General features: G+C 63.4%; 47 protein-coding genes, 1 tRNA gene and 2 pseudogenes (1 of these 50 running past the window's edge). 18 read left to right on the forward strand and 32 right to left on the reverse strand.

All coding sequences use genetic code 11. The features are described 5' to 3' along the window. Positions 1 to 777: metallophosphoesterase (locus U4Y90_RS31450; RefSeq protein WP_321800575.1), on the reverse strand; the 777-nt coding region annotated here is incomplete at its 3' end. 108 nt (positions 778 to 885) lie between these two features. Next, a complete protein-coding gene (locus tag U4Y90_RS31455) occupies positions 886 to 1,173 on the reverse strand; it encodes an MbcA/ParS/Xre antitoxin family protein (RefSeq protein ID WP_321800576.1) in 288 nt (95 codons plus the stop codon). Between the two features lie 355 nt (positions 1,174 to 1,528). On the opposite strand from U4Y90_RS31455, the gene U4Y90_RS31460 reads away from it, so the two are divergent. Further along, complete coding sequence (locus tag U4Y90_RS31460; RefSeq protein WP_321800652.1) at positions 1,529 to 1,918, forward strand: hypothetical protein; 390 nt, start codon at positions 1,529 to 1,531, stop codon at positions 1,916 to 1,918. A 26-nt stretch (positions 1,919 to 1,944) separates the two neighbouring features. On the opposite strand, the pseudogene U4Y90_RS31465 reads toward U4Y90_RS31460, so the two are convergent. Further along, positions 1,945 to 2,046, reverse strand: a pseudogene (locus U4Y90_RS31465) (hypothetical protein); the annotation flags it as partial. Between the two features lie 259 nt (positions 2,047 to 2,305). Beyond that, a complete protein-coding gene (locus tag U4Y90_RS31470) occupies positions 2,306 to 2,833 on the reverse strand; it encodes a DUF6471 domain-containing protein (protein ID WP_321800577.1) in 528 nt (175 codons plus the stop codon). Positions 2,834 to 3,604: 771 nt separating this feature from the next. Here U4Y90_RS31470 and U4Y90_RS31475 point away from each other — a divergent pair. The 6 genes and pseudogenes from U4Y90_RS31475 (at position 3,605) to U4Y90_RS31495 (ending at position 12,179) form a co-directional block, all read left to right on the forward strand. Beyond that, positions 3,605 to 4,111, forward strand: a complete 507-nt coding sequence (locus U4Y90_RS31475; protein WP_321800579.1) for an HAD domain-containing protein — start codon at positions 3,605 to 3,607, stop codon at positions 4,109 to 4,111. Between the two features lie 64 nt (positions 4,112 to 4,175). Continuing rightward, positions 4,176 to 5,525, forward strand: coding sequence for a TniQ family protein (locus U4Y90_RS31480; RefSeq protein ID WP_321800581.1), 1,350 nt, complete (start codon positions 4,176 to 4,178; stop codon positions 5,523 to 5,525). A 1,628-nt stretch (positions 5,526 to 7,153) separates the two neighbouring features. After that, positions 7,154 to 9,727: a DDE-type integrase/transposase/recombinase gene (locus U4Y90_RS31485; RefSeq protein WP_321800583.1), complete on the forward strand. Its 2,574-nt coding sequence runs from the start codon at positions 7,154 to 7,156 to the stop codon at positions 9,725 to 9,727. An 18-nt stretch (positions 9,728 to 9,745) separates the two neighbouring features. Next, on the forward strand, positions 9,746 to 10,792 hold the full coding sequence (locus U4Y90_RS31490) for an ATP-binding protein (protein WP_321800584.1): 1,047 nt from the start codon (positions 9,746 to 9,748) through the stop codon (positions 10,790 to 10,792). A gap of 4 nt (positions 10,793 to 10,796) precedes the next feature. After that, a pseudogene (locus U4Y90_RS36210) lies at positions 10,797 to 11,270 on the forward strand (TniQ family protein); the annotation flags it as partial. 465 nt (positions 11,271 to 11,735) lie between these two features. Then, positions 11,736 to 12,179: a hypothetical protein gene (locus tag U4Y90_RS31495; protein ID WP_321800586.1), complete on the forward strand. Its 444-nt coding sequence runs from the start codon at positions 11,736 to 11,738 to the stop codon at positions 12,177 to 12,179. A gap of 191 nt (positions 12,180 to 12,370) precedes the next feature. On the opposite strand, the gene U4Y90_RS31500 is transcribed toward U4Y90_RS31495, so the two are convergent. The 9 genes from U4Y90_RS31500 to fdnG form a co-directional block, all read right to left on the reverse strand. After that, positions 12,371 to 12,466: transfer RNA gene (locus U4Y90_RS31500), tRNA-Sec, on the reverse strand. Between the two features lie 67 nt (positions 12,467 to 12,533). Beyond that, positions 12,534 to 13,151, reverse strand: a complete 618-nt coding sequence (locus tag U4Y90_RS31505) for a DedA family protein (RefSeq protein WP_321800588.1) — start codon at positions 13,149 to 13,151, stop codon at positions 12,534 to 12,536. 43 nt (positions 13,152 to 13,194) lie between these two features. After that, positions 13,195 to 15,198: a VTT domain-containing protein gene (locus tag U4Y90_RS31510; RefSeq protein WP_415749435.1), complete on the reverse strand. Its 2,004-nt coding sequence runs from the start codon at positions 15,196 to 15,198 to the stop codon at positions 13,195 to 13,197. Positions 15,199 to 15,234: 36 nt separating this feature from the next. Then, entirely contained in the window at positions 15,235 to 17,154 is a 1,920-nt protein-coding gene (selB, locus tag U4Y90_RS31515; RefSeq protein ID WP_321800591.1) for a selenocysteine-specific translation elongation factor, read from the reverse strand. Further along, positions 17,151 to 18,587 carry an L-seryl-tRNA(Sec) selenium transferase gene (selA, locus tag U4Y90_RS31520; protein ID WP_321800593.1) on the reverse strand — a complete coding sequence of 479 codons (1,437 nt, stop codon included), beginning with the start codon at positions 18,585 to 18,587 and terminating at the stop codon, positions 17,151 to 17,153. Before selA ends, selB begins: the two co-directional genes overlap by 4 nt. Further along, the gene (gene fdhE / locus U4Y90_RS31525) at positions 18,584 to 19,558 is read right to left on the reverse strand and encodes a formate dehydrogenase accessory protein FdhE (protein ID WP_321800594.1); all 975 of its coding nucleotides are present in this window, start codon (positions 19,556 to 19,558) and stop codon (positions 18,584 to 18,586) included. The genes selA and fdhE overlap by 4 nt, the downstream gene beginning before the upstream one ends. 105 nt (positions 19,559 to 19,663) lie before the next feature. Further along, entirely contained in the window at positions 19,664 to 20,314 is a 651-nt protein-coding gene (locus U4Y90_RS31530) for a formate dehydrogenase subunit gamma (RefSeq protein WP_321800596.1), read from the reverse strand. Next, a complete protein-coding gene (gene fdxH / locus U4Y90_RS31535; protein WP_321800597.1) occupies positions 20,301 to 21,245 on the reverse strand; it encodes a formate dehydrogenase subunit beta in 945 nt (314 codons plus the stop codon). The genes U4Y90_RS31530 and fdxH overlap by 14 nt, the downstream gene beginning before the upstream one ends. A gap of 9 nt (positions 21,246 to 21,254) precedes the next feature. Then, complete coding sequence (gene fdnG, locus U4Y90_RS31540; RefSeq protein ID WP_321800599.1) at positions 21,255 to 24,323, reverse strand: formate dehydrogenase-N subunit alpha; 3,069 nt, start codon at positions 24,321 to 24,323, stop codon at positions 21,255 to 21,257. Between the two features lie 269 nt (positions 24,324 to 24,592). Here fdnG and U4Y90_RS31545 point away from each other — a divergent pair, with 269 nt between their 5' ends. The 3 genes from U4Y90_RS31545 to U4Y90_RS31555 all read left to right on the forward strand — a co-directional run bounded on the left by U4Y90_RS31545 (position 24,593) and on the right by U4Y90_RS31555 (position 28,585). Next, positions 24,593 to 25,936, forward strand: coding sequence for a YihY/virulence factor BrkB family protein (locus U4Y90_RS31545; protein WP_321800600.1), 1,344 nt, complete (start codon positions 24,593 to 24,595; stop codon positions 25,934 to 25,936). 321 nt (positions 25,937 to 26,257) lie between these two features. Further along, positions 26,258 to 27,412 carry a porin gene (locus U4Y90_RS31550; RefSeq protein WP_321800602.1) on the forward strand — a complete coding sequence of 385 codons (1,155 nt, stop codon included), beginning with the start codon at positions 26,258 to 26,260 and terminating at the stop codon, positions 27,410 to 27,412. 204 nt (positions 27,413 to 27,616) lie between these two features. Further along, positions 27,617 to 28,585 carry a glycerophosphodiester phosphodiesterase family protein gene (locus U4Y90_RS31555; RefSeq protein ID WP_321800603.1) on the forward strand — a complete coding sequence of 323 codons (969 nt, stop codon included), beginning with the start codon at positions 27,617 to 27,619 and terminating at the stop codon, positions 28,583 to 28,585. 6 nt (positions 28,586 to 28,591) lie between these two features. Here U4Y90_RS31555 and U4Y90_RS31560 read toward each other — a convergent pair whose 3' ends face one another. The 4 genes from U4Y90_RS31560 to U4Y90_RS31575 form a co-directional block, all read right to left on the reverse strand. Continuing rightward, entirely contained in the window at positions 28,592 to 29,458 is an 867-nt protein-coding gene (locus U4Y90_RS31560; protein ID WP_321800604.1) for a proteasome-type protease, read from the reverse strand. A gap of 67 nt (positions 29,459 to 29,525) precedes the next feature. After that, complete coding sequence (locus tag U4Y90_RS31565) at positions 29,526 to 30,320, reverse strand: transglutaminase family protein (protein WP_321800605.1); 795 nt, start codon at positions 30,318 to 30,320, stop codon at positions 29,526 to 29,528. Positions 30,321 to 30,323: 3 nt separating this feature from the next. Next, positions 30,324 to 31,277: an alpha-E domain-containing protein gene (locus U4Y90_RS31570; RefSeq protein WP_321800606.1), complete on the reverse strand. Its 954-nt coding sequence runs from the start codon at positions 31,275 to 31,277 to the stop codon at positions 30,324 to 30,326. 22 nt (positions 31,278 to 31,299) lie between these two features. Further along, positions 31,300 to 32,706, reverse strand: a complete 1,407-nt coding sequence (locus U4Y90_RS31575; protein ID WP_321800647.1) for a circularly permuted type 2 ATP-grasp protein — start codon at positions 32,704 to 32,706, stop codon at positions 31,300 to 31,302. A gap of 136 nt (positions 32,707 to 32,842) precedes the next feature. Here U4Y90_RS31575 and U4Y90_RS31580 point away from each other — a divergent pair, with 136 nt between their 5' ends. After that, positions 32,843 to 34,426, forward strand: a complete 1,584-nt coding sequence (locus U4Y90_RS31580) for a 3'-5' exonuclease family protein (protein ID WP_321800608.1) — start codon at positions 32,843 to 32,845, stop codon at positions 34,424 to 34,426. Between the two features lie 7 nt (positions 34,427 to 34,433). Here U4Y90_RS31580 and U4Y90_RS31585 read toward each other — a convergent pair whose 3' ends face one another. After that, positions 34,434 to 35,177 (reverse strand): SDR family oxidoreductase, encoded by a 744-nt coding sequence (locus tag U4Y90_RS31585; protein WP_321800610.1) that lies wholly within the window; start codon positions 35,175 to 35,177, stop codon positions 34,434 to 34,436. A 123-nt stretch (positions 35,178 to 35,300) separates the two neighbouring features. Between U4Y90_RS31585 and U4Y90_RS31590 the strand changes: the two genes are divergently transcribed. Then, positions 35,301 to 36,200, forward strand: coding sequence for a LysR family transcriptional regulator (locus tag U4Y90_RS31590; protein WP_321800612.1), 900 nt, complete (start codon positions 35,301 to 35,303; stop codon positions 36,198 to 36,200). 113 nt (positions 36,201 to 36,313) lie between these two features. Here U4Y90_RS31590 and U4Y90_RS31595 read toward each other — a convergent pair whose 3' ends face one another. The 3 genes from U4Y90_RS31595 to U4Y90_RS31605 all read right to left on the reverse strand — a co-directional run bounded on the left by U4Y90_RS31595 (position 36,314) and on the right by U4Y90_RS31605 (position 40,044). Next, positions 36,314 to 36,772: an HU family DNA-binding protein gene (locus tag U4Y90_RS31595; protein ID WP_321800614.1), complete on the reverse strand. Its 459-nt coding sequence runs from the start codon at positions 36,770 to 36,772 to the stop codon at positions 36,314 to 36,316. Between the two features lie 222 nt (positions 36,773 to 36,994). Beyond that, a complete protein-coding gene (locus tag U4Y90_RS31600) occupies positions 36,995 to 37,759 on the reverse strand; it encodes an endonuclease/exonuclease/phosphatase family protein (protein ID WP_321800616.1) in 765 nt (254 codons plus the stop codon). Continuing rightward, positions 37,756 to 40,044, reverse strand: a complete 2,289-nt coding sequence (locus U4Y90_RS31605) for a VTT domain-containing protein (RefSeq protein WP_321800618.1) — start codon at positions 40,042 to 40,044, stop codon at positions 37,756 to 37,758. Before U4Y90_RS31605 ends, U4Y90_RS31600 begins: the two co-directional genes overlap by 4 nt. Before the next feature lie 115 nt (positions 40,045 to 40,159). Here U4Y90_RS31605 and clcA point away from each other — a divergent pair, with 115 nt between their 5' ends. From clcA to U4Y90_RS31630, 5 genes are all read left to right on the forward strand, one after another. Beyond that, entirely contained in the window at positions 40,160 to 41,485 is a 1,326-nt protein-coding gene (gene clcA, locus U4Y90_RS31610; protein WP_321800619.1) for a H(+)/Cl(-) exchange transporter ClcA, read from the forward strand. A gap of 114 nt (positions 41,486 to 41,599) precedes the next feature. Further along, the gene (locus U4Y90_RS31615; RefSeq protein ID WP_321800621.1) at positions 41,600 to 42,628 is read left to right on the forward strand and encodes an aldo/keto reductase; all 1,029 of its coding nucleotides are present in this window, start codon (positions 41,600 to 41,602) and stop codon (positions 42,626 to 42,628) included. A gap of 147 nt (positions 42,629 to 42,775) precedes the next feature. Then, positions 42,776 to 43,390, forward strand: a complete 615-nt coding sequence (locus tag U4Y90_RS31620; protein ID WP_321800623.1) for a LysE family translocator — start codon at positions 42,776 to 42,778, stop codon at positions 43,388 to 43,390. A 264-nt stretch (positions 43,391 to 43,654) separates the two neighbouring features. Continuing rightward, the gene (locus tag U4Y90_RS31625) at positions 43,655 to 43,822 is read left to right on the forward strand and encodes a hypothetical protein (protein WP_160172929.1); all 168 of its coding nucleotides are present in this window, start codon (positions 43,655 to 43,657) and stop codon (positions 43,820 to 43,822) included. A 202-nt stretch (positions 43,823 to 44,024) separates the two neighbouring features. Further along, positions 44,025 to 44,186, forward strand: coding sequence for a DUF1328 family protein (locus U4Y90_RS31630; protein ID WP_008352793.1), 162 nt, complete (start codon positions 44,025 to 44,027; stop codon positions 44,184 to 44,186). An 89-nt stretch (positions 44,187 to 44,275) separates the two neighbouring features. On the opposite strand, the gene U4Y90_RS31635 is transcribed toward U4Y90_RS31630, so the two are convergent. The 8 genes from U4Y90_RS31635 to U4Y90_RS31670 form a co-directional block, all read right to left on the reverse strand. Further along, the gene (locus tag U4Y90_RS31635; RefSeq protein WP_321800625.1) at positions 44,276 to 45,394 is read right to left on the reverse strand and encodes a diguanylate cyclase; all 1,119 of its coding nucleotides are present in this window, start codon (positions 45,392 to 45,394) and stop codon (positions 44,276 to 44,278) included. Between the two features lie 46 nt (positions 45,395 to 45,440). Continuing rightward, positions 45,441 to 46,439, reverse strand: a complete 999-nt coding sequence (locus U4Y90_RS31640) for a chemotaxis response regulator protein-glutamate methylesterase (RefSeq protein ID WP_321800627.1) — start codon at positions 46,437 to 46,439, stop codon at positions 45,441 to 45,443. Then, on the reverse strand, positions 46,436 to 48,694 hold the full coding sequence (locus U4Y90_RS31645) for a hybrid sensor histidine kinase/response regulator (RefSeq protein ID WP_321800629.1): 2,259 nt from the start codon (positions 48,692 to 48,694) through the stop codon (positions 46,436 to 46,438). Before U4Y90_RS31645 ends, U4Y90_RS31640 begins: the two co-directional genes overlap by 4 nt. Beyond that, the gene (locus U4Y90_RS31650) at positions 48,691 to 49,425 is read right to left on the reverse strand and encodes a chemotaxis protein CheW (protein WP_321800631.1); all 735 of its coding nucleotides are present in this window, start codon (positions 49,423 to 49,425) and stop codon (positions 48,691 to 48,693) included. Before U4Y90_RS31650 ends, U4Y90_RS31645 begins: the two co-directional genes overlap by 4 nt. Further along, positions 49,422 to 50,732, reverse strand: coding sequence for a CheR family methyltransferase (locus tag U4Y90_RS31655; RefSeq protein WP_321800633.1), 1,311 nt, complete (start codon positions 50,730 to 50,732; stop codon positions 49,422 to 49,424). Before U4Y90_RS31655 ends, U4Y90_RS31650 begins: the two co-directional genes overlap by 4 nt. Then, positions 50,729 to 51,199 carry a chemotaxis protein CheW gene (locus U4Y90_RS31660; RefSeq protein ID WP_321800635.1) on the reverse strand — a complete coding sequence of 157 codons (471 nt, stop codon included), beginning with the start codon at positions 51,197 to 51,199 and terminating at the stop codon, positions 50,729 to 50,731. Before U4Y90_RS31660 ends, U4Y90_RS31655 begins: the two co-directional genes overlap by 4 nt. A gap of 12 nt (positions 51,200 to 51,211) precedes the next feature. After that, a complete protein-coding gene (locus tag U4Y90_RS31665) occupies positions 51,212 to 52,837 on the reverse strand; it encodes a methyl-accepting chemotaxis protein (protein WP_321800637.1) in 1,626 nt (541 codons plus the stop codon). Between the two features lie 128 nt (positions 52,838 to 52,965). Beyond that, a complete protein-coding gene (locus tag U4Y90_RS31670; RefSeq protein WP_321800638.1) occupies positions 52,966 to 54,123 on the reverse strand; it encodes an MBL fold metallo-hydrolase in 1,158 nt (385 codons plus the stop codon). Positions 54,124 to 54,468: 345 nt separating this feature from the next. Between U4Y90_RS31670 and U4Y90_RS31675 the strand changes: the two genes are divergently transcribed. Continuing rightward, positions 54,469 to 54,744 (forward strand): hypothetical protein, encoded by a 276-nt coding sequence (locus U4Y90_RS31675; RefSeq protein WP_321800639.1) that lies wholly within the window; start codon positions 54,469 to 54,471, stop codon positions 54,742 to 54,744. A gap of 22 nt (positions 54,745 to 54,766) precedes the next feature. Here U4Y90_RS31675 and U4Y90_RS31680 read toward each other — a convergent pair whose 3' ends face one another. The 3 genes from U4Y90_RS31680 to U4Y90_RS31690 all read right to left on the reverse strand — a co-directional run. Then, complete coding sequence (locus U4Y90_RS31680; protein ID WP_321800640.1) at positions 54,767 to 55,534, reverse strand: SDR family oxidoreductase; 768 nt, start codon at positions 55,532 to 55,534, stop codon at positions 54,767 to 54,769. Positions 55,535 to 55,544: 10 nt separating this feature from the next. Then, a complete protein-coding gene (locus U4Y90_RS31685) occupies positions 55,545 to 57,329 on the reverse strand; it encodes an IlvD/Edd family dehydratase (RefSeq protein WP_321800642.1) in 1,785 nt (594 codons plus the stop codon). A gap of 115 nt (positions 57,330 to 57,444) precedes the next feature. Continuing rightward, positions 57,445 to 57,671, reverse strand: the 3' portion of a protein-coding gene (locus tag U4Y90_RS31690) for a LacI family DNA-binding transcriptional regulator (RefSeq protein ID WP_321800643.1). The gene runs 814 nt beyond the window's last position; the window shows 227 of its 1,041 coding nt (coding positions 815–1,041); its start codon lies off the right edge, out of view — the gene reads right to left on this strand; it ends in the stop codon at positions 57,445 to 57,447.

Here is a 57,671-nt window from a genome sequence, read left to right on the forward strand (position 1 = left end):
GATTACCAACGCCGAATCATATGCAGGGTTCTCCCATTGGAGGTCAGCCGGTGTCCGTGCGGCCAGCCGATTAAGCGCATAGCCGCGTGGATTTGCGATCACCCGCGCTTCACCGACCCGGTAGTCGAAAGAATCGTGCACGTGACCGTGGATCCACACATGGGCTGCTCTGAGCAACGGGCCTAGATCGCTCACGAACGCCGCGTTCGCCGGGTCGGCACCGTACCGCGGATGAACAGACGATGGCGACACGCCGTGATGCGTCACCACAACCGTTTTCCCCTCAAACGGTGTCGCGAGTTGCTCTCGCAGCCAACTCACGGCCTTCTCGTGCTCCTCGAGCGCGTGTTCCGGCTGAAACCTTTCTCCGTCGCGGTTCATGATGACACGGTGGTCATGTAATCGACGGCGGGCCACCCGCATACTCTGATCACGCGCGCCGTTGAGTGCGTAGTCCGTCCACAAGCAACAGCCCAGGAATCTCACGTTGCCCAGCATGAAAGCCGTTCGCTCAAGGTAGCGAACCGCGGTCCCCGTCGCGCGCGTTCGAATGCGGTCGGCCAACTCGTCGTATTTGTTCCTATAAGCTTCATGGTTGCCGTGCACATAGACGACCGGCGTCGGCCATTTCGCGAAGTATTCGACCGCGTCCGTGCCGTTCGCGATGTCGCCGGCGAGCACGAGCACATCGGCATCAGTCGGCGTGACCAACGTGACGGCGGGAAAGCGCTGATGAACCACTTCGAGATGCAGGTCTGAGGCGATCTGAATACGCACTGCACTCTTCCTTTGCCTTAAGCGTCATACTGGTCACCCTTCGACCTGACCGCGGCCGCACGTCTTCGACGCTGACGATGTGCTATACGTGCGCTCAATGCTCCGGGATCAGACACACACTCCGAAGAGCGCGCTCCACAGAATGCGTTCAACTCGTTTTGCGCCTGCCGCCGTCATTGCGGCCTCGAGTGGCGTGCTGCCGCTCAGAAGCGGGTGCGCTGATCTCAAGAATCGGTCGGCGATCGCCGGAGACTCGAAGACTTCGCCAGCGAGCGCCATGATGCGTTCAGGACCGGACAAGTCCTTCAGGGCGGCAATCAATGCCCGTTGTCGATCCACCAGCCGCGCTAGCCGTCTGCCGCTCGCAAAAAACTGCTCTTCAGAGAGTTCGGTCATATCAATGCTCGCTTTTCTCACAGGCGGGCGAGGCTCGCACCGTCGACGTAGGCATCACGCCGTCGGCATAAGCTGCCTTGGCCCACGTCCGGATCTATCCATTCACCGCTCCGATCACATGCGCTTAGCTTCTGTGACGACGGCCGAGCGGGTCGTCGCCCGCAAGCCACCGGGGCGCTTGCCCTTGACCATGCTGTTCGTGTACTCGAACCAGAAGGCGATCCAAACGAGATGCAGGCGCTGAAGATTTTCAAGGTCTCCGCGACCTCGGGGACCGGATTGCCTAGGTGCGCGTCCGACCGGCTCGCTCGATGGCAAAGACCCTGCTTTCCTTCCTCCTGCGGCCGGTTACCGCATGCCGGTTCTCTACGTCCCGATTGTGACGCTTACCGACCAACTCGTCGGTCAACCACTCTGTTCCGCTGAGCACCGCTGCTACTACCTTCGGTTCCATCTCGGCCCCAAACGCGTCAACTGCCTGGCCGGCAGCGCATTCTTCTGTTTTCCAAGGACACTATTTCAGGTGCTTCATCAGCGTTCAACCCTGCGCACAAATATCCCCAAGCTCGGACCGCCATTGTTCGACTTTTGCTCAGCTGAATATGGGGCTCGCGAAAAACGGTCGAGCGACGTTGGAGCAAGCTTCCGAGCTGATCCAGAAGCGGCTTCTTCGTTGGCGGACGGCATTGACCACACCGATGGCAGTGCAATCGCTGACTTCGTGATGTCGTCGTTTTGGGGATAGTGTCGAAGGAGCATCAACGCCAGCGTTCGCACGAGGTCCCACATCACGCCTTCGTCCATCGTAACCAGCGTTTCGAGGAAGTGCCGTGTGTCGACAACAGACTTTGTCCTGTCTTTGGGTTCGGTCATAGCTGAAACGCAGTTGAAGCGCAGAATCTGTCAACAACTAACGACGCGCACGACGCGGAATCCGTCAAGTCCGCCTATTGGGGGAATGTGACAGCAAACAGCGCACGACGGGGACTTTCAACTTCCAAGCCCGCCCTTGCTTCGCCTAGGCTCGATTCTGCCCCGACTACACTCTCTGCTCTTATTTGCGGCGTAGATCGCGTGTGTTTTCACACGTATATATTAGATAAGATGTGGGAAAGCGCAAGCTCTGCGTCGCCTACAGCGGGGCCTGCTCAGCCCCCAGGAGAGCCGCGTGCCGTAGCGACGATGGATCGACGAAACGGTAGACGCTCTCAAACCTGCACACCGTTGCGCATTGAAAGAACAACGACGCAGGGAAGCTTCCATTGCGGATCTGGGGTTCGAGCACGCCAGATCCCATGACGACACCGATCTCTTGCAGTCGAACTGACAGCCGACTCCAGGTAATCCACGGCTGCTGAGCCAACTCCGCCTCAAACACCGCTGCTGCCCGACCGTCCCAAGATTCAGAAATCTTCAGCGCATCCGACCAGCCGAGAGGAATATCGGTGTTCGCAGCGACTGCCGCCTGCAGAAAGAAACTGAAGCGAAACGTTCCTCGCTGAATCTTGCCCTCGATCGACCGCGCGGATTCGGCAATCCCCATCGTTTCGAGTGCCTGGGCAAGCTGCGCATAGCTGATGTCTTGGCGCATCAACGCGACCTTCGTCGCACGAGAGGCGAGTCCGGACCAAAGCGCATCGATGTTTTCGTTCGATTTCACAAATTAAGCTTGCAATCAAAGCTGCACGTGATATCATTCGCATGTGAAAACACACGCACACATTTCAGATAGAAAGGTTCCGGTAACGAAGAGGTCACTTAAATCAGCGACGTAGTTCCGCACACCACGGTGCCCCAAATTTTCGATCTCGAGCTCGAGGGCCGCTTTTTCTCTCAACAACCGAATGCCCTTACGTTTCCAGACTCGTACCGCGCGGTACACGTACCCGCTACGTCCCTTCACGGCGTAGCCCTTGACTCAAAGACGCACCAAGTGTTCTCCGTAGTCGCCAATCCGGACCTAGTCGCGGTCGGTTATCGACACGCCGTGAATTCTCTCTCCTGGCGTTTGCCTTCACCCGTCGGCGTACCTACTGGCAGCGCAACAGTTTACCGCGTCTGAGCGCCCTTCACGGAAATATGGGGCGGAGTCTTCGAGAAAAGCTGCTCGTCGTTCTACCCCTACGAACATCTTGGGACAGTCCATTCATTGACCATCAGTCCCACCAAACTCCGGCGACCTTACGGGAGATTTTAACCTTCTTTGACCCCGCTTCAGGCGACGACGCTCTGACGATTGTGAAACGAGCTTGTGTCGCAATAAACCTAGGCCCCCGCGTTCGAAGGCGCGCTTTATCCGACAGAGCTCCTACAAGCCCGGGTCGGAACACTTGCTGAACTGCAATGCAATCGGTGCCAATGCGAAGCTCGCGACTTAAAGATTCTCAACCCCTTTCAGATGTCAAGAGCGCTCTCGCCTCAGCGCAAGCGGATGTCGATGATGGTCCTTTTTCTCAATTTTGACGGCGTGCTACACCCCAACGCTGTGCGGTTCAAGGAAGGCGGCACGCCGGTCCTCAACGCACCGGGGCATCGTCTGTTTGAAAGCATCGCGGCACTCACAGAGATCGCCGCAGACTTCACCGACCTTTTCCTGATGCTTAATACATGGTGGACATATACGATCGGGCTCGATCGATGTCTTCGCCATTTGCCAGCTGTCCTTTCATCGCGCGTCGTTGGTTCAGTTCTGCCGCATGCCAGTTCTTGTCCGACACTGCCGCATCGCATTTTGCTAGCAATCGACGCCGCCGCGAACTCGGAAGTGCCAATTCTGATGCTCGACCACGCAGACGCCAGATATCCAGCGCATCTCCTCCACATCACGTTCCTACTCGACCCTCATGTCGGGTTAGCGGACCCGCAGGCTGTGCGCGCATTCCATCGTTTCATATCCCGCGCGGCAGAAAGGGCAGCCAGGAACACCGAGAGCCTGTGAGTGCAAGCCATGGAACGCCTAGCATCTCACGACTCAGACATTCCTCGGTGAAGAGAACTCAGCAGTGGGACAAGCTGCCCTCCCCCCAGTAAGGCCAGGAAGCTGGCCGACCGAACTTCCGCCGCGCTCGAACTTTTTTGGGATCACGCCATACGGCTTTGATGGAGCAACACGAGAAAGCATCGTAAGTTTCTTTAGACGAACATCGAATGCGCATGCTCTACTGCCACGCTCTCTCGCCTATCATAGGATCGTTCCATTAATGGGCACAGGCTCTCAGGTTTCGGCAGATTTCATGGCTGACGAATGCTATCGCCTTGAGTTGTGCGGACTGAGCGGAAAAGCCGCACGCTGGATTGATTTTTTGAACCAGCTTACCTCTCGGTCCGACCTCCAGCTGTTGACCTTACTACCCCTCAGGAACCTCGTTTCCTTGTACCGACTCGTCGAGTATGAGAACCGGTTTTGCCCGGCCTGCTACGCTGAGGACGAACGGGCCGGGCGAGAAAAGTATGACCGGCTCCTGTGGACAATTCGTTGCGTTACTGCATGTCCAAAACACGAATGCCGACTGATTTTCGAGCCCAAAGCAAAGGGCCACCGGCCCCTACCGTTCACGATTCCGGGCATTTCAAGAATTGACGGCAGCAGTCTGGCACGGTTCACCAGCACAAAAGCATCAAGCTATGAGGTAGCCGTCGCTGCGTTGGTGTCTGAATTAGTCGAGGAAATAACCCGAATGACCGCGCGGAAGAAGATATCGTTGATATCGGTCTTTTTGATGCACGCGACAGATTCCCTATTTAACGGGAATCGCGCGGCTCTTGCGCACCACCTCGGACTGTCCAAGTCTCAAGTGCACGGTTGGGTGCGCGACGGCATTGTACCTAGCCTCGCAGGATTGGCTCGCATTGCTTATGCATTTGAATGCACGATGACAGACGTCATCTTAGGGAGAAAAGTGAGTCTGACGCTACGTCGAGGCTACAATTCATCTCGAGGCTTGTTTGCCCTTGCCCGGATATCTGGGCATAAGACGCCTCGATGCGAACTGCTTGCCTCGCTCTTGACGTTCATGAAGCGGAATCCCGATGCGTGTGCTCAAGATGCAGCACGCCACCTGAAACTGGCGCCAAAATTCTTGCGAGAAAACTTCCCGGAGCAAAACAAAGCCCTAGTTATCGCTGGTCGACTGTACAGACAGCGGATAGCCCAGGAGAGGCGCGACGCGAAGGACGAGGCGTATGGAAAATCATATCGTGCTCTATCGGGCAGCGGCACGTATCCATCCAGGAGAAAGGTGGCGAAGAGACTCAAGTTACTGAAGGTTCCGCTAACCTTCGCGGATGAGAAGCGTGCCAAAAAGAAAGCGGACGCAGCTTATGGAATAGAGAAGCGTGTACGTGGGGTTTAGACTTTCGGCCGAGCCCGCTGCACCCGGTCGCACGTCTCACCGAACAAGTCTCTTATCAAACCTCCTGACGAGGAGTTGAAGTCACTTACGCGGTCGCAGCGGCCAGACCGTCAACCTGAAAAGCAGGCTCAACAAAATCCTCGCCGCCCACCGTGAAGCCGCATGCGTCACCGCAGCCTCGAGCGGCGTACCGCCGCCAAAATAGAGATGAAGTCGTTCGGGAACGAGTCGACGTTCGACATCAAAACCAAGGCATCGCGGGCAAGCGCTGTGCTGTGCTCAGATACTGACCGAGCCTTCCGGGACCCAAGCAATCCGGCCTGTTGGTCAGCCTGCAGACCATGTGTCTGCCATTCGCGAAAAGCTGGCCTCCGCACTATTAGTGTATGGTCCCACTCATTCTGTGCGAGCCGGACGCCTTTCAACATCGGTGGCTTTCGGGACTCACACGGTACGCGTGACCAGTTCGCGCTCCCTGCCCGAGCAGTTCGGCTGCGCTTTATCCGCCGAAACCAACCGCCCCCCGACGAGTCAGGTCGCCGTTCGTACTCCCGCTCCAACGCTCAACTCTCGTGCACCCGGACAGCGCCTGCGAGTTTTCCAGACGACAACTGCGGCGTGACCTAGACTGAAAGTGCGGTGCTACTTCCTTTCGGGCTTCGAATGATTGGCATGAGTGCGCCGGCGTCACTACCATTGAGCTCCCCCGTTCGACAGTCCTCGCACTCTCGCCACGAAAAGAAGGGAGCGCCGCCGCCGGCTCCCGTCACGTCTCTATTTGCGGCGCGAACTGCGCACCCCAAGGCCCTCCGGCATCCCGTCACTTGGGCGCGGCGGCTGAATGCTTTCGAGGCGTGCCTACCGCAGACTCGACTCGCGGGCTTCAGATGCCCGCTGCCTGACGCGAACAACGAACAGATGCGTGCGCTCGCGCTTGCGCCCATGGACGCGCAGTCTGATGACTGGAGACGGCTCAAACGGATGACACCCGGTAGTCGATAGTAACCGCCGAGACCACCGGCCATGACGAGGAGAGTTCCGGACGAACCTTTCGGCCCGCGAAGTGAGACCTCTCACCCGCTTCGGCGTGTTGCGTAGGCCCATAACCTTGTGTAGGTGCTGTTCGCGCCAGGCGCTTGAAAGGATTTCATTATCCGATGTTCTTTGGAAGATCCCCATGAAACTATGCAATTGCGTACTGCGAAAGCGGACACGTCCAAGCAATTGGATATCGATATCTACGCACGTACGTTTCAGCTAACGCTGAAGGGAGAATGTCAATGAGCGTTCAGTTACCCATCTCTCTGCACCCACTTTCCACGTGGCCGCACAATGAGATGCTCTGGTCCGAGGACGTTCCTCGTGGCCCCGGGAGACCGTACACCGACGAAGAATTCCTCGAGGAAATAGAAAAGTGGGGAACCCCCGAAAAGGGCCGAAAGTACATTATGCAGTCTCGACTGCGCGCCCCAACGCGCAAAGTTCAGGGTCGAGCACGTAACGTGGTAAGCCACTACACCTCCCATAAGATGGCCCGACGTGTCGCAACTGAAAGCAGGAGCGTCGAGTTTCCAGCAGTAATTCGATACGACCTCGATTGTGTCACTCGAGAGTTCTATTGTCAGCCAATGGACGTTGCCATTTCAACAACAATCAAGAGGAAGTCAAAGGAAGGGAAAGAGACGGAGTACACAACCGACGTACGGTACACCCCCGACATTCTGCGGTTGGAAGCCGCAGGCCCATCTGTTGAAGAATGGAAAAACGAAGAAAAGCTTTTAACGTTGGCAGCGAAATATCCGTCGAGATTTTATAAAAGCGAAAGTGATGGGAAGTGGCATTGTCCCGAACGTGAAAAGTTTTTTTCCGAAATGGGCATTACGTTTCGTCTCCGCTCAAGCGCAGAGCACAATCCAATCTTTACATCCAACCTTGATTTCCTAAGGGACTATTTCGTCGCCGGTTCGCCACTCACCGATGATGCGTGGAACGCTATCAAGAGAATAGTCGACAAGGTTGGAGCGATCAGTCTCGCCGCTCTTAACGAGAAGGCCTTCGACGACGAAACGCCGTGGAACGACGACCAGGTCATGCCAACGCCGAAAGGCAGATTTCTTGTCGATGATGTCTTGCAGGCGATCGTGGAGCGGCGTTTGTGGGTCGATCTTGATTACGAAGACTTATCCGACGCTCACGAAGTGATTGTCTGCGCAAGTCGTGAACAACTCGAGAGAGTTGTTTGGCTCCGCCCTCCACCTCATGCTGCGACCGAAGACTTCATATTCAATGTCGACGTCGGCAGCAAGTTTACGTTCCGCGGTCACCCGGAAGTCTACACCGTGGCGGCAATCCCGGCCGGGAAGGTTCTATTCCACGACGCCTCCTCCGTGGTTTTTGAAGATCTGTCGGAGAACCAGTTTGAAACCTTGTTACTTAACAACGACATCCAACTCCTTTCCACACCGAAAACTATTGATGAACTTTTGGCACAGTGTGAGTACGTCAGCGACAAGAGAATTCGAGATGCTCATAATAAATTTCGGTTACTGAAAGCACTGGCGAGTGGACAGAACGTGCCCCTGTCTTGCGACTTGCGGACCATACAGCGATGGAAACAAAAACTCCGCGAGGCTGGCGACTCCGAGCCCATGCAAGTCCACGCTCTGATCTCCAAGCGGCCCGGCGGCAGGGGGCAACAGATTGCCGACGAACTGCTCCAATTAATCAAAGAACAGGCAAAGCGCGACAACACTCCCCGAAACCCGCCGGGGAGCAGTTCATTTTCCTCATTCAAAAAGCTATGCCGTGAAAAGGGACTGAAACCTTGTTCAAGAAATACGTTCTACCGCCGCTTTGCCGAGTTTCATGACATCCTCGCACGTAAAGGTGCGCGCTGCGCAAATAACGCCGAGCCTCAAATCTGGTACCTGCATCGCGAAGACAAAATACACGGCGGGCGCCCGTTCCAGCGAGTGCATATTGATCACACGCAACTCGACATTATAATCCGGATCCGCGGGTGGGGTGGACGTACTTATAAAATTCGTCCGTGGATAACAATAGTCATGGATGCAACGACGCGAGCAGTCCTCGCATTTTATTTGTCCGCTCACACCCCAAGCACTACAAGCTGCATGATGGCTATCAGGGCCATGGTCGCGATTCACAAGCGCGTACCGGAATATATCGTCGTTGACAACGGTAAAGAGTTTCATGCTCGAGCATTTGACCAATTATGCGATCTAAACGACATCACGCTGGAATATCGCCCCGCGCACGAATCTCGATTTGGCTCGGTTTGCGAGCGACTATTTGGTACAACCAATACAGTGTTCATCCGGGATCTTGTCGGCAATACTGCAGCGATGCATAACGTGCGAATGATCACAAGGCAAGTAAATCCTCTTTTTGCCGACCATCTGAGTTTCGTCGAATTGCATGGTCGACTGGAGCACTTCTTCTTCGTGGAGTACAACAGAGAACGTCGTCATCCAGCTCACGATCATACGCCCGAAGAATACATGAACAAACGGTTTATCGAGACGGGGCGGCGGTTGCGCAGAATTCGGCCTTATAACGAGCAATTCATGATCGAGACTTGCGTACCCGCGTCACGCGGCGGTGTCCGGGAAGTTGATCCTCAAAGAGGTATTTTGATTGATCGACTTCACTATTGGGCCGACGAATTCGCGGGTCGGCGGTTTAGGGAGAAAGAGGTCGAAGTACGTATCGACATGTGGGATGTGAGTATTGCATACGCCCGTGTGGGCAACCATTGGGTCAAATGCGTTTCGAAGCTTCTCGCTCGGTATCGTCGCCTGACCGCAATCGAGCTTCGCTATGCGCTGTATGAAGTTCGCTGGCGTCTTCGCAAAGCTCCCGAAGAGTGCTTTCCCCAACTGCTCGATGAGGTGCTTTCCGACCATGATCTCCCGGCTGTCGCTGATGCCACGGCTGCAACGAGCCGGATTTATGGCGCCTACGGGTTGGGAGCAATCGCCGATCGCCTGAGCGCTAGCGAAACATCGGATCGCGATGATCCCGATTCGCGATCGCCAGAGACCGAGTCTCCAAGTGATAGCGGTGCCAATTCATCGGCACGCCAAGCTCAAAAGACCGCCGAGAAGCTCGTGTTGAACGATTCGCTGCTGCGTCGCTTCGATGTAGACTATGATTCGCTACCGACTCAACGTCCATTATAGCCGTCGTAGGAGTGCCACATGAGCATTACTCGAGAACAGGCGATTGCCGGCAGCCCTAAAGATAAAGAAAAGTACTTGGAAGGGCTGCGGATTCCCCACCGCAATCAGACCGACATCACAACCACCATCGCCGACAATCTGAAACCAGGTGCGGGACTGACGATCATCCTGCTAGTCGGTCCACCGGGTGTGGGGAAGACGACTATCGGCAGAATGGTGCTTCGACAACTGCTAGACTCGTTTGCTATTCAGATACAGGAAGATCCGAGCGTCATTCCTGCCGTTATGAGTGAGGTGGACGCACCGGACAGAGGCGAAGTGAATTTCGTTTTGTTCTACTCGCGCTTGTGTCATGACTTGCTTTCACCGAGCCACTTGGACGGGATCAGGATCATCAACGAATCAACAGAGCCCCTGGACCAAGTCCGCAACAGCCGATTGTTGTTCGAACGCGCGCTTTGGGCACGTCAAGTCGAGTATCTGATACTCGACGAAGTACTCCATCTTACGAATAGTATCACGGACCCAAAGCAGTACGGAAACTTATTGAAATCGCTATCCAATCGGGCAGGATTCAATCTTCTTTTGCTGGGAGCGTATGGATGTGAGAAGCTTGTCCTTGCAAGCGGTCAGCTTGCAAGGCGTATCAAAGTGGTGCATTACCCGAGGTACTATGACAATAGGAAAGATTTCGAAGCGTATTGCATCGCCGTGAAGTCGTTTGCTGAGGCTCTTCCGGTACGGTGCAAGGTCGACGTGAAGAACTGCGTGGGTTATCTCTTTCAAGGTACTTTCGGTCTCCTTGGGCAAACCTTCGATATCCTTAAGGAAGCTACAAAGCCTTGCATCGCGGACGGTGAAACCGAATGGAAGGACGAATACATCCGTCGGTCAATGCCATCTATAAAGGCTCAACTAGCGATTGCTAGAGAGACCGTTTCCGGCGAGTCGACCATTCTGCCATTTCTACAGGGAGAGGCGCTGCACGAATATGCTACGGAAGATCAGGTCCGGGCCCAGTTGAAGCTAGAGGCGGAGCGTGCCAAAGCGCTACGCACAAGGTAACTGGATGACGTCGAGGCCGAAGTTGGGTTCACGTCCGGGAGGCTGGCCTGAAGAGGCACCCCCGCGCTCTGTATTGTTCGCTTTGCCGCGGGAAGGATCCACCGGCGATTCGTTCGAGGATCTTCTAAGCTATTTCCGTCGCATCTGCGGTCGACATGGTGTTCATCCCTGGGCGCTGGCGAACCATGCGGTCGGACCCTTAATTGGTGTCATCCCGGCCAAAAAGTATTATGCCCTGGCAGTATGTGGAGTCGGTGAACTATCGGCGAAATGGTCAAGTGCGCTAAGCAGATTGACACTGCGTACCGACCTCCATCTAGCGACTCTGTTACCCCTTCGCTCTGTAGTATCGAATCATGGTCTTATTGCGACCGTCGAACGCTATTGCCCGCGTTGCTATGCAGACGACGAAAAGGCTGGCCGGCAGAAATACAATCGATTACTGTGGGCAATCAAGTGTGTTACCGCCTGTCCCGTGCACAGGTCGGTATTGAAGCCAGTACCGCTAGCGCCGCATAGATCGAGTACCGCTTGGCTTCCCGGAGTTTCAGCGCTCGATGGCGCGAGTCTCGCTGCAGACGTTGCTGATGAAGCACATCCGCACGAAGTCCAAACTGCATGGCTCGTTGTCGACCTAATGAATGTCAGTTGGATGCGACCGACGTGGCTCAACGAGGCGCCTTCAGTTCCAGCTTTTCTTCGCAACGCCTGCGAATCACTGTTTAACGGAAACGGCGCAGAATTCGGTCGCCATCTTGGAGTCGGCAGCGACGTGCTTTATTCCTGGATGAGAGGGCGGACGTCCCCGCCTCTCTCGCGGCTCGCTCTGATTGCATATTGCTGTGGCTGCAGCATTTTGGACGTACTGTATGGAAGCTGGAAGATTTTAGGAAAAACCGAGCTACCGCCAAACCGTGGAGTCAACCGCTCAGGGAAGACTCGAATGAAAAGGAACAACCGGTGGAAGACCTTCGCCAAAACTGAACTCGATAAATTAATAGAGTCAGGCGTTGTCACCACCCAGATGGAAGCGGCGGATAGACTTGGAATCTCGTTAAGTTATTTGCGCATGATTGCACCGTTGCAAGTGGCGAAGCTGGTCGCGTCCCGCAAGAAAATTCTGCGGGATATCAGTATAACTAAGCAACAGCAAAAATTTGCTGAATTTCAGAAATCTTACGAGGCGCTCAAGCATCTGGACAGTATTTCGTTTGAGAAAGTAGCCGCTCGTGTACGAGATACGGCTCACATTAAGTTTGACTACAAGGAAAGCGCTTTTTTAGCTAAACGATTCAAAGAATTGAAGGCTCACCGAAGCGCAGATAGGAAGACCCGAAGGAACCAAGTTCATCGAGACCCTATTTCTACTAAAAAACCAAAACGCTAGTCAGTACAATAAATTGGTGTCGTAACCGATCAGAGTAACTCCACGGCAGGAGCGGGTACGTCTACATCGAGACTCGCGGTAACAGTCCGATTTTGGACCACGATACTCGACGAGTACAACCAATTCCTGTCGTAAACGACATTCATTGAGTAACTCCACACCCAGGTCTGAGTCATCCCGCGCGCGCCACTTGGCGGAAGGCAGCCGGAGTCGAACCGACCAGAGAGTGTCTGACACCCTCTACCGGGTTTGAAGCCCGGCCGCACCACCGGATACGAATGCCTTCCTTCCGGGAACCGCGAGAAGCAGCGCCGGCCAGAATCCGGCCGGGCGTCCGATTATAGCGACGCTTCTTCACCCGCTGCCATCGCGGGAGCGCGGCTGTCGCCGCCGCATCAGGCGGTAGGCGCAATAAAGCAGCGCCGCCGCCACGAGCACATCCACCGTGGTCGCGCCATGCGATTCGAGCGCGAGCACCGCGACATGCAACTGCCGATCGAACAGCGCCCCGCCCAGAAGCCAGAACGACGCCCACGCAACGATCCCCGCCGCATCCCACAGGAAGAACGCAAGCGCGGCGATCTGCGTCGTGCCCATCAGCGGCGGCGTCACGAGGCCGAGCCCCGGCACGAACTTCGATACGGCGACGATCGGCGGGCCATGCCGCTCGAACAGTTCGCCTGTCGTGCGCATGCCGCTATCGACCGCATACGATCGGCGCGACAAGGCCGCGACGAGCCGCCGCCCGTAGATGCGCCCCGCCGAGAACCATACGCTGTCGCCGAGCAGCGCCCCGCACAGCGCCGCGAACAGCACCTGCGCGAAGGACAATTGCCCGCTCGCCACGGCCGAGCCCGCGAATACGAGCAACGGCGCGGACGGCAGGGGCACGCCAAGACGCGTGAGCAGAACGTTTGCGAACACCGCCGCGCCGCCCCATTGGACGACCGCCGATGGCGGAATCTGGATCAATCCGCACCTCGCGATCGCAAGCTACGACGCATCGATAGAAACATCATTCGGACCTCGACTCGACGAGCATCACCGGCACGCTTCCACACCCTGCGCTATTCGCAATTTCGATGCCGCGCCACGGCGTGCCCTCGCCGTGATCGAAGGCCATCGGGTCGACGCGGCGGTCCGGCCGCAGCACGTTGAACGGCCACGACGGACGCCGCAGGCGCTCGTGCACGACCGACCCGAGCCAGATCGGCGCAGGCGGCGCGCCCGCGCCGTGCCGCACCGCGTAGTGCGTCGGCCAGAAGCGCAGCACGTCGCGCTCGTCGGCGCCGCGTATCGAACGCGCGAACGCGAGCTTCGACGGCTCGCCGTTGTTCAGGCGCGGCAGCGCGGGCAGCGCCATCGCCGGCGCATTCGGCAGCACCACCGACATCACGCTTTTGGTGCTCACGTGCGACACCTCCGTCCAGCCGCGCGATATCAGCTGCGCGCGAATCTGCTCGGGCGTCGCCGCCCATTGCACGGTGATCGGCTCGCGGCGATCGCCTTCCATGGTCGAGCGATAACACGAGAACGTGCGCCACACCGAATCGGTCCATTGAATCGGCGTGATGACGATGGTCGACGGCACCGCGCTGTGCGCTTCCGTTTCGTCGCTCAATTGCAGCGCGACGCTCGCGCAGATCACGGCCAGCACCGCGACCGGCATCAGCGGCCGCGGTTTCGGCTTGGCCGGATTGCGCCACACGGCCGTGAGCGCGATCAGGAAGACCCAGACGGCCGCGAGCGCCGCGCTGCCGAGCGCATCGGAAATGGTGAAGCGCCCGAAGTACAGCCCCGCGAGCCCGACCGCCGTGACGATGGCCGAGGTCGCCGTCGCGACGAACACGCCGGTCAGAAGGCCCACGCGCCGCAGCAGCAGGAACGCGAGAAAGCCGTAGATCACGACGGTCGCCGCGACGTCGCTGTTCGGGAAGCGATGCTCGATCGGCGCGAAGGACACGAGCATCGGCTCGCGCGCGCTGAAGCGGATCGCCGCGACGAGCAACTGCGAAAACACGACGGCGACGACCCAGTACGTGACCGTGCGCCAGCGCCGCTCGAAGCTCATCCAGACGATGACCATCGCGCCGAGCGCGAGCAGCGTCTGCGTGCTGCCGAGCGTCGCGGCGGCGTCGAGGATCGAATCGGCCCAGGTCGACTGGAACGATTGCAGCAGCCGGTAGATCGACACGTCGACCTGCACGATCGACGCGCCGCGCGCAACGTTCGCGAGCACCGAGAAAAAAAGGATCGCCGAGGCGAGCAGCAGCACCGAGATCATCACGATGAGGCCGGTCGCCGGATTGCCCGGATCGAGCGCGCGCGACACGAGCCGCGCAGGCAGGCCGCCACCCTTCTGCGCCCAGGCGAGCAACGCGTCGCGCGAGGCGATGGTCCAGCGCATCGCGTGCGAAACGATCACGCGCGCGAGATTGAACACGATCCAGGCGAGCGCCGCGATGAGAATCAGGATCACGACGAGCCGGACCGACACCGCGCCCGCCAGCTCGATCGACGCGCCGAACACGACGCCCGGCAGAATATGCGTGGGCGCCCAGACCAGCGCGCTCAGAATGTTGACGACGAGAAAACGCGTGGGCGTCATGCCCGTCACGCCCGCGACGACCGGCACGACCGCGCGCATCGGCGCGACGAAGCGCGCGAGCACGACGCTCTTCGCGCCGTGGGCATCGAAATACTTCTTGCCGGCGACGAGCGCGCCCGGATGCGCGCGAAACGGCCACATCTGCGCGATCCTGTCCGCATAGTGCTGCCCGAACCAGAAGCTCGCGGCGTCGCCGGCGATGGCGCCCGCGATCGCACAGACGAATACCCAGCCAAGATTCAGCGCGCCGGCGCCGACCAGCGCGCCCGCGATGAACATCGCCGTGCTGCCCGGTACGAAAGTGCCGATGAACGCGACCGATTCGAGAAACGACGCGAGCAGCACGACCGCGAGCGCCCACTCGGGGTGGCCCGACAAGAGGTGCAGCAGTTTGAAGTAGGAATGCTCCATCGTGATCGACAGACGAAGGCGCGAACGGTGCAATCGTCAGACGGACTCGTGCCAGCGGCTATCGGCGCGCACCAGATGCAGGTCGCGGTGGAATCGAGTGTACCCAACCCGGTCGAAGAACTCCAAAATCTGTATCGCGCGCTTGCGGCCCAGCGCACTGGCATCGCGGAACGCGGCCGCGCCGATCGCGCCGCCCTGCGTTTGCGCCTGCTGCGCGACGAGCCGCGCCAGCGCGCCGATCGACGCACGGCAATAGAACAGATCGCGCACGACCTGGAACACGTCGCCGCGCCGCGCGAGTTTCTTGAGAAGCCTGCGCATCTCGTCCTCGCCGATGCCGTGCGCGCTCGCGAGATCGCGCACCCAGGGCGGATCGAAGCGCCCCTGTTCGAGCGCCGCGAGCACCGCGCACGCGAGCGTCTCTTCCTTCTCGTCGAGCGTCACCGCGTGCGACGGCAGATGCAGCCACGGCCCGCTCTTCGCGATCGACCCGCTCGCCACCGCGTCATCGACGAGCGCGCGCCACAGCGCATCCGGCGCGAGCGGCGCGGCCATGCGGCGCAGACGCGCGGCGTCGGGGCCTTGCTCGTCGGGGAAGCGCGCGTGAAAAGCGGCGAGCGCGTCGAGCAGGCGCGCGTTCAATGCATGCCAGTGCGATGCCGCGATCAGCAAGGCATCGTCGTGCAACGCGACCGTGCGCAGATCGTCCGGCAATCCGACCGACGCCGCCGTCATGCCGCACAGATGCTCGATCAGCGCGCGCGGCAAGCCATGCGGCGCCTGCGCGACAAGCGCATCGGCGCGGCCGGTGTCGAGCATCGCGCCAAGGGCGTCGAGCCATGCGCGGCGCTGCGGCGTGCGGCGCTTGCGCTCGGGCGCGAACGGATCGAGCACGCGTCCGCCGCCGACCGTTCTGCTCGCCTGCGCATTGCGCACGATGAAGCGGTCGCCGGGCAGCGCGCACACCGGAGCCTCGAAAACGAGTTGCACGCGCGCCGTGTGTCCCGGCGCGAGCGTGTCGGCTTCGAGCAGCGCGACATGCGCGACGCGATGCGTCGTGCCGAGATGCACATGTAACGGCGCCCAATGCGTGAGCGTGAGTGGCGCGTCCTGCAATATCGTCAATTCGACGTCGAGGCGCGCGGATGCGCGTGTGAGCCGCGCATCCACGATCCAGTCGCCGCGCGCGAGCGCGTCCTTGTCGATGCCCGCGAGATTGAGCGCGCAGCGCTCGCCCGCCCGACCCGTCTGCGCCGCGCGATTCTGCGCGTGGATGCCGCGCACGCGCACGGGCTCGCCGCGCGAGTCGCGCGGCGCGAGCGCGAGCGTGTCGCCGATGTTCACGCGGCCGGCGAACACCGTGCCCGTCGCGATCGTGCCCTGCCCCGTCAGCGTGAACACGCGATCGACGGCGAGCCGGAAGAAGCCGTCGTCGCGGCGCGTGCGCCAGTGAGCGGCGGCATCGTCGAGATGCGCTTTCAGCGCGACGACACCCGCGTCGCCGTCTTTCGTCGCATCGGTGTCGAAAAGCGGCGCATCGCGCAATGGGCCTTGCGCGAGCAGCGCTTCGATTTGCGCGCGGACATCGTGCACGCGCGCCGCTTCCACGCGATCGCACTTCGTCACGGCGACCGCACCGCGCGTCACGCCGAGCAGTTCGAGGATCGCGAGATGTTCGCGCGTTTGCGGCATCACGCCGTCGTCGGCGGCGATCACGAGCAACGCGAAGTCGATGCCGCACGCGCCCGCCGCCATCGTGTGCACGAGCTTCTCGTGACCGGGCACGTCGATGAAGCCGAGCACGCCGCCGTCGTGCAAAGGCACGTAGGCGAAGCCGAGCTCGATCGAGATGCCGCGCGCCTTCTCTTCCTTGAGCCGGTCGGTGTCCACACCCGAGAGCGCGCGCACGAGCGTGGTCTTGCCATGATCGATATGCCCCGCCGTGCCAACGATCATTCGCGTGCGTCCAGTTGCGCGATGAACGCGGCTTCATCGCCTTCTTCGAGGCAGCGCAGATCGAGCCGCAATGCGCCGTCCGCGATGCGCCCGATCACCGGACGCGGCAATTCGCGCAGCCGCTTCTCGATGCGGTTCAGTTGTCCGCTGGGCCGTTTGCCGCTCGCGACGCGCACCGCGAGGCCGTAGCTCGGCAGCACGTCGACGGGCAATGCACCGCTGCCGATCTGGCTGAACATCGGCTCCGCGGCGACCGTGAAGGCATCGCCGACCAGGCGCTGCAACGCGGGCTCGATGCGTTCTGCGGCGAGGCGCATCGCGTCGGCGGGACGCGTGAGCAGACGCAAGGTCGTGAGACGCTCGGCCAGCGTTTCGGGCGCGCGATAGAGACGCAGCACCGCTTCGAGCGCCGCGAGCGTCAGCTTGCCGACGCGCAGCGCGCGCTTGAGCGGATGCTTCTTGATCTTCGCGACGAGATCCTTGCGTCCGACGATCAGCCCCGCTTGCGGGCCGCCCAGCAGCTTGTCGCCGCTGAACGTGACGAGGTCCGCGCCAGCCACGACCGTCTCGCGCACGGTCGCTTCGCGCGGCAAACCCCATTGCGCGAGATCGACGAGCGTGCCGCTGCCGAGATCCACCGCGACCGGCAGTCCGCGCGCTCGCGCGAGCGGCGCGAGCTCCGCGAGCGTCACTTCCTTCGTGAAGCCGCTCACCGCATAGTTGCTGCAATGCACCTTCATCAGCAGCGCGGTCTTTGCGTTGATCGCTTCGTCGTAGTCTTTCAGATGCGTGCGATTCGTCGTGCCGACTTCGCGCAGCTTCGCGCCCGCGCGGCTCATGATGTCGGGAATGCGGAACGCGCCGCCGATCTCGACGAGTTCGCCGCGCGACACGATCACTTCCTTGCGCGATGCGAGCGCGGACAGCGTCAGCAACACGGCCGCCGCGTTGTTGTTCACGACGGTCGCGGCTTCGGCGCCCGTCAGCTCGCAGATCAGGCCGTTGATGAGATCGTCGCGATCGCCACGCGCGCCGGTATCGAGATCGAATTCGAGATTCGCGGGGCGCGTGAGAATCTCGGTCACGGCCCGCACCGCTTCATCGGGCAACAGCGCGCGGCCGAGGTTGGTATGCAGCACCGTGCCCGTCAGATTGAAGACGCTGCGCACGCTGCTGCGCGTGCGCTTCGCGAGCCGCGCGCCCACCGCATGGGCCAGTTGCGCATCGCTCAGCGCTTCGACGGATGCGCGGCCCGCCTGTGCATCGCCGCGCCATGCATCGAGCGTCGTGCGCAAGGCGGCGAGCGTCTGCGTGCGTCCGTAGGCGGCGATCACCGCATCGAATTCCGCCGATGCCAGCACGCGCTCGACCGACGGCACACGAGCCATCAATGCGCGCAGTTCGCCGCCATCGCCGCCTTTGACGTCGCTCATCGATCGTCTTCCGTTTGTTCGGGCCACAGCCACGGATGAGGCGCCGCGCGCCGATAGCCCGCATCGCCCATCAACAGGTCGAGAGTCAGGCTCGCGAGATCGTCGGCGTAGGGCTCGAAATCGTAAGCCTTCTCCTGATAGCCGATCTTGCGGTACGTGCCGCATTCATCGCACGATTCGGCCTTGAGCGGCGCGCTTTTCGCCTTCGCGGCCTTTTCGTCCTCGGGTTCGTCGCCCGCGCCCATCACGTGATAGGCGATGCCCTTGGTCGAATCGCAGTTCGTGCATTTCGCGCGGACCACGTGAAGTTCCGTCGCGCAGAGTCCGCATTGGGCGTAGCGATAGCCTTCGTACGCGCCGCCCACGCGCACGATGCTCGCGACCGGCACCGAGCCGCATACGGGACATACGCCGGGCGTGTCGAGATAGGGCACGTCCTTCGTGTCGATACGGCTTGCGAGATCGGTCCACACGACTTGCAGCGCGGCCGCGATGAAAGGCGCGGCGGCCGGATCGATCTCGGCGAAGCGCAGCGCGAGGACCGCGTCGGCTTGCGCGTCGAGTGCGGCGGCGTCGAGCGTGCGCAGGCGGACGACGAGTTGCGCGAGCGCGGGCGTCAGCGCGCCCGCGGCCTCGATGCTGTCGAGCAGCATGAACAACACGTCGCGCCATGCGGGATCGCGATCGTCCGTGAGCGCGGGAACGATCGGCATCGAATGACGCTGATTCAGTTCGATCGATGCGCGCGCGGGCATCGTCGCGTTGAATTGGGCGAGCACGCGCTGCTGGGCATCGGCGAGCGCGGCCATCAGGCGCAGGTAACCGGAGATGGGATTGCTCGCGTCCGCGAGTTGCAGAAGACGCGCGGCGCGCGCGGCGAACACCGTGCCGCGTTCGGGCATGCGCAAGCGCGGAATGGCCGATGGATCGAGCGATTCGATTCTCGCGGCTTCGACTATGCGTTGGACCACGGAAGGTTTCCTCGCGGGGTGGGCGGTCGACCGAGCATATCAGCAAATTCGATATGAAATGGACCGCACACCCCGCACGCATTGGCCCAACGTCGCGACAGACTTCTACTTCCCGATAATCTCCCTGAACCACCTCGGATGATGCTTCCTCGCCCATCCGTACGTGACGGTTCCACGCGTCATCGCGCCGATCGAGCCCTTCACCCACAGCGCGGCATAGATATGCACGATGATCGACACGATCAGCACGAACGCCGTCGCCGCGTGCACGACCGACGCGAGGCGAATGACCGTGACCGGGAAATAGAACGCGAAGTATCTGCGCCAGATCACGATGCCGCTCAAGAGCAGCAACACGAGACTCGCCACCATCACGAAGAACAGGATCTTCTGTCCCGCGTTGTACTTGCCGATCTCGGGCAGCCGTTCTTCGCGATTGGCGAGCACATCGTTCATCTGCTTCATCCACTGGACGTCGCTGCTGTCCAGAACGTTGTGATGCCAGAAGCGCAGCGCGAGGATCATGAACGAGACGAACATCACGCAGCCGATGAACGGATGCAGGATGCGCGTCCACTGCCCGCCGCCGAAAATCGCGTAGAGCCATGACATCGACGGATGGAACATCGCGAGCCCGGACAACGCGAGCAGCACGAAGGTGATCGCCGTGATCCAGTGATTCGTGCGCTCGTTCGGCGTGTAGCGCACGATCAGACGATGACCCTTCACGTCACGCAGTTCGCTATCGTGTTTCATCTGTACGCTCCTGTCCGCCTTCCCGGCGACGCCGCACCTCTTCCGCTTCGCGATGCGCTTCCAGTTCGTCGTCCTCGGTGACTTCGTTCGGGCCGATGCGCGTGTAGTGGAAGAAGCCCGCAAGGGCCGCGATCACGATGCCCGCCATCGCGAGCGGCTTGGTCACGCCCTTCCAGATCGACACGAGCGGGCTGATGTGCGGGTCCTTCGCGAGTCCGTGATACAGCTCCGGCTGATCCGCGTGATGCAGCACGTACATCACGTGCGTGCCGCCCACGCCCGCCGGATCGTACAGACCCGCATTCGCGAAGCCGCGCTCCTTAAGATCCTCGATGCGCTCGGCCGCCTGCTGTTGCATGTCGACCTTGGTGCCGAACATGATCGCGCCGGTCGGACACGTCTTCACGCACGCGGGCTCCTGCCCGACCGCGACGCGATCCGAACACAGCGTGCACTTGTACACGCGATGATCTTCCTTCGAGAGCCGCGGAATATTGAACGGACAGCCGGTGATGCAATAGCCGCAACCGATGCAGTTCTCCTCGTGAAAATCGACGATGCCGTTCGTGTACTGCACGATCGCACCCGGCGACGGGCACGCCTTCAGACACCCCGGGTCCTCGCAATGCATGCAGCCGTCCTTGCGGATGAGCCATTCGAGGTCGCCTTTCGGATTCTCGTATTCGGTGAAGCGCATCACCGTCCACGAATGCTCCGTGAGGTCGCGCGGGTTGTCGTAGACGCCGGTCGTGTGACCGATATCGTCGCGCAGATCGTTCCACTCCATGCACGCCGTCTGACACGCCTTGCAGCCGATGCACTTCGACACGTCGATGAGCTTCGCCACCGTGCCCGTCACCGGCTCGCGCACCTGCGTCTGCGGCGTGGTCGTCGCAGAGAGGCGTTTGATATCGAGCGATTGCAGAGCCATCTCGTCCCCCTATGCCTTCTCGACCTTCACGAGGAACGACTTGAACTCGGGGGTCTGCGAGTTTCCATCGCCCACGGAAGGCGTGAGTGTGTTGACGAGATAGCCCGGCTGCGCGAGGCCCTTGAAGCCCCAGTGCAGCGGCAGGCCGACGGTGTGCACCTTCTTGCCCTCCACGGTCAACGGCTTGATGCGTTTGGTGACGAGCGCCACCGCGACGATATGCCCGCGATTGCTCGACACCTTCACTCGATCCCCCGCGACGACGCCGACTTCCTTCGCATGTTCCTCGCCGATTTCCACGAACTGCTGCGGCTGCACGATGGCGTTCAGCCGCGCGTGCTTCGTCCAGTAGTGGAAATGCTCGGTGAGGCGATACGTGGTCGCGGTGTTCGGAAACTTGTCGCCGGTGCCGAACGCGGCCCGGTCGTCCGCGAACACGCGCGCGGCCGGATTGCTCGTCACGGCCTTGTTGTCCGGGAAGAACGGGTTGTAGCCGAGCGGCGTTTCGAACGGCTCGTAATGCGTGGGGAACGGCCCTTCGTTCATGCCGTCACGCGCGAAGAAACGCGCGACGCCCTCCGGGTTCATGATGAACGGGCTCATGCCCTTGTCCGGCGGCTCGTCGGCCTTGAAGTCGGGCACGTCGGGGCCGGCCCAGGCGCGCCCGTTCCACGCGACGAGCTTTCTCGACGGATCGAACGGCTTGCCGTTCACATCGCACGATGCGCGGTTGTACAGCACCCGGCGATTCGCCGGCCACGCCCATGCCCAGCCGAGCGTCTGCCCGATGCCGGTCGGGTCGGCGTTGTCGCGACGGCCCATCTGGTTGCCCGCCTGCGTCCACGATCCGCAGAAGATCCAGCAGCCGCTCGCGGTCGAGCCGTCGTCGCGAAGTTGCGCGAAGCTCGCCAGCTGCTCGCCGCGTTTGGCCAGCACTTTGGTCTGATCGGCGGGATCGGTGACATCGGCGAGCGCGCGGCCGTTGTATTCCATCGCGATCTCTTCGGGCGTCGGGCTCTGCGGATCGGCATACGGCCACGTCATCTTCACGATCGGATCGGGATACTTGCCGCCCTTCTCCTGATACGCACGCCGCATGCGCAGCCACAAGCCCGACATGATCTCCAGATCGCTTTTCGCGTCGCCCGGCGGCGTCGTGCCCTGCCAGTGCCACTGCAGCACGCGCGACGAACTCACGAGCGAGCCGCGCTCTTCCGCGAAGCAACTCGTCGGCAGGCGGAACACTTCGGTCTGGATCTTCGATGAATCGACGTCGTTGAACTCGCCGTGGTTCTTCCAGAACTCCGAGGTCTCGGTCGCGAGCGGGTCCATGATGACGAGCCACTTCAGCTTCGACAGTCCCAGCCCGATCTTCGCCTTGTTGGGCGCGGCGGCGAGCGGATTGAAGCCCTGGCAGATATAGCCGTTCATCTTGCCCTGCGCCATCAACTCGAAGACCTGCAGCATGTCGTAGGACTTGTCGAGCTTCGGCAGCATGTCGTAGCCGAAGTTGTTGTCGGCCGTCGCGTTGTCGCCCCACCACGACTTCATGAAGCTCACATAGAACGCGCGATAGTTCTTCCAGTAGCTCAACTGGTTCGGCCGCAACGGCTGCGCCGCGCGCTTCTTGATGTAGTCCTCGTAGTTCTGCTCGCCTTCCATCGGCAAGGTCATGTAGCCGGGCAGCAGGTTCGACATCAGGCCGAGATCCGTCAGGCCCTGGATGTTCGAGTGCCCGCGCAGCGCATTCATGCCGCCGCCCGCGATGCCGATATTGCCGAGCAGAAGCTGCACCATCGCGCCGGTGCGGATCATCTGCGCGCCGACCGAGTGATGCGTCCAGCCGAGCGCATAGAGAATCGTGCCCGCGCGATTGGGCGCGGCGGTCGTCGCGAGCATCTCGCAGACCTTGAGGAACTTGTCGGTCGGCGTGCCGCAGACCTTCGACACCATTTCCGGCGTATAGGCGGCGTAATGCTGTTTCAGCAGGTTATAGACGCAGCGCGGATGCTCCAGTGACGGGTCGGTCTTGACGTAGCCGTCGTCGCCGCGCTCGTAATCCCAGCTCGTTTTGTCGTACTTGCGATGCTCGGCGTCGTAGCCCGAGAACACGCCGTCCTTGAACGCGAAGTCCTCGCGCACGATGAACGACATGTCCGTGTAATTCTTCACGTACTCGTGCTGGATCTTGTCGTTCGTGAGCAGATAGTTGATCACGCCGCCCAGGAACGCGATGTCCGTGCCGGTGCGGATCGGCGCGTAGAAATCCGCGACCGATGCCGTGCGCGTGAAGCGCGGATCCACGACGATGAGACGCGCGCGCCGATGCGCCTTCGCCTCGGTCACCCACTTGAAGCCGCACGGATGCGCCTCGGCTGCGTTGCCGCCCATCACGAGAATCAGGTCCGTGTTCTTGATGTCGACCCAATGGTTCGTCATCGCTCCACGGCCAAACGTCGGGGCAAGACCTGCCACCGTCGGGCCATGTCAGACACGCGCCTGATTATCGAATGCGAGCATCCCCCAGCTACGCACGGTCTTGTGCGTCAGATAGCCGACCTCGTTGCTCCCCGCCGACGCCGCGAGAAAGCCCGAGGTGAGCCAGCGGTTCACCTTTTTGCCGTCCGGCGTGCTTTCGACGAAGTTCGCATCGCGATCTTCCTTCAACAGCACGGCGATGCGATCGAGCGCTTCTTCCCACGAAATGCGCGTCCACTCGCTCGCCCCCGGCGCGCGATGCTCCGGATACATCAGCCGGCTCGGGCTATGAATGAAGTCGATGAGCGAGGCGCCTTTCGGGCAGAGCGTGCCGCGATTGACCGGATGATCCGGATCGCCTTCGATGTGGATGATGCTCGACTTGGCGTTCTTGGCGTTGTCGCCCAGTCCGTACATCAGGATGCCGCACCCGACTGAACAATACGGGCAGGTGTTGCGCGTTTCCGTGGTGCGCGACAGTTTGTACTGCCGGACTTCGGCGAGCGCGGGTGCCGGAGAAAAGCCCATTGCCGCCAGGCTCGATCCGGCGAGCGTGCTCGCGGAGACCTTGAGGAACTGTCGCCGTGACATTTGGAGCATGATTGCCCTCGGCGCGTCGTAAAGTGGGTAACTCAAGTATATGGTGCTCGATTACATCCCGCAGACGGGTTGACACGGTGTTTGCACCAATTCGCCAGTCGCGCCGGCTGCATGCAACGAATACTTCATTCGATGCCGCACGTCGCTGCGCGCAACTTTGTCGCTGCAGCAAACCGCGCGCCCGAGGATGCAAGTTCTGGAATGGAACGTGCTCGACCGGGTGAACATCGCCGGAAATCCGCGCGCCATTCATCAATCCAGAGGTCGTCATGAGTTCCGTCTCCACCCAGAAGATCGAAGCGGCCGTGAAGAAAGACGCTTCGTGGGCGCTCGGCGCGCTCAAGCAGTTCTCGGAGGACCGCTGCGCCGCGATGGCCGCGAGCATCGCCTTTTACTCGGCGTTCTCGCTCGCGCCGACGCTCGTGATGGTCATCGCCGTCGCGGGCTGGGTCTTCGGGCCGGAAGCCGCGCGCGGGCAGCTCTTTCATCAGGTGAACGGACTCATCGGCGATCAGGCGGCTTCGAGCGTGCAGAGCATCGTCGAGAATGCGCATCGCAGCGGCGGCACCGGCATCGCCGCGATCATTTCGTTCGTGCTGCTGGCGATCGGCGCATCGGCGACGTTTTCATCGCTCAATACGGCGCTCAACCTCGTCTGGCCGATGACCGGCGAACAACGCTCCAGCATCATGACGATGGTGCGCGTGCGGCTCGTCTCGTTCGGGCTCGTGCTCGGCGTCGCGTTCCTGCTGATCGTCTCGCTCGTGCTCGACACCGCGATTCAGGCGGTCGGCATGTGGCTATGGGCGAACTCGCCGTTCGTGATCGTCGGCGATGTCGTGCAGCTCGCGGCCGGCCTCGCAATTCTCACGGTCGCATTCGGCGCGCTGCTGAAGTTCCTGCCCGATGCGCCCGTGGAATGGCGCGACGCGCTCGTCGGCGGTCTCGTCGCCGCGCTGCTCTTTTCCGCGGGCAAGAAGCTGTTCGCGGTGTATCTGACGCACGCCGGCACCGCGAGCGCATTCGGCGCGGCGGGCTCGCTCGCGGTGCTGCTGATGTGGCTGTATTTCTCCGCCGCCGTGCTGCTGCTCGGCGCGGAGTTTTCGGCGGCGCGCGCGCGGCTGCATGATCCGCGTGGCGCGTGGGGCCAGCAAAACAATGGCCGCGTGCCGCCGGGCAGCCGGGCGAAAATCGGCTCGCTGCTCGCGGCGTCGACGCGCACGGCCGCGCCAGTGGCCGCCGCGGCATCGACGAGCGCACCGGTCACACCCGCGAGCGCTCGCGCGGACGCGCCCTTCGCCGCGAGCGCGCGACGCACGATCGGCGCGCGCACGCAGCACGCGCAGCACCTGACCGGGCAGGCGCGCAAGAAGGTGTCCGCCGTGGCGCGGGCGCTCGCGCTGTCGCGCAAGGTCGCGAAAGTCGAATCGACCGCGACGCGGGTCACCGCGCTCGCGATGGTGGGCGCGGGCCGCAAGGCCTCGCAGGCCAATGCGGCCGTGCGGCGGCATCCGTGGCGCGCGGTGCTCGTCGCCGCGGGCGCGGGCATGGCGGTCGCGCTGCTCACCCGGCGCGATGCCGCGCGACACGACGACACCGATACCGGACATTGAACTCGCGTCGCTTTACGCGGCTGTCCGTCGAATCCGAAAAATCACGCGCCGGGAAAGCACTTTGTTATTCGAATCGAACGTAATCGAATATCGGCGCTGAAAATCCCGATTCAAATGCTGGATTGGGCGCGGAACTTTTCCAAGACAGGCCTGTCTCTCGAAATTCGCTTTTTGACTGCCGGAGAACCTTGCGGGGCGGGCTTCCGATGCGAGTGTGTGTTTTTCGAGACAGTCAATATTTTTTCGTTTCTTAAGTTACGAAACGTTGCGTTATTCTCTGCGCCGGCAACAACGATTTTAATCATTCGCGTGGAGAATTCGATGAAACGAATCGCACTGACGTCCCTCTCGCTGGCGCTTCTCGGCGCAGCAGGCGCGGCACAGGCACAAAACAGCGTCACGCTCTATGGCGTGATCGACACCGGTCTCGCTTACGTGAGCCACGCCAACGAAAACGGCGACCATCTGTTCGGCATGGTCAACGGCACGCTCTCCGGCCCGCGTTGGGGCTTGAAGGGTCAGGAAGACCTGGGTGGCGGCCTGAAGGCAATCTTCCAGTTGGAAAGCGGCTTCGATCCGGGCACCGGCCAGTCGAACCAGGGCGGTCGTCTGTTCGGCCGTCAAGCGTATGTCGGTTTGAGCGGCAATCAGTGGGGTACGGTCACGTTGGGTCGTCAGTATGACCCGTCGGTCGACATGGTTCAGGGCCTCACGGGCGACAACTACTGGGGCGCTGCCGTTGCAACGCCGGGCGACGTCGACAACTACGACAACAGCCTGCGCGTGAACAACGCCGTCAAGTACGTTTCGCCGGTGTTCGCTGGCTTCCAGTTCGAAGGCATCTACGGCTTCAGCAACCTGGCGGGCACGACCGGCCAGGGCCAGACCTGGGGCGGCGCAGCGACGTACGGCAACGGTCCGTTCTCGATCGCGGCCAGCTACTTGTACGTGAACAACCCGAGCGCGAACCGCGCGACCGGCTGGAACAGCCCGTCGTCGGACTCGCTGTTCAACACGGTGATCAACGCCGGCTACGAAACCGCCCACGCGATCGGTATCGCACGCGGCGCTGGCCAGTACGTGTTCGGCGCGTTCACGTTCGGCGCTTCGTACAGCTTCGCGCAGTACAAGAACGACGGCAGCTCGGCGTTCACGGAACAAGAGAAGTTCAACGTGGCCAACACGTACCTGAACTTCCAACTGACGCCGGCAACGCTGCTGGGCCTCGGCTACACGTACACGCACGCAAGCGGCGACACCTCGGCGAACTACCACCAGGTCACGCTCGGCGCGGACTACTCGCTGTCGAAGCGCACCGACGTGTACGCTGTCGGCGCGTATCAGCACGCGAGCGGCACGCAGCGCAACGCGGACGGCACGACGCAAGACGCGCAAGCTTCGATCAGCGACTTCGGCTTCGCGAGCGGCCGCAGCCACCAGGAGCTGGTGCTCATCGGCCTGCGCCACAAGTTCTAAGAACAACCGACTGGCGCGGCACGCAAGTGCCGCGTCGGGAGGACAGCAGCACCCTCGAACAGCCATCGGTTATCCGATGGCTGTTTTTTTTGCGCCCGCAAACGACCAGCGCAACAAATTGTTGAAATCAACCGCGTGCGCGCTGTCGCGGCCGGACGACGACGGCAGAATCGGCGGACGCTCAATGCTCCGAAGGTTCGCAAGATGCTGCTTCGCCCGAGAGTTTTTCCGCTGATCGCCATCGCCGCGTGCATCGCCGTGTCCGCTTGCACGACGACCCCGCCCCGATCCGATGACGCGAGCCCGCCCGCCTTGCCGACGATCGTCGCGCATCGCGGCGGCACGGCCGACTATCCCGAGAACACGCTGATCGCCATCGAAGGCGCGCTGCACAATCGCGCCGATGTGATCTGGCTCACCGTGCAGCTCACGCGCGACGGCGTGCCGGTGCTCTACCGCCCGGCCGATCTCTCGGCCAACACCGACGGCAAGGGCGCCGTCGCGGACCACGACTTCGCCGCGCTCGAACGCGTGAACGCCGGATGGAGCTTCGCGAACACCGACGCGAGCGGCGCGACGCGCTATCCGTATCGAGAGCATCCGGTGCGCATTCCGTCGCTCGCGCAAGCATTGCGCGCCATTCCGCCCGCCGTGCCGGTCATGCTCGACATGAAGGCGCTGCCCGCCGCGCCGCAGGCCGCCGCCGTCGCGCGCGTGCTGGACGAGCTGGCCGCGTGGCCGCGCGTGCTGATCTACTCCACCGATGCCGCGTATCAACAGGCCTTCGCGGCCTATCCGCAGGCGCGCTCGCGCCTGTTCGAAACGCGCGACGCGACGCGCGTCCGGCTCGCCGCCGTGGCGCTGGAAACGACGTGCAAGGACGCGCCGCCGCCCGGCGCATGGACCGCGTTCGAGTATGCGAGAAAGATGGATCTGGTCGAGACGTTCACGCTCGGGGAAGCGCGCTCGGCGGTGACGGCGAAGCTCTGGACACCCGCGGCCGTCAAGTGCTTCCGCGCGAACGCGGATACGCCGATCCTCGCGATCGGCATCGACAGCGCCGACGATTACCGCGCCGCCGCGTGTCTGGGCATCACGGCGGTGCTCGTCGATTCGCCGCGCAAGCTGCGGGCGATCAGGGCGGGCATCGCGTTGCCGCTGCAATGCCCTTGAAGCCGCTCAACGCTGCCGCGCGCTGTCATTCCCTTCGACGTCTTCCGCGAGCGTCTGCGCGGGCGCGTCCGGGCACGGCAAATCGCCGATGACGAGCCGCGGCACCGTGCTGCGCGTCTCGCGCGGTCGCAGCGGAACGTTGTCGAGCTCTGTCCACGACGGGTTCGGAATCTCGCCGAAAAGCTGCCGCAGACGCTCGCCCCAGGTCTTGTTGATCATCTGGTAGTACGCGCTGTTGTTGTCGAGCGTGGCGAAGCGCGTGACGCGCAGCGAGTCCTTCTCGTAGACCAGCAGATCGAGCGGCAGGCCGACCGAAAGATTCGAGCGCAGCGTCGAGTCCATCGAGATCAGCGCGCACTTGGCCGCTTCATCGAGCGGCGACGTGGGCGTGATGACGCGGTCGATGATCGGCTTGCCGTACTTCGATTCGCCGATCTGGAAGTACGGCGACACGCGCGTCGATTCGATGAAATTGCCCGCCGCGTAGATCATGAAAAGACGCGGCGGCTGGCCGCAGATCTGTCCGCCGAGAATGAAGCTGCAATTGAAGTCGACGCTGAATTCCGCGAGCGACAGCGCATCGCGCCGATGCACCTCGCGCACCGCGTCGCCGACGATGCGCGCCGCTTCCGCCATCGTCCCGACGCTATAGAGCGTAGGCGCGGCGGGATCGGACGGTTCCGCGAGCAGATGGGTCACCGCCTGCGTCAGCGCGAGATTGCCCGCCGCGAGCAGGACGAGTACGCGCTCTCCCGGCTGTTCGAAAACAACCATCTTGCGCGCGGCGCTCACGTGGTCCACGCCGGCGTTGGTGCGCGTGTCGGACAGGAACACGAGTCCGTCGTCCACGCACATGCCCACGCAATAAGTCATGTCAATCCGTCCTGAAACAAGCAAACCCACATTGTACTGAGCGCGACCGCCCGTCGCATCCATCCGTTTACTGGTCCGGCTGCGCGTCGATGCTCACGTGAACCGTCAGCGCCTCTTCCTTGCCGCCGACGCGCGAGCCGCGCACCGGCGCGGCCGCTTCGTAATCGCGCGCGACGGCGAGCCGGCAATGGCGCTCGCCCGCGAACCCGGCCTGCGCCGCATCGACCGACACCCAGCCGTGCTCGACCCACACATCGGTCCAGGCGTGCATCGCGACATCGTGGCCGTCCGCATCGACATAGCCGCTCACGCAGCGCGCCGGCACGCCGCGCGCGCGGCAGCACGCGAGCATCAGATGCGCGAGATCGCGCGCATCGCCGAAACCGCTTGCGAGCGCCTGCGCGGCCGTGCCCGCCGCGGACGCCGGCTCGTTGCGATACCGCACGCGCTCGCCGATGCGCTCGGTCAGCGCGACGAGCGACGCGGGCGTGTCGAGCGCGCTCACGCGATGCGCAAGCTCGCGGATCGCGGCGTCGGGCAATGTCAGCGGCGTGGCGCACGTGAAATGCTCGAGCGGAATCGGGCCGGCCTCGTCGAACAGGCGGCCATCGGACAATGCTTCGGTTTCGACTTCGCCCGCCACGCTCACGTGAATCTCGTTATGCGGCTTCGTCAGCACCAGCGTATGCAGCGCGTTGCCATAGGCGTCGCGCGTGGCGTCGAGTTTGCCCGGCGCTTCGACATGCCAGTGCCGCACGATCTGCGCCGCGCCGCTCGCCGGAGTCACGCGAAACTGCTGGATCGAATACGTGACCGGCGCGGCGTAGCGGTAGCGGATGTCGTGGCGGATGGTCAGCAGCATGATTCACGCGATCGGCAACATGAGGAAGGTATGCATCACGCGCAGGCCGAGCTCGTCGACGCGCTTCAGGAACTGCGTGAGCCACGCGTGCACGCCCGTTTCCAGAATCTGGCGGATGTCGGAGTACAGCACATCGGCGCGCAGCTTGCCCGCGAAGCGCTCGCAGTCCTTCGACGCATCCGTGCGCAGCTTCGCGAGCGTGTCGCAGACGCCGTCGAGCGATGCAAGGAGCGAGCGCGGCATTTGCTCGTTGAGGATCAGCAATTCGACGACACGCGCGGGCGTCACGACATCGCGGTACACCTTGCGATAGATCTCCAGCCCCGACACGGAACTCAGGATCGACGTCCAGTAGTAGAAATCTTCGAGCTGACGCGCCGCCTCGCGCGAGTTCGGCGTCGCGTCGGCGAATCGCACGTCGAGAATGCGCGCCGTGTTGTCGGCGCGCTCCAGATAGGCGCCGAGCTGCATGAAAAAGAACGCGTCGTCGCGCAGCGCGGTGCCCTGCATCACGCCGCGGCACAGATTGGAGCGGTATTTGACCCATTCGAAGAGCGCATCCGGGCCCGTTTCGAGCTCCATGTTCGCGAGCCGCTGATTGAATTCGAGCCAGGTGAAATTGATCGTCTCCCAGCCTTCCGTCGTGAGCGTGCCGCGCACCGCGCGCGCATTCTCGCGCGTCGCCTGCAGACACGACAGGATGCTCGACGGATTGCGCGCGTCGGCGACCATGAAGTGCAGCATGTCCTCGCGCGAGCGCGATCCCGGATGGCGCTCGTCGAACATGTCTTCCAGCTCGGAGATCTTCAGCACCGAGCGTTGCGCGCGCGCCTCCTGCTCGGGCGTTTGCGGCAGGAGCGCGCCTTCCATGTCGATGTCGAGCATGCGCGCGGTGTTCTCGGCGCGCTCCATGTAGCGCGCCATCCAGAACAGGTGATCGGCTGTGCGGCTCAGCATGATGTCAGGTGCGGTGAGTGAGTCATTCGACCATCCACGTATCCTTCGTCCCGCCGCCTTGCGACGAATTGACGACGAGCGAGCCTGCGCGCAACGCGACGCGCGTGAGGCCGCCCGCGCACATCGACACTTCGCGGCCGGACAGCACGAACGGCCGCAAATCGATGTGACGCGGCGCGATGCCCGCCTCGACGAAGGTCGGGCACGCGGAGAGCGCGAGTGTCGGCTGGGCGATATAGCCTTCGGGCCGCGCGAGCAGCAGCGCGCGAAACGCTTCGATTTCATCGTTCGTCGATGCCGGCCCGACGAGCATGCCGTAGCCGCCGGCGCCGTGCACTTCCTTCACGACGAGCTCCGGCAGATGCGCGAGCGTGTACGCGAGGTCGTCGGCCTTGCGGCATTGATACGTCGGCACGTTGTTGAGAATCGGCTTCTCGCCGAGATAGAACTCGATCATGTCCGGCACGAACGGATAGATCGATTTGTCGTCGGCGATACCGGTGCCCATCGCGTTCGCGAGCGTCACGCGTCCCGCGCGATACGACGTCAGCAAGCCCGGAATGCCGAGCGCGGAATCGGCGCGAAACGCGAGCGGATCGAGAAAGTCATCGTCCACGCGGCGATAGATCACATCGACGCGGCGCGGCCCGTGCGTCGTGCGCATGAACACGTAGTTGTCGTCGACGAAGAGATCCTTGCCTTCGACGAGCTCCACGCCCATCTGCTGCGCGAGGAAGGTGTGCTCGAAATACGCCGAGTTGTACATGCCGGGCGTGAGCACGACGACGGCCGGGTCGTCGACGCCTTCGGGCGCGATCGAGCGCAAGGTCTCCAGCAACAGGTCGGGATAATGCGCGACCGGCGCGACGCGATTCTGCACGAAGAGCTCGGGAAAGAGCCGCATCATCATCTTGCGGTTTTCCAGCATGTACGACACGCCCGAGGGAACGCGCAGGTTGTCTTCGAGCACGTAGAACTCGCCCGCCGCGCCCGCGCGCACCACGTCGACGCCCGCGATATGCGCGTAGACATCGAGCGGCACGTCCACGCCCTGCATCTCCGGCCGATACTGCGCGTTCGTGTAGACCTGCTCGGCCGGAATGCGCCCGGCGAGCACGATATCGCCGTCGTGATAGATGTCGTGCAGAAAGAGATTGAGCGCCTGCACGCGCTGCCGCAAGCCGGCTTCGAGCACGCGCCATTCGTCGCCGGGAATGATGCGCGGAATCATGTCGAAGGGAATCAGCCGCTCGGTGCCGGACAGGTCGCCGTTCACCGCGAACGTGATGCCGACGCGCCGGAACAGCACGTCCGCCTCCGCCCGTTTGCGCGCGATCGTCTCGGGGCTCTGCATCGCGAGCCAGCGGGAAAAGCGTGCGTAGTGGCTGCGCACGGTGTCGTCCTGACGCATTTCATCGTAGATCTGCATCATTGCGTCCTTCGTTTTTCGGCGCGTTTCATCGCAGTATCGGACGAAAGTGCCGGCGCGCGCCACTTTTTTGACGCTCATTCATGGTGCAGGCCGGTTTCGCGCTAGACTGCCCGCTTGCGCTCAACGTTTCATCATGTCCGACACGCTCGAAGACGAAGCCGATTCCCTCGCCGACGCCCTCCTCGCGGGACTCGCGCGCCCGATCGTGTTCGTCGATCTGGAAACCACCGGCTCGAACGCGACCGAAGACCGCATCACCGAAATCGGCGTCGTGGAAGCGAGCACGGCGGGCATCGAGCGCTGGAGCGTGCTCGTCGATCCGGGCGTCGCGGTGCCCTCTTTCATTGCGCGCCTGACCGGCATCGACGACGCGATGCTGCGCGGCCAGCCCACCTTCGAATCGCTCGCGCCCGCGCTCGCCGAACGGCTGCACGCCAAGCTCTTCGTCGCGCACAACGCGCGCTTCGATTACGGCTTTCTCAAGAACGAGTTCCGTCGCGCGGGCATCGCGTTTCGCGCGGATACGCTCTGCACGGTGCGGCTGTCGCGCGCGCTGTTTCCGTCCGTCGAGCGGCACGGTCTCGATGCGCTCATCGCGCGGCTGAATCTCGCGCCCGAAGGACGCCATCGCGCGCTCGCCGATGCCGACCTGCTCTGGCAGTTCTGGCAGAAGATTCACACGATTTATCCGCAGGATCTCGTCGATGCCGCCGTCCGCGCGCTCATCCGGCGCACGAGTCTGCCCGCTGCGTTACCCGAAGGCGCGCTCGATGCGCTGCCAGCGACGCCCGGCGTCTACCTCTTTCACGGCGACGACGACGTGCCGCTCTATGTCGGCAAGAGCATCAACCTGAAACAGCGCGTTTCGGCGCATTTTTCGGGCGATCACAGGCTTCAGAAGGACCTGTCGATCTCGCAGGCCATCCGTCGCATCGAATGCCGCGAGACGGTCGGAGAGCTCGGCGCGCTGCTGCTCGAAGCGCAGCTCGTGAAGACGCTGAAGCCGACGCACAATCGCTTGTTGAAGGGCGCTTCGGGCGCGTGTGCGTGGCAGTGGCTGCCGGGCGCCAGGGCGCCGACGCTCGTGAAGGCGAACAGGCGCGATCTGTCGCGCGAGGCGCATCTCTTCGGCGTGTTCGCGTCGCGTGCTAAGGCGCATGCGTTCATGCGCCATCTCGCCGATGAGCACAATCTCTGTCACGCGACACTCGGCCTCGAGAAAGCGCCGCTTACGCGAGGGCGCGGCTGTTTCGGCTATCAGGTGAAACGCTGCCTCGGATCGTGTGCGGGAATCGAAACGCTCGCGGATCACGCGGCGCGCGCGCTCGCTGTCCTCGACGACGCACGCGTCGTGAAATGGCCGCATGAAGGACCGATCGCCCTCCATGAGCGCGACGACGAAACGGGCCGCGAGGCATGGCATGTGATCGATCGATGGTGCTACATCGGCACGTGCGCGACGCGTGAGGACATCGCGCTCCTGCTCGCCGATGCCCCCGATGTGCGCCCTTTCGACACCGACGTATACGGCCTGATCGCGAAGCGTCTCGCGTCGGGACGACTGCACTGGATCGCGTGCGATGCGCGGCCAACGTTTGATCTCGTCGTACAAGATGCGCCCGCGCGCGCCGCCACCGCCGCCGTCGTGACTCAGCAGACGAAACGCGCGACCAGAAGAAGCGCGATCGCCGACGATCAATTCGCGTTGACGTTCTAGAAGCGCATCAGGCGATGCCGCCGTTCGCGCGCAACACCTGTCCGTTGACCCAGCCCGCATCCGGCCCGACGAGAAACGCGACGACCGATGCGATATCGTCCGGCTGACCGAGACGTTCGAGCGGCGCCATCTTCGAGAACGTGGCGATCTGCTCGTCGGTCTTGCCGTCGAGGAACAGCGACGTCGCCACCGGGCCCGGCGCGACCGCGTTCACCGTGATGCCGCGTCCGCGCAATTCTTTGGCAAACACATGAGTGAACGATTCCACCGCCGATTTCGTCGCGTTGTAGATCGCGTAACCGGGCATGTTGAGCGCGAGCGTCGTGCTCGAAAAGTTCACGATGCGGCCGCCGGCGTTCATGCGCGCCGCCGCTTCGCGCAGCGTGTTGAAGGTGCCGCGCACGTTGATGTCGAAGGTCTGGTCGTAGAGTGCATCGCTCGTGTCGGCGAGCGGCGCGGTCTTCAGCACGCCCGCGTTGTTGATGAGCGCATCGACCTTGCCGAGTTCGCCTTCGACAGTGTCGAACATGCGGCGCACGTCGTCGGCTCGGGCGACATCCGCCTTCACCGCGATCGCCGCGCTGCCCGCTTCGCGCAATTGCGCGGCGAGCGCATCCGCTTCCTTCGCGCTCGCCGCATAGTTCACCGCGACCGAAAAACCGTCGCGCGCGAGACGCCGCGCAATCTCGGCGCCGATACCGCGCGACGCACCCGTGACGATGGCAACGCGTTTCGATTGGGTCTGACTCATGATGCTGCTCCTGAAAATGGGCTGTTCGATGCAGACCATGATGAACCATTCCGTTTCCGCGATCATCGCGCGTGGCTTAGTATCATCGTTCCAGTTGCTTTAACAATCCACCGCACACTGCCCATGGATCGATTCCAGGAAATGCAGGTCTTCGTGCGCATCGCGGAGCGGCACAGCTTCACGCAGGCCGCGGACGATCTGCAGATACCGCGCGCCACCGTCACCAATCTGATGAAGCGCATGGAGGAGCGGCTCGGCGCGCGTCTGCTCGAACGCACGACGCGCACCGTGCGTCTCACGCACGACGGCGAAGAACACTATCGGCGCTGCGTGCGTCTGATCGCCGATCTGGAGGAAGCGGAAGGCTCGTTCAGACATGCTGAGCCGAAGGGTGTGCTGCGCGTGAATCTGCAAGGCACGCTCGCGCGGCATTTCATCGTGCCGGGCCTTCCCGCGTTTCTCGAGCGCCATGCGCAGATCGAACTGCATATCGGCGAGGACGACAGGCTCGTCGATCTCGTGCGTGAAGGTGTCGATTGCGTGCTGCGCGCGGGCACGTTGCAGGATTCGTCGATGATCGGCCGGCGCGTCGCGCTGCTGGAACAAGTGACCGTCGCGAGTCCCGCGTATCTCGCGCGTCGAGGCGTGCCGGACGATCTCGAAGCGCTCGCCTCGCATCGCGCGGTGAACTTCGTATCGAGCGCGACGGGCCGCGTCTTGCCGCTGGAGTTCAGCGTCGACGAGCGTATCGAGACCATCGAATTGCAGGCTGCGGTCTCGGTGTCGGGCGTCGAACTCTATACGCAAGCGGCGCTCGCGGGGCTCGGCATCGTTCAGGTGCCGCGCTATCACGTCGACGATGCGCTGGCCGACGGCCGTCTGCACATCGTGCTTCCCGGGCACTCGCCGCCACGCATGCCCGTCTCCGTGCTGTATCCGCATAACCGGCAGCTCTCTGCTCGCGTACGGGTTTTCGCGGATTGGTTGAGCGAGATCTTCGCGCCGTACAACGAGCGCCCGTAGTCGAAACGCAAAAGCAAAAGAGGCCAGCATCCCTGTAAAGGGAAGCTGGCCTCTTTTTCATCGAGCTTCGATTTCGTCAACGAAACCGAAGCCGCAACGCTTGCGAGCGAACCTTAAGCCGCTGCGTCCTTCAGCTTCTTCAGCGCGCGCGCCTTGATGCGAACGCTTGCCGGCTTGGCCGGGAACCAGCGCTCGGCGCCCGTGAACGGGTCCTTGCCGAAGCGCTTCTTCTTCGCCGGCACGGCTTGCGCGGAGATCTTCAGCAGGCCCGACAGCGTGAATTCGCCGGCGCCCTTCTTGTGGATCGAGCCGAGGATGGTGTCTTCCAGTGCGACCATCACGGCCTTCACCGCCTTCACGTCGACAGCGGCGCGCTCTGCGAGATGCGTCGCGAGCGATGCCTTCGTGAACGTATCCTTGATCGGCGAGGGAGCGCCCGTGGTCTTCTTCGCGGCTACTTTCTTCGCGGCAACCTTCGGCGCTGCAGCTTTCTTCGCCGGTGCGGCGGCGGTCTTCGCCGTGGCCTTCTTGGCCGGGGCTTTCTTGGCAGCGGTTTTAGCGGAAGTCGGCATGTTTCTCCTACCTGTTTTTGGTCAGTGATGTTCGAATACGTTCGCACCGATGCGTCGTATCACGCCGGATTCTACATAGGCCAAGCGAGTTCGTGCGAGTCTTTTGCGCTTTTATATCGTTTTTATAGGGGTTTTTCGTGGTGTCGCGCTGACACATGCGTCATGAAGGCATCGTTCGCGATGTTCTTCGATGCGTTTACGTCGAACATGCGATGCGCTTCATCACTGCATCGACGATGCAAACGTGCGATGCGCGATATGCGCGATGAGCGGATAGTGATCGGAAGCGATGCGCGAGAGTCGCGTGCGATGCACATCGACACGTACGAGACGCTCGCCCGGATGCACCCAGATGCGATCGAGCGCGAAGAGCGGATAGCGCGTCGGAAACGTGCGCAGCGCGCTCGCGCGATGAAAGCGCGTGACGAGACGCCGCAGCGTGCGGCCGTAGACGAACCACTCGTTCAGATCGCCGAGCAGGATCACGGGCATCGTCGGCGTATCGAAGCTTTGCAGCACTTGCTCCACTTGCGCGCGCCTTTCGCTCGATGCGAGACCGAGATGCGTCGCGACCACGCGCCATACTTCGCCGCGGCAATCGATGTCGGCATCGAGCGCGCCGCGCGGCTCGCGGCTTCTGAACGACAGGTCGAGCGTGCGCACCGCGCGCACCGGATAGCGCGTGAGCACCGCGTTGCCGTAGCGGCGCGCGGGCGTGTCGAGCGTCGGGCCGGCGACCGCGTGCAGGCCGGTCATGCGTTGCAGCACGTCGAGCACATCGGGCGAGCCGCTGCCGCCGAGCGGCACTTCCTGGAGCGCGAAGATGTCCGCATCGATCTCCGCGAGCACCTCGCCGATGCGCTGCGGCGCGAACTTGCCGTCGATGCCGATTGCGCCATGCAGGTTATAGGTGGCGATACGCAGCTCGCGTGCGCGCGCTTCGTTCATGTCTTCCTGTTCGATGACGGTCTCGTGCATCAGTGTCATGAGTTGACCTCGTCCGGGCGCTCGTTTCTGGCCGATGCCTCGCGCGGCATCGTCCCGTTCTCGCGCAGCTCGCTTGCGCGTCTCGCTTCGTCGCTCGCGCGCGGCTTGTCGGCATCGCCCGGCGCGCCTTCGTTCACTTCCCGATGATCCGCGCCGCCGAGAAAGCGCTGCAAGAGCAGCGACACACCGAGCAACACCGCGCCGATGCCGATCAGCACCGCGAACGAGCCGACCGTCGGCCGATGCAGCGCAGCGACGAGCTGATGCGCGAACGCGACGGTCAGAAAGATGCCGGGGCCCATGCCGAGCATCGTGCCGATCATGAAGTCGCGCATGCGGATATGCGAGGCGCCCGCCACGAGATTGACGATCGAAAACGGCGCGACCGGCAACAGCCGCAACACCACGACCGCAACGATGCCGCGCTTCGCCACGCGCTCGGACAGACGGTTGACGCGCGCGCCCGCGAGCTTGCGCACCGCATCGCGGCCGAGCCTGTTGCCGAGCGAATAGGAAACGGCGGCCGCGATCGTCGTGCCGATGAACGCATAGGCGCCGCCCCAGTACGCGCCGAAGACCACGCCCGTCGTCGCGATGAGCAGCGTGACCGGCACCGCGACGACCGCCGCGATCACATAACAGAGGACGATCCAGAGCGGCGCGAACGGCAGCGAGTCGATATGGCGCGTCGCGTCCGTGAGCGACTTCAGGTTCACGTAATCGCCGAGCGGCGTCCAGTGCCACATACCCGCGACGGCCACGACCATCAGCGCGAGCATGCCGAGCAGCGCGAAGCGGCCGATGAGCGGCCGCGTCTTCTCCTTGGGCACGAACTGATCGACAAGCTCGTCGGCGGCTATCGGCGTTTCGGGATCGATCAGCGCTTCGGGCGGAATCAGTTGATCGAGCTCCGTCGATACCTGCGGATCGAGCGGCGCCATCGTGCGATGCTCGTCGCGATCGCGCAGCAACGCCTGAATCGCGGGGTTCATGCCTTTGCGCGCCTGACGTTCGCGCACGACATCCGCGATCTCGCAGCCGAGATGCTCCGCCAGCAGCGTGTCGCGCATCGTCGCGATCGCACGGCGGATGCGCGCGTCGGCTCCCGCGTCGATCGACACATTGCACTCGCTGTCGAGGACCATCGAACGATTGTTCAGGTTGGCCGAGCCGACGATCAGCAGTTCATCGTCGACGATCATCAGCTTGCTGTGCACGTTGACGATCTCGTCGCCGAGATTCGGCACGCTCGGGCACAACAGACGATAGCGGCCGTGCGTGTCGGCGCTCTTCAGGAGCTTGTGCAGGCGCGCGCGCAGCACGCCCATCGTCACTTCCTGAAGCCAGCCGCTCTGATTGCGCGGCACGACGATCGCGAGATCGGGGCCGTTCTCGCGCGCGAGCGATTCGGCCAGCGCCGCGCCGATCGTCCCCGACGTGAAATACTGGTTCTCGATATAGATGCTGCGGCGCGCCCGCGCGATGGCGTCGAGATACTGCGTGCGAATCTGCCGCACCGGTTCGCGGCCGAGATAGTCGGGCTCGGTGAGCGAGATGGCGATATCGACATCTTCGAGATCGACGCGACGTGAAGGCGGCCACGGATCCTGTTGCAGCTTCGCGCGATGCGCGCGAATCGCGAGACGCTTGCCGCATGCGCGCGCCCATCGCTCGCGTGCGAGCAGGCCGATTTCGCGCGCGGCGTCGCCGTCGAACATCGTATGGACATCGTGAAACGGCTGATACGCCGCGCCGTTCGCATCGCGGCGCAACGGCTCGTCGGGCGCATGCGCGGTCGTGTCCCAGCGCGAGCGCGTGAGATCGAGCCCGCCGACGAACGCGAGCCGGTCATCGATCACGACGATCTTCTGATGCTGCGAGCCGCCGAGCGGATGCTTGCCGTCCATCTGGAACGCGATGCGCCGGTTCGTGCGCCAGCCCATCTTGTACACGGGCAGCCATTCGCGCTCGAACGCGTAGAGCATCGCGAAATCCCAGGCGAGGATATAGACGCGCAAACGCCGCCTGTCGCCGGTGAGCGCGTGCAGAAAGTCGCCGAGCGCTTCGGGATAGCCGTCCTCCGCGCCGCCGGGCGTCAGCTTCATGCGGCTGTCGATGTCCCAGCCGAGGATGAACACCGAGCGTTGCGCGCGCGTGAGCGCCTCGCGCAATACGCTGAAATAGTCCGCGCCATCGATGAGAAGACTGAAGCGCGCGGCGTGATGCACGCTGGCGCAATTGCGCCCCGGCTGAAAAAAGGGCGCGTCGTCGTGTGCGTGGCTCATGTGCCTGTCGAAAGCGCTCCGCGTCGAAATAACTTTCGTTTTGCAAGCACCATGCCCGCCGCGCCGCGCGATGTTACGCTTCGTTGCACATGCCGATAGCGGAGCGACATGCGCGATGAACAATAACGAAACCACCACGCAGGACGACGAGCGCGCAGGACTCGTTCCGCTCGCGGCCGCATCGGTCGTCGTGGGTGCGGCGACGGGCGCGATCGGCGTGCTCTTTCGCTTCGCCCTCGAACGCGCGGATGCCTGGCGCAACGCGTTCATCGCCTGGGCGCATGCGGGCCATGACGCGGCGATCATCCTCGTCGTGCTCGCGACGACAGTGGCCGCCGGGCTCGCCGCGTGGCTCGTCGCGCGCTTCGCACCGATGGCGAGCGGCAGCGGCATTCCGCATGTCGAAGCGGTGCTGCACGGCAACTTGCCGCCCGCGCCGCTCGTGCTCATACCGATCAAGTTCGTGGGCGGCGTGCTCGCCATCGGCGCGGGGCTCGCGCTCGGCCGCGAAGGCCCGACCGTGCAGATGGGCGCTTCGATCGCCCATGCCATCGGCACGTTCTTCAGGCGCAACGCAGGCGACTGCCGCGTGCTGCTCGCGGCCGGCGCGGGCGCGGGGCTTGCAACCGCGTTCAACGCGCCGATCGCGGGCGCCGTGTTCGTGCTCGAGGAACTGATGCGCCGCTTCGATACGCGCACGGCGGTCGCGGCGCTCGGCGCATCGGCGAGCGCGATCGCGATGGCGCGTCTGCTGCATGGCGACCTGCCCGACTTTCACGTCCCCGCGCAGCCGTTCCCGGGCTTCGAAATGACGGGCGCGCATCTCGTGCTCGGCGCGCTGCTCGGACTGCTCGGCGCGGCCTATAGCCGCCTCATTCTCTGGACGCTCGATGTGGCCGAATCGATTGCGCCGCCCGGTTCGGTGAAGCATGCGACTGCGCGCGCGGCGATGGTCGGCGCGGCGGTCGGCCTGCTCGCGTGGTTCGCGCCGGATCTCGCCGGCGGCGGCGATGTGCTGACCGAGCGCGCGCTGCTCGGCGCCGGCGCCATCGCGAGCGTCATGGCGATTTTCGCGTTGCGTTTCGTGCTGGGCGCGGTGTCGTACGCGGCGGGCACGCCCGGCGGCATCTTCGCGCCGATGCTCGCGCTCGGCGCGCAAACGGGCCTCGTGTTCGGCCGCGTGTGCCTCGACTGGTTCCCCGGCATGGCGAGCGCCGCCGGCGACACCAGCACGTTCGCGGTCGTCGGCATGGCGGCTTTCTTCGTCGCCGTGGTGCGCGCGCCGGTCACGGGCATCGTGCTCGTCACGGAGATGACCGCGAGCTTCACCTTGCTCTTGCCGATGCTCACCGCCTGCTTCACCGCGATGGTCGTGCCCATGCTGCTGCGCGTGCCGCCGATCTACGATTCGCTCGGCGATCGCGCGGCGAACCGGCGCTAGACCCGCTTCCTGCATGCGCCGGGCCGTTGCGGTAGTCTCGTCGGTGGACGTTCGTTGCGCCGCGCTCCGTGCATGAAGCGCGGCGCCCACCGACTTCATCCTCGAGGGCGAGCAATGGAATATCGACATCTCGGTGCTTCGGGCTTCAAGGTTCCCGTCTTGAGCTTCGGCACCGGCACTTTCGGCGGCAAGGGCGAATTCTTTCAGGCGTGGGGCGAGACCGACGTGAGCGAAGCGCGCAAGCTCGTCGACATCTGTCTCGATGCGGGCGTAACGATGTTCGACACCGCCGACATCTACTCGCGCGGCTCATCGGAATCGATACTCGGCGAGGCGCTCAAGGGCCGGCGCGACAAGGTCATCGTGTCGACGAAGGCCACCTTCCGCTTCGATCCGGACGAACCGAACGACGTCGGTTCGTCGCGCTTTCATCTCATCCGGGCCGTGAACGCGGCGCTGGAACGCCTGCAGACGGACTACATCGACGTGTTCCAGTTGCATGGCTTCGACGCGAAAACGCCCGTCGAAGAGACGCTTTCCACCCTCGACGATCTCGTGCGCGCGGGCAAGATCCGCTATACGGGCGTGTCGAATTTTTCGGGCTGGCATCTGCAGAAATCGCTCGATGTGGCGGACCGCTACGGGTATCCGCGCTATGTCGCGAATCAGACGTACTACTCGCTGATCGGCCGCGACTATGAATGGGAACTGATGCCGCTCGGGCTCGATCAGGGCGTCGGCGCGATCGTCTGGAGCCCGCTCGGCTGGGGACGCCTGACCGGCAAGATTCGGCGTGGCGAGCCGCTGCCCGCGACGAGCCGCCTGCACAAGACCGCCGACATGGGGCCGCCGGTGCCGGACGACTATCTGTATCGCGTCGTCGATGCGCTCGACGCCATCTCCGAGGAAACCGGCAAGACCGTGCCGCAGATCGCGCTGAACTGGCTGCTGCAGCGTCCGACGGTGGCGACGGTGCTGATCGGCGCGCGCAACGAGGAGCAACTGCGGCAGAACCTCGGCGCGGCCGGGTGGAACCTCACGCCCGAGCAGGTCAGGAAGCTCGATGAGGCGAGCACGGTGCGCCCGGCGTATCCGTACTGGCACCAGCAGGGCTTCGCGGAACGCAATCCGTTCCCGGTTTAAGCCCGGCGCTCCGGCGCGGCGGGCACGCCGCGCTCGATTCCGCCCGGACACCGTACCGGAAGCCCACAGTCAATCTGTACCGGTACTGTACCGCTCGCCTCCCGTACACTGGGCGCTCATTCGAGTCTTTCAATACCGGAGCGCGCCATGCCCAACGAACTCCTGAACGCCCTGCCCGCTGCCGCGCTGTTCGCGCTCGTGACGACGATCACGCCCGGCCCCAACAATACGATGCTGCTCGCTTCGGGCGTCAATTTCGGCCTGAAGCGCACCGTGCCGCACGTGCTCGGCATCAGCGCGGGCATGGCGATCCTGATGATCGCGGTCGGCCTCGGGCTCGCGCAGGCGTTCGAGCGGCTGCCGTTCCTGTACACCGCGCTGGAAGCGGCGAGCGTCGCATATCTGTTGTATCTGGCCTGGAAGATCGGCACGTCGTCGTCGGTGCAGATGCGCGACGGCCAGGCTCGTCCGATGCGCTTTCACGAGGCGATCGCGCTCCAGTGGATCAATCCCAAAGCTTGGATGATGGTGCTCACGGCGGCGACCACCATTCACCTGCACGCCAGTCTCTCGCTGAACGCGGCGCTGATGGCGCTGGTGCTCGTCGTGATCGGGCTGCCGTGCATCACGATGTGGGCCGCCTTCGGCATGTCGCTGCGCCGCTTTCTCGCGAATCCGCGCTGGCTGCGCATCTTCAACATCACGATGGCCGCGCTGCTGGTGCTGTCGCTGTATCCGATCGTCGCCCATTTATTCGACTGACGCGCCCTCTTTGCCTCGACGCCCGTCCGGTGCATACTGACCCTACGCGCCGGCACGCAAAATCTGCCGTCCCGCTTGCAAGTTTGGGACTGCGTTTCTTTTCCGTCAGCACGGTCTGTTTATCTTGCCGCCCGAACGATCCTCGAGTGATCCTTAAGCGATCCTTTAAGGCGGCCCCTCAGTCCGGCGCGTACATGCCTTGCTAGTCCGTTGGTTCGCGCCGAATCGTCGGCGCGGCTTTGAAATCTGTTCAAGGAGTACGCCATGTCTGGAGCCAATCGCCCATCCGGTCCCGCCACGCGCAAATCCCTCGACCTAGCCGATCAGATCGAACGCGATGAACTGGAGAACAACCTGCCGGATGCGCTCAACAGCGTCGACGACGAAGACGACGACGATGAAACCGACTCCGATCGCACACTAGGCCGTTAGCCTCGACAGCCGGGCCCATCGCGCCGATGAGGACGCGATCCGCGACGCCGCAATGCGCTTCTGTCATTGCGGCGTTTTTGCATCTTCGACGCTGGGCACGCCCGTTGCTTTGGACGATGCGCGGCAAGAACCCGATGAGCGAAAGCGGCGGCACCGTTCCGCCTGCATTTCGACCGACAACCGATCCACACGGGAGGGCAACATGCTCCGTTATGCTGTCATTTTCTTCATCATCGCGATCATCGCGGCCGTTTTCGGCTTCGGTGGAATCGCAACGGGCGCGGCGGAAATCGCCAAGATCCTGTTCTTCATCTTCATCGTGATTTTTCTGGCGACGCTGCTGCTCGGCGTGTTCAGGCGATGACGTCATAAACGCTGCAAGCGATGCAAACAAAAACGCGCGGCCTTCACTGAAGCCCGCGCGTTTTTCCATGCTTCGAAACATGAAGCCGTTCAGGTGATCACCACCCGGTTCTTTCCGTCCCGCTTCGCGCGATAAAGCGCGAGATCCGCCGCTTCCACGAGTTGCTTCGACGCATCGTCGTGCAGCGCGGTCTGGGTCGCGCCGCCGATGCTGATCGTCACGCGCCCGCTCGCCGAGCCCCTGTGCGGCACGTCGAGCGCCTCCACCGCGATGCGGATCTTCTCGCCGAGCAGACGCAGACCCGGCGCCGAGGTCGACGGCAGCACGACCGCGAATTCCTCGCCGCCGAAGCGCGCCGCGAGATCGGTGGGGCTGCCGAGGCTCGACTCGATCGTATGCGCGACGAGCTTCAGCACATCGTCCCCGGCGACGTGGCCGTAGGTATCGTTGTACGACTTGAAGTTATCGACATCGATCATCAGAAAGCCGATGGGCGCATGCTCGCGCGCGGCGCGACGCCATTCGGCATTCAGATAGTCATCGAGGCGGCGACGATTCGACAAACCCGTCAATCCATCCGAATTCGTGAGCCGCTGAAGTTCCAGATTGGTTTCGAGCAGCTTCTGCTGCGATTGCCGCAACGCGCGATACGCCTCGTCGCGTTGCAACAGGTTCTGGTACGAGCGCGAGTGATAGCGCACGCGCGCGACGAGCTCGATCGTATCGGGCAGCTTCACGAGGTAATCGTTCGCGCCCGCCGCGAATGCCGCGCTCTTGATGCGCGGCTCTTCCTTCGTCGAAAGCACGATGATCGGAATATCGCGCGTCGCCGGATGCTCGCGATACTGGCGCACGAGCGTGAGTCCATCGACGCCGGGCATCACGAGGTCCTGCAGAATCACGGTCGGCCGCGTTTCCTGCGCGGTGGAGAGCGCCTCTTCCGGATTCGCGCAGTAATGCAGATCGACGTTCGCCTCGTCCGCGAGCGCGCGCCGCAGCGCCTCCGCGATGATCGCCTGATCGTCCACGAGCAGCACCATCACCGGCAACTCGGCCGCGGGCGGCGCGTTCAATGCGGCCGCGAGCAGCTCGGACACGGCGCGCTCGTCCGCCATCGCACGCGAGCCCGCGCGCTCGATGCTCGCCGCCGCTGCCGCCGCGGCCCGCTTCGCGCGCTCCGCCAGCGGATCGGGATGAGGAAGTTTCATGAACGTGTCCTTTGTCGATTGCTTTAATAGTCGGTTCGTTGCGGCATCAGTCGAATGCGGTGGCGATCGCGGCCGCGATGCGCGGCAACGGCAATATCGACACCGCCGCATTGAGCGCGGCCGCGGCCTTCGGCATGCCGTACACCGCGCTCGTCGCCTCGTCCTGCGCGATCGTGTGATAACCCTTCGCGCGCATCGCCTTGAGTCCGATCGCGCCGTCGCGGCCCATCCCGGTCAGCAGCACGCCGATCGCGCGGCCCGTCCAGCGCTCGGTCACGCTCTGAAAGAACACGTCGACGGAAGGCCGATAAGGCAGTTGCTCCGGATGCGCGGTGTAGCCGAGGCGCGCGGCATCGGCGAAGTGGAGATGATCGTTGGTCGCGGCGAGCAGCACCGCGCCCGGCACGGGCTTGTCGCCCTCGCGCGCGATTCGCACGGGCAGCGCCGATTGCGCATCGAGCCATTGCGCCATGCCTTCGGCGAACGTGCGATCGACGTGCTGCACGATGACGGTCGCCGCCGCGAAGTCCTTCGGCAACGCACCGAGCACGGTCGCGAGCGCGGCCGGGCCGCCTGCCGACGCGCCTATCGCGACGAGACGCGCATCGCTCTTCGGCACGCTCGTCACGCTGACTGACGACGCATTGAAAGTCGCGAGCCGCGCGCCGATCTGATCGATCTTCGCGATCAGCGCGGCCGCGCCGCGACGCGCATCGGCGCCGGCGAGCGCGGGCGTATCGACGGCGTCGAGCGCGCCCGCGCCCATCGCTTCATAGACACGCCACGCGTTCGCGCCGACATCGACGGTCACGACGAGAATCGCACACGGCGAGCGCGCCATGATGGTTCGCGAGGCCTGTACGCCATCGACATTCGGCATCACGAGATCCATCAACACGACATCGGGCGTCTGGGCCGCGCAATAGTCGATCGCCTGCTGACCGTCGTGCGCGACCCACGCGATCTCGAAGTCCGGCCGTGCCGCGAGCGCGCGCCGCAACGCTTCGACGGCCAGCGCCACGTCGTTGACGATGCCGATCTTCATGATTTCGCCTCGCCGATGAGATCACGCACCGCATCGATGAGCGCCTGATCGTGGAAGCTGCCTTTCGCGAGGTAATAGTCCGCGCCCGCATCGAGGCCGCGCTGACGATCCTCCGCGCGATCCTTGTACGACACGATCATCACCGGCAGCGCCGAGAGTTGCGCATCGCGCTTGATCAGCGTGACGAGTTCGATGCCGTCGAGCCGCGGCATGTCGATGTCGGTGATGACGAGATCGAAGCGCTCGCCGCGCACTGCGTTCCAGCCGTCCATGCCGTCGACCGCGACGCTCACGTCGTAACCGCGCGACGCGAGCAGCTTGCGTTCGAGCTCGCGCACGGTGAGCGAATCGTCGACGACGAGCACGCGCTTCGCGCTCGCCACGCTCGCACGCGCCGCGCCCGCGCCGACGCGCCCGAGCTCGCCGCTGCCGACGAGCTTCTCCACCGAACGGAGCCAGTCGTCGAGGTCGGCGATGAGCAGCGGATCGCCGTTCTCCATCAGCGCGCCCGCCGCGATGTTGCGCACCTTGCCGAGACGCTTGTCGAGCGGCTGCACGACGAGCATCCGCTCGCCGAGAAAGCGATCGACGACGATGCCGTAGCTCGCCGCGCCCTGCCCGATCACAACGACGTTGAGCGCATCGCTCGCGGCTTCGAATGCGGCGGTCTGCAGGATCTGATGCGCGGTGACGAGGCCGACGCGCTTGCCATCGAAGGAAAAATGCTGCTGGCCTTCGAGCATGTCGATGGCGCTCGCGGGCAGCACCAGCGTACGCGCGACATGCGCGAGCGGCAGGCCGTACGAATCGCCCGCCACTTCGACGATCAGGCTGCGGATCACCGACAGCGTCAGCGGCAACTGCAGCGTGAAGCGCGTGCCCGCATGCGCGCCCTGCGTCACGCGCACGCTGCCGCGCACTTGCCGCACGACGTCCTGCACCGCATCGAGACCGACGCCGCGGCCGGATACATCGGTGACGGCATCGCGCATCGAAAAACCGGGCAGGAAGAGGAATTCGAGCAGCTCGGCTTCGGTGAGACGCGCGGCGGTGTCCTCGCTCGCCAGGTTCTTGCGCACGACCGCGCGGCGCAGCGCATCGAGATCGACGCCGGCGCCGTCGTCGGATACGCTGATGAAGAGCGAACCCGCGCTATGACGCGCATCGAGCGTGATCGTGCCGGTCTCGGGCTTGCCGAGCGCGCGGCGCAGCGAAGGCGGCTCGATGCCGTGATCGATCGCGTTGCGCAATAAATGGCCGAGCGGCGCGTCGAGCAGATCGAGAATGTCGCGATCGACTTGCGTCGTCTCGCCCGTGATGACGAGACGCACGTCGCGGCCGAGCCCGCGCGCGACATCGCGCACCATGCGTGCGAAGCCGCCCGTTGCATCGACGAACGGACGCATGCGGCACGCGAGCGCTTCGTCGTAGATCTGCTGCGCGAGATGCGTCGAGCGGCGATCGAAGTTTTCCAGTTCCGCCAGGCGCTCGCTCAGTTGACGATGCGCTTCCGCCGTCAGGCGGCGTACTTCGTCGAGGGCGGCATGCGCGCGTGCATCGAGCGGCGCGGCGCTCGTTTCGGTGAGCGTTTCGTGCAGGCGCTCGAGTGCGCGGTTCGCATCGTGCTGAATGCGCTTCACGCGCAGCATCGATTGCGAAAAAGGCTTCAGCCAGCGCGATTCGACGAGCGATTCGCCCGAGTGACTCAGCAAGCGGTCGAGCGTGTCCGCGCGCATGCGCAGCATGCGGGCTTCGTTCGCGCGCGAAGGTGTCTGGACCGGCTCCGGCGTGTCGCCCAGCGGCTTCGTCAGCGTGAGTTCCTGCGCGAGTTCGGACACGACGTCGTGCGACGCCTTGACTTCCATGCGTGCGTTGAGGCCATCGACGAACGCATCGACTTCGCGTTCGAGCGTGTTCTGCGCATCGGCATCGCGCGCCTCGCCGATCTGCACGATCAGGTCGACGCCGCGCAACAGCATGTCGATATAGCCCGCGTCGAGCACGACGCGCCCTTCCTGCGCCGCGACGAAGCAGTCTTCCATCACATGCGCGAGCGTGACGCCGACCGGCACGCCGACCACGCGTGCCGCGCCTTTCAGCGAATGCGCGGCGCGCATGCTCGCTTCGAGCGTGACCGGATCGCGCGGCGCACGTTCGAGCGCGATGAGCCCATCGGAAAGAATCTGCGCCTGCCCGTGCGCTTCTTCCCGAAAGAGTTCGAGCAGCGACGAACGGCCCGGATCGATGCTCGTCATGCGAGACTCCGGTTCAGGCTTTCGATGAGACGATCGGCGTCGAGCAGGCCGACGGTCGCGTCCTTGAACGAGGCGACCGCGTGCGCATGCGATGACAGCCGCTGTGCGAGCGTCGCCGGCACCGGCTGAAGCTGCGCGGGCGTGAAGCGATGCACGCCGTCGACGGCATCGACGGGAAAAGCGATCGGGTCTTCATGATCGCCGTTGACGTGATGATCGCGACGCTGCGCGCGCTGAATGACGAGCAGGCGTGCGAGCTCGCGCGCATCGAGAGCCTGATGCTTCGAGGCGTTTTTCGCCGCACGCTCCTCGATGCCGAACAGCCGCGCAAGCGAAGCGCACACGATCAGTCTGCCGCGCATGTTCACCACGCCCAGCACCACGCGATGCCGTCGATGCGGCAGCGAATGCACCGGACGCAGTTGGGCCACTTGTGCGCAGACGGCCGTCGGCAGGCCGAGCCATTCGCCGCCGATGCGAAACACAAGGCATGAGAGCGTGTCGGCTTGGTCGGCATCGCGCATCACGTTCGACGATGCCGCGCCCGTCTGTTCGATCGACGTGCGCGCTTCCACGCGATCGAGCACGCGCGCTGCCGCTTCGTCGTGAACCGGGCAATTGCGGCAATGAACGTGGCGCTCGAGCTTCGGGCACGACGCATCGCCGCGCACGCCGATGCGATTCCAGCAATCGTCGATATCGATCGTGATGTTGACGTCTCGGGCGTTCATCGTGTGCTCCCGGTGACGCGCTCGGCGCGCGCGAGCAGAAGACGCGCGCCGCTCTCATCGCCGTCGAGCGACAGGCACGCGGCAAGATGCGTGAGCGCTTCGCGATGCGCCGGATCGAGATACAGCGCGCGGCGATAGTGCCCGCGCGATGCCTGATGCTCGCCGCGCGCATCGGCGATCACGCCGAGCAGATAGTACGCATCCGCGTTCGATGGATGCGCGTCCAGATACGCATGCGCTGCACGCGCGGCGGCGTCGAGCTGGCCGGCATCGGCGAGTTCGCGCGCATGCGCGAGATTTGTCGCCGGCGCGGGTGCGATGCGCGCCTCTTCACGCGGCGGTGCAACCGGCATCGCACGAACCACGGGCGGCGCGCTGGCCCATGCCGGCAGCACGAACGCACGTTTGAGCGGGGGCACCGGTTGTGCGACGGGCACACCCGACCATGCGCCATTGAACACTTTCGCGCGCTCGCGCTCGGGCCGGTTGAACGCGAACGCGAGCGGAATGTTCGCGGAGCTCATGCCTTCGCGCATCAGAAGACCGGTCTCCGCGGGACCCACGAATAGCGTGCCGCCTGTTGCGAGCAAGCCATCGAGCACGCGCAGGACGGCGCATTGTGTGTCGCGATCGAAATAGATCAGCACGTTGCGGCACAGAATGAAATCGAAGCGCTCGAACGCGAGTGCATCGAGTTGCAGGAGATTGGCCTGCGAGAAGCGCACGCTCTGTGCAACGGCGGGATGAAGTTGCCAGCCATTGTCGGTTGCGCGGAAGTGCCGATCGCGAAAATCGAGCGCGCGTCCGCGAAACGCATTGCGCCCATAATGCGCGCGTCGCGCAATGGCGAGCGCGCGTTCGCTCACGTCGATCGCATCGATCGTGAAGCGCTCCGCGGGAATGCCCGCTTCGAGCAGCGCCATCGCGACCGTATAGGCTTCCTCGCCGGTCGAGCACGGCGCGCTCAGCACGCGCACCGGACTCGCGGGCCGCTCATGCAGACGCATGCGCGCGAGACGCGCGAGCGCGGCGAACGCTTCGGGATCGCGGAAGAACCATGTCTCCGGCACGACCACCGCTTCGATCAATTCCTGCATGCGCGCGCCGTCTTGCGTCACCGCGCGATAGTAGTCGTCGAGCGTGCCGCCCTGCTCGTCTCGCCACAGGCTGTAGCGCTCTCGCACCGCACGCGACACGGCGTTCGCGCCGATCGATTCGGCGTCGAGCCCGATCGTGCGATGCAATAGCTCGATGAAGCGGCCGATGTTGCAAGGCTCGTCGGCAAAGACACTCGGCAGCGCGCTCATGCTTCGCTCCCGGCGAAGAGCAGCGCCTGCACGTCGTCGGATAACAGATGCTCGATGCGCACCCATTGCAGCAGCCCGTTCTCGTCGCGCGTGAGCGGGCCGAGATAGCGCGCGTGCGGCGTGTCGATGCCCGCATCGGCAAACGACGCGGCATCGAACGTTAGAGTGCGCGTCGCCTGTTCGAGCAGAAGGCCGAGCCGACGATGCGCTATCGCGCCATCGTCGCCGCAACGCGGATACGCGACGAGCGCGAGCCGCGTCGACAACCTTTCCTGCGAGGCACGCCCGAGCGCGAGCGCGGCGATATCGATGACGGGCACACTGGCGCCTTCATGATCGAGCACGCCGGCGACCCATGCGGGCGCGCCGGGCAACGCTTTCAGCGGCGCGAGCGGCAGCATGCGCTCGATCTGCGCGCTGTCGAGCAGATAGCGGTCCGACCCGAGCGTGAACTGGACGAAGAGCATCGCGGCGCGCCTTTAAGCGGCCACCTTGAAGCGCGACACGCCGGTACGCAAGCCGTTCGCGACATGCGTGAGATCGTCGATCGCCTGCGTCGACTGGCGCAGCGACTCCGCCGTCTGCTGCGCGGCCTCGGAAAGTTGCGACAGCGCCTGCGATATCTGATCCGCGCCGGTAGCCTGCGTCTGCATGCCTTCGTTGATCATCGAAACGCGCGGCGCGAGCGTCTGCACCTGATGAATGATCTGCGAGAGCTGTCCGCCGACTTGCTGCACGTCGAGCATGCCGCGACGCACTTCCTCGGAGAACTTGTCCATGCCCATCACGCCCGCGGCGACGGCCGACTGAATCTCCTTCACCATCTGTTCGATGTCGAACGTGGCGACGGCGGTCTGATCGGCGAGACGGCGAATCTCGGTCGCGACGACCGCGAAGCCGCGTCCGTACTCGCCCGCCTTCTCCGCTTCGATCGCCGCGTTCAACGACAGCAAATTGGTTTGATCCGCGACTTTCGTGATGGTCGCGACGACCTGATTGATGTTGCCCGCCTTCTCGTTGAGGATCGCGAGCTTGCCGTTCACCGAGCCCGCCGCTTCCATCACGAGGCGCATGGTTTCCTCCATGCGCGTGAGTCCCGCCTGACCGGTGCCCGCGAGCGCAGCCGATTGCTCCGCCACGCCCGACACTTCGTTCATCGTGCGCACGAGATCGCGCGCGGTCGCGAAGATTTCCCGCGACGTCGCGCCGATTTCCGTCGTCGTCGCGGCTGTTTCGCTCGCGGTGGCCTGCTGTTCGCGCGCGGTCGCTGCGATTTCCGACACCGACGTCGTCACCTGTATCGCCGATTTCTGCGCCTGGCCAACGAGACCCGTGAGTTCGTCGGTCATGCGGTTGAAGCCCGCCTCCAGCGTGCCGAATTCGTCGCGGCGCGCGAGCGAAAGCCGCTGCGTCAGGTCGCCCGTGCGCATCTTGTCCACCACATCGACCATGCGCAGCATCGGCACCGTCAGGGCCTTCATCAGCATGAAGCCGAGCACCGACGCCGCGGCGATCGCCATGAGCATGATGACGATGAGCGTCACTTCCGATTTCTGCACCGAGCCGCGAATGCTTTCCACCGATTTCGCATTGAAGATCTGGTTATGCTCGACGAGCGCGCGCGTCGCGGTCTGCCCCGCTTCCCACTCCGGTGTGAGACGCGTGTTGAACGTCGCGACGGCCGCGTCCTTCGAGCTCGCGAGCTCGCGCAATACCTGATCCTGAATCGGAACGTAAAGATCGCGCTGGCGCTTGAAATCGTTGAAGAGACGGCGGTCTTCGTCTTCGAAGATGGTGGGCACGTAGGTGTCCATCAGCTTGTCGATCGTGGCGCGCGTTTCGGTCAGACGCTGCGTGTCGCGGCGCGTCTGTTCCGCGTCGTTGTCGATGAAGACGAGGCGCTGCGTGATCGTGTAGTTCTCGAACCACGCCGTGCGCAGATCGCCGGAAATCGAGAAGCCAACCATCGAATCGTCTTCGAGGCTCTTCGCTTCGCGATCGATCCCGCCGAGCAGCGTGTACGACAGGGCGGCCATGACGAGCATCAGGGTAAGGATGATGCCGAAGCTCGCCAGAATGCGATGCCGAATGGACAGTTGCTTCACGCGATGAGCCTTATCAAGTGGATGGAGACGATTGCTGCGCCGCGCGCAATCGCGAGCTCGCCTCGGTCAGGAGGCGTCTCAATTGTAGGATGAATTCGTGCGCGCGAAAGCCGCGCTGCCAGATCGTGTTAACGGCCGATTGTGGCCGCGCTTGAACGCGGCGTGTCCAGATGAATCATTTCGCCGTGTTTCAGCACGGTGAACGCATCCGCTGGCAGGCCGGCGCGGCGCGCGGCTTCGGCAAGACGGCACGGCGGCTCGTCGAGCGGCTCGTCGGTCAGTTCGAACGAACCCCAGTGAATGCCGATCGCTTTCTTCGCATGGACGTCCTCGAAGATTCGCACTGCTTCCTCGGGATCGACGTGCTGCGCGTGCATGAACCAGCGCGGATCGTAGGCGCCGATCGGGATCAGCGCGAGATCGAAGCCGCCGAAACGCGCGCCGATATCGCGAAAATCCGGCGAGTAGCCCGTGTCGCCCGCGAAGTAGAGCGCATACGGATGCGCCGCGCCCGCCGGCGTTTTCACAACCCAGCCGCCCCACAGCGTTTCCGCGCGATCGAACGGCGTGCGCGCGGACCAGTGCTGGCTCGGCACGAACCAGATATCGAGGCCGGCGGCGTGGGTTTCGTCGCTCCAGTCGAGCTCTTCCACGTTGGTCACGCCGAGATCGTTCATCCACTGCCTGATGCCGAGCGGCACGAGAAAGCGCGGCGGCCCGCCCGTTTGCCGGTTGAGCGCTTCGACGCTCGGCTTGTCGAGATGATCGTAGTGATTGTGCGAGATCAGCACGATGTCGATATGCGGCAACTCATCCAGCGTGAGACCGGGCGGCGTCTTGCGCTTCGGGCCCGCGAACGAAAGCGGCGAGGCGCGTTCCGAGAACATGGGATCGGTGAGGATGTTCACGCCGTCGATCTGCACCAGCGCGCTCGCATGACCGATCCACGTGAGCGTATCGGCGCTGCGATTGGCCTTGAGCCACGCGATGTCGGGATGCGCCATCGGAAACCGATAGCCGTTGGCCGGCGGCTTCGGCAAGCCTTGCGTGAAGCGCTCCCAGCGCCACTTCAAGAACGATTCGCGAGGCAGATGCCCATAGTTGTTTTCATAGCCCGACGAGGTGCGCTTCGCGTGGTGCAACGCCTGCGGCTGCGGCGCGAACACGGCGTCCTCGCTACGTGCGGGCACGTCGGACGAGCATCCCGTGAAAAGCGCCAGCGCGCAGAGCGTGACCCGCGAGCGGCATGCGTACGCATCGGAGAAAAAGAAGGAGAGAAGGCGCATGATTTGATGGATTGCATGCGTCACATGGCATTCGATTGTACGAAATGCACGTCGAAACGCTTTTGCGCGTTCTTTCTTCCGATGTAGCAAGATGCGCGCTTCCCCCGTCGCGGAAGGCCTGACGCGTATATTTGCGCGCAAGGTCAGCGATCCGGCCCGCTTCTTGCGTTACCGCACCCCGGCGCCGATAAAGGGCGCTTTCGAATAAACAATCGCGGCGCGGGCATTTTTTCAATGCGAATATCGCATTCGGGCACTTAGCACGCCGTCGCCAGAGCCGGGGGCTTCATGGGCAGCATTCAAAGAAAACACGCCTTACGCACATTCAACCCGCAGTTACACACGATGCACGCGATGCTCGTGTCGCGCGCGGCATCGCATGTCGCGAGTTCGATGCGGCCCGAAGGCCGCGACGAGGCGCTCGCGGAAGGCATCGCCGACGTCATCGCCCATTGCGGGCATGCGGGGCTGGGTCTCTTTCTCGCGGCGGTCTGGCATTGGCTCGACGAGCGCGACTATCACGAGGCCGCCGATGCCGTGCAGCACTACATCGAAACCGGCACTATGCCGACGGTCAAGCCGACAACGAAGCTCGCGCGCCGACGCGATGCGCGTATTTGAACCGGCCGCGTGCGTTGCGTCGCTACGCGCCGAACCAGCCTGCATCGACGTAATACTCACGCGCGGTACAACGCGCCGCGTCGTCGGACGCGAGGAACAGGACCATGCGCGCGATATGCTCCGGGTCGATCCGCTCATGCAGGCACTGTTGCGCGAGGAGACTGGCCTCGCTCTCCGGCGACTGCCATAGCTTCATCTGACGCGGCGTGCGCACGGCGCCCGGAATCACCGTGTTCACGCGAATGCCATGCTCGCCGAGCTCGCGCGCGAGCCCGCGCGTGAGTCCTTCGATCGCGGCCTTCGCGGTCATGTAAAGCGTGAGATCGGGCAGCGCGAGATGCCATGAGATCGAGCCCATGTTGACGATCGCGCCTTGCTCTTGCGTGCGCATGCGCTTCGCCGCGGCCTGCGCGCAGAAGAACTGATGCCGCAGATTGACGGCCATGCGCTCGTCCCAGTACGCAGCGCTCACGTTGTCCCATCGATGGCGATCGTCGTTCGCGGCGTTGTTGACCAGCACGTCGATGGAGCCGGCTTCGCTCGCGATAGCGTCGAACGCCTTGTCGATGCCATTCGCATCGCGCAAGTCGCAATGCAGAAACTTCGGCGCGTGCCGCTCGCCGGCGAGCGTCTGCTCGAGTTGCCGCGAATCGGCCTCGGCGACATCGATGAAGAAGACGCGCGCACCCTGCTTCGCAAAGGCCTCGACGATCGCCGCGCCGATGCCGCTGCCGCCGCCCGTCACGACGACGCGCTTGTCCGCAAGACTCGGGTAGATGGCGTAGGACATGGCGGCTCGCTCAATGTGAATGGCGCGGATTGCCGCGCGTTTCGATCACCTTCAGATACAGCGTCGCGGGTTCGAGACATCCGCCCGTCGACAATTGTCCGACCGTCTGCCGATACAACTCCTGCCACGGCGTCTGCGCCACCGGCGCGGCGAACGCGGATTGCGCGCGACGGCTTTCCAGCTCGGCTTCATCGAGCAGCACATTCACGCTGCGCGCGTTCAGATCGACGCGAATCCGGTCGTTCGTGCGCAGGAGCGCAAGACCGCCGCCGACCGCTGCCTCCGGCGACATGTTGAGAATCGACGGGCTCGCGGACGTGCCGCTTTGTCGTCCGTCGCCCATGCAGGGCAGCGAATCGATGCCGCGTTTGATCAGCTCGGCGGGCGGTGCCATGTTCACGACTTCCGCGCTCCCCGGATAACCCACCGTGCCGCAGCCGCGAATCACGAGAATGCAGTGCTCGTCGATGTCGAGCGACGGATCGTTGATGCGCGCGTGATAGTCCTCGGGGCCGTCGAAGACGATCGCCCGCGCTTCGAACGCGTTCGGCGCGCCGGGCTCGCTCAGATAGGTCTTTCTGAACGCATCGCCGACGACCGACATCTTCATGATCGCGCTGTCGAAGAAGTTGCCCGACAGGACCATGAAGCCCGCGCCGTGCTTCAGCGGATCGGCTGCGGTGCGGATGACTTCGTTGTCGGCGGCGGGCGCATCGCTCGCGATCTCGCCGATCGTGCGGCCCGACACGGTCAGACAATCCCGCTCGATGAGACCCGCCTCGTCGAGTTGCCGGATCACCGCGGGCACCCCGCCCGAACGATGAAAACTCTCGCCGAGATATTCACCCGCCGGCATGCAGTTCACGATGAGCGGCACCTCTTCGCCGTGGCGCTGCCAGTCGTCGAGACTCAATTCGATCCCCATGTGCCGCGCGATCGCGATCAGATGCGGCGGGCAATTCGTCGATGCCCCGAGCGCGGACGCGACGACGATCGCGTTGATGAACGCCTCGCGCGTCATGATCTTCGACGGCTTCAGATCCTCGCGCACCATGTCGACGATGCGCTTGCCTGTCGCATACGCCATCTGTCCGCGCTCGCGATACGCGGCGGGAATGCTCGCGCACGTCGGCAAGGACATGCCGAGCGCTTCGGCGAGACTGTTCATCGAGAGCGCGGTGCCCATTGTGTTGCAATGGCCGATCGATGGCGACGAAGCGGTCGTCAGGCGCATGAAGCCTTCGTAATCGATTTCGCCCGCCGCGAGCAGATTGCGCGCGTGCCAGATCACCGTGCCGGAGCCGACGCGCTTGCCGTCGTACCAGCCGTCGAGCATCGGGCCGCCCGAAAGAACGATCGCGGGCATGTCGACGGTGGCGGCCGCCATCAGGCACGCAGGCGTAGTCTTGTCGCAACCGGTGGTGAGCACGACGCCATCGAGCGGGAAACCATGCAGGATTTCGACAAGCCCGAGATAGGCGAGATTGCGGTCCAGCGCGGCGGTCGGACGGCGGCTCTGCTCCGCGAGCGGATGCACGGGGAATTCCATCGGAATGCCGCCGGCATCGCGAATGCCCGCCTTCGTGCGCGCGGCCAGTTCGATGTGGTGGCGATTGCACGGCGCGAGATCGCTGCCGGTCTGCGCTATGCCGATGATCGGCCGGCCCGACTGCAATTCCTCGCGCGTCAGGCCATAGTTCATGAATCGCTCGACGTATAGCGCGGTCATGTCGGCGTGCGAGGGATCGTCGAACCATTCCTGGCTGCGCAGGCGCTTGGGATTCTGTTGGGGCATGGATGTCTCTCCGTGAATTACAGTCGTTCGGCACGAGCGCCGACGCTGCTCCTTGTATTTCGTTACCGGTAACATTTCGGGCGATGTTAGCACGCGTTCGCTGCGTTGCTTCGGTTCAGGCGCTGTCGCGCGGCACCACGGAATACGCAACGCGCACGCGCTTGCCGGCCGGGCCGATGATGCCCTGATCGCGCGACTCCAGCGCCGCGAGCAAGGTCTCGCCGGTGCGCACGCCGATGCCGTATGCGTCGACGGAAACCGTCGTGATCGATGGCGTGCAGCAGGCGGCCACTTCGAAATTGCCGAAGCCCGCGATGGCGATATCGTCCGGCACCGTGAGGC

The sequence above is a fragment of the Caballeronia sp. J97 genome, assembly GCF_905220305.1.
GTDB lineage: Bacteria > Pseudomonadota > Gammaproteobacteria > Burkholderiales > Burkholderiaceae > Caballeronia.

Bases quoted from the DNA above. Each gene is read 5' to 3' on its own strand.
- U4Y90_RS31455 (WP_321800576.1), bottom strand. From the start codon at position 1,173: ATGACCGAACTCTCTGAAGAGCAGTTTTTTGCGAGCGGCAGACGGCTA.
- U4Y90_RS31460 (WP_321800652.1), top strand. From the start codon at position 1,529: ATGCCGGTTCTCTACGTCCCGATTGTGACGCTTACCGACCAACTCGTC.
- U4Y90_RS31475 (WP_321800579.1), top strand. From the start codon at position 3,605: ATGTCGATGATGGTCCTTTTTCTCAATTTTGACGGCGTGCTACACCCC.
- U4Y90_RS31485 (WP_321800583.1), top strand. From the start codon at position 7,154: ATGGACGTTGCCATTTCAACAACAATCAAGAGGAAGTCAAAGGAAGGG.
- U4Y90_RS31490 (WP_321800584.1), top strand. From the start codon at position 9,746: ATGAGCATTACTCGAGAACAGGCGATTGCCGGCAGCCCTAAAGATAAA.
- U4Y90_RS31495 (WP_321800586.1), top strand. From the start codon at position 11,736: ATGAAAAGGAACAACCGGTGGAAGACCTTCGCCAAAACTGAACTCGAT.
- U4Y90_RS31510 (WP_415749435.1), bottom strand. From the start codon at position 15,198: ATGGAGCATTCCTACTTCAAACTGCTGCACCTCTTGTCGGGCCACCCC.
- selB (WP_321800591.1), bottom strand. From the start codon at position 17,154: ATGATCGTTGGCACGGCGGGGCATATCGATCATGGCAAGACCACGCTC.
- selA (WP_321800593.1), bottom strand. From the start codon at position 18,587: ATGAGCGACGTCAAAGGCGGCGATGGCGGCGAACTGCGCGCATTGATG.
- U4Y90_RS31530 (WP_321800596.1), bottom strand. From the start codon at position 20,314: ATGAAACACGATAGCGAACTGCGTGACGTGAAGGGTCATCGTCTGATC.
- fdxH (WP_321800597.1), bottom strand. From the start codon at position 21,245: ATGGCTCTGCAATCGCTCGATATCAAACGCCTCTCTGCGACGACCACG.
- U4Y90_RS31545 (WP_321800600.1), top strand. From the start codon at position 24,593: ATGAGTTCCGTCTCCACCCAGAAGATCGAAGCGGCCGTGAAGAAAGAC.
- U4Y90_RS31550 (WP_321800602.1), top strand. From the start codon at position 26,258: ATGAAACGAATCGCACTGACGTCCCTCTCGCTGGCGCTTCTCGGCGCA.
- U4Y90_RS31555 (WP_321800603.1), top strand. From the start codon at position 27,617: ATGCTGCTTCGCCCGAGAGTTTTTCCGCTGATCGCCATCGCCGCGTGC.
- U4Y90_RS31560 (WP_321800604.1), bottom strand. From the start codon at position 29,458: ATGACTTATTGCGTGGGCATGTGCGTGGACGACGGACTCGTGTTCCTG.
- U4Y90_RS31565 (WP_321800605.1), bottom strand. From the start codon at position 30,320: ATGCTGCTGACCATCCGCCACGACATCCGCTACCGCTACGCCGCGCCG.
- U4Y90_RS31570 (WP_321800606.1), bottom strand. From the start codon at position 31,277: ATGCTGAGCCGCACAGCCGATCACCTGTTCTGGATGGCGCGCTACATG.
- U4Y90_RS31575 (WP_321800647.1), bottom strand. From the start codon at position 32,706: ATGCAGATCTACGATGAAATGCGTCAGGACGACACCGTGCGCAGCCAC.
- U4Y90_RS31580 (WP_321800608.1), top strand. From the start codon at position 32,843: ATGTCCGACACGCTCGAAGACGAAGCCGATTCCCTCGCCGACGCCCTC.
- U4Y90_RS31585 (WP_321800610.1), bottom strand. From the start codon at position 35,177: ATGAGTCAGACCCAATCGAAACGCGTTGCCATCGTCACGGGTGCGTCG.
- U4Y90_RS31590 (WP_321800612.1), top strand. From the start codon at position 35,301: ATGGATCGATTCCAGGAAATGCAGGTCTTCGTGCGCATCGCGGAGCGG.
- U4Y90_RS31595 (WP_321800614.1), bottom strand. From the start codon at position 36,772: ATGCCGACTTCCGCTAAAACCGCTGCCAAGAAAGCCCCGGCCAAGAAG.
- U4Y90_RS31600 (WP_321800616.1), bottom strand. From the start codon at position 37,759: ATGACACTGATGCACGAGACCGTCATCGAACAGGAAGACATGAACGAA.
- U4Y90_RS31605 (WP_321800618.1), bottom strand. From the start codon at position 40,044: ATGAGCCACGCACACGACGACGCGCCCTTTTTTCAGCCGGGGCGCAAT.
- clcA (WP_321800619.1), top strand. From the start codon at position 40,160: ATGAACAATAACGAAACCACCACGCAGGACGACGAGCGCGCAGGACTC.
- U4Y90_RS31615 (WP_321800621.1), top strand. From the start codon at position 41,600: ATGGAATATCGACATCTCGGTGCTTCGGGCTTCAAGGTTCCCGTCTTG.
- U4Y90_RS31620 (WP_321800623.1), top strand. From the start codon at position 42,776: ATGCCCAACGAACTCCTGAACGCCCTGCCCGCTGCCGCGCTGTTCGCG.
- U4Y90_RS31625 (WP_160172929.1), top strand. From the start codon at position 43,655: ATGTCTGGAGCCAATCGCCCATCCGGTCCCGCCACGCGCAAATCCCTC.
- U4Y90_RS31630 (WP_008352793.1), top strand. From the start codon at position 44,025: ATGCTCCGTTATGCTGTCATTTTCTTCATCATCGCGATCATCGCGGCC.
- U4Y90_RS31635 (WP_321800625.1), bottom strand. From the start codon at position 45,394: ATGAAACTTCCTCATCCCGATCCGCTGGCGGAGCGCGCGAAGCGGGCC.
- U4Y90_RS31640 (WP_321800627.1), bottom strand. From the start codon at position 46,439: ATGAAGATCGGCATCGTCAACGACGTGGCGCTGGCCGTCGAAGCGTTG.
- U4Y90_RS31645 (WP_321800629.1), bottom strand. From the start codon at position 48,694: ATGACGAGCATCGATCCGGGCCGTTCGTCGCTGCTCGAACTCTTTCGG.
- U4Y90_RS31650 (WP_321800631.1), bottom strand. From the start codon at position 49,425: ATGAACGCCCGAGACGTCAACATCACGATCGATATCGACGATTGCTGG.
- U4Y90_RS31655 (WP_321800633.1), bottom strand. From the start codon at position 50,732: ATGAGCGCGCTGCCGAGTGTCTTTGCCGACGAGCCTTGCAACATCGGC.
- U4Y90_RS31660 (WP_321800635.1), bottom strand. From the start codon at position 51,199: ATGCTCTTCGTCCAGTTCACGCTCGGGTCGGACCGCTATCTGCTCGAC.
- U4Y90_RS31670 (WP_321800638.1), bottom strand. From the start codon at position 54,123: ATGCGCCTTCTCTCCTTCTTTTTCTCCGATGCGTACGCATGCCGCTCG.
- U4Y90_RS31675 (WP_321800639.1), top strand. From the start codon at position 54,469: ATGCACGCGATGCTCGTGTCGCGCGCGGCATCGCATGTCGCGAGTTCG.
- U4Y90_RS31680 (WP_321800640.1), bottom strand. From the start codon at position 55,534: ATGTCCTACGCCATCTACCCGAGTCTTGCGGACAAGCGCGTCGTCGTG.
- U4Y90_RS31685 (WP_321800642.1), bottom strand. From the start codon at position 57,329: ATGCCCCAACAGAATCCCAAGCGCCTGCGCAGCCAGGAATGGTTCGAC.